At 69.9% G+C, this 57,671-nt stretch carries 45 protein-coding genes and 2 pseudogenes; 23 read left to right on the top strand and 24 right to left on the bottom strand.

The features are described from left to right. Positions 1-202: 202 nt before the first annotated feature. The 7 genes from ACZ66Z_RS33545 to ACZ66Z_RS33515 form a co-directional block, all read right to left on the bottom strand. A complete protein-coding gene (locus ACZ66Z_RS33545; protein WP_469939479.1) occupies positions 203-475 on the bottom strand; it encodes a hypothetical protein in 273 nt (90 codons plus the stop codon). Beyond that, positions 475-696 (bottom strand): hypothetical protein, encoded by a 222-nt coding sequence (locus ACZ66Z_RS33540; RefSeq protein WP_469939477.1) that lies wholly within the window; start codon positions 694-696, stop codon positions 475-477. The genes ACZ66Z_RS33545 and ACZ66Z_RS33540 overlap by 1 nt, the downstream gene beginning before the upstream one ends. Positions 697-919: 223 nt before the next feature. Next, entirely contained in the window at positions 920-1,321 is a 402-nt protein-coding gene (locus tag ACZ66Z_RS33535; protein ID WP_469939475.1) for a DUF6009 family protein, read from the bottom strand. Continuing rightward, entirely contained in the window at positions 1,318-2,817 is a 1,500-nt protein-coding gene (locus tag ACZ66Z_RS33530; protein WP_469939490.1) for a DNA primase family protein, read from the bottom strand. Before ACZ66Z_RS33530 ends, ACZ66Z_RS33535 begins: the two co-directional genes overlap by 4 nt. A 26-nt stretch (positions 2,818-2,843) precedes the next feature. Then, complete coding sequence (locus ACZ66Z_RS33525) at positions 2,844-3,953, bottom strand: bifunctional DNA primase/polymerase (RefSeq protein WP_469939474.1); 1,110 nt, start codon at positions 3,951-3,953, stop codon at positions 2,844-2,846. A 714-nt stretch (positions 3,954-4,667) separates the two neighbouring features. Beyond that, positions 4,668-4,805: a hypothetical protein gene (locus tag ACZ66Z_RS33520; RefSeq protein ID WP_469939472.1), complete on the bottom strand. Its 138-nt coding sequence runs from the start codon at positions 4,803-4,805 to the stop codon at positions 4,668-4,670. 260 nt (positions 4,806-5,065) lie between these two features. After that, the gene (locus tag ACZ66Z_RS33515) at positions 5,066-5,347 is read right to left on the bottom strand and encodes a hypothetical protein (RefSeq protein WP_469939470.1); all 282 of its coding nucleotides are present in this window, start codon (positions 5,345-5,347) and stop codon (positions 5,066-5,068) included. A 2,587-nt stretch (positions 5,348-7,934) separates the two neighbouring features. Between ACZ66Z_RS33515 and ACZ66Z_RS33510 the strand changes: the two genes are divergently transcribed. The 12 genes from ACZ66Z_RS33510 to ACZ66Z_RS33455 all read left to right on the top strand — a co-directional run bounded on the left by ACZ66Z_RS33510 (position 7,935) and on the right by ACZ66Z_RS33455 (position 21,846). Continuing rightward, positions 7,935-8,420, top strand: coding sequence for a hypothetical protein (locus tag ACZ66Z_RS33510; protein WP_469939468.1), 486 nt, complete (start codon positions 7,935-7,937; stop codon positions 8,418-8,420). A 1,276-nt stretch (positions 8,421-9,696) separates the two neighbouring features. Continuing rightward, complete coding sequence (locus tag ACZ66Z_RS33505; RefSeq protein ID WP_469939466.1) at positions 9,697-10,431, top strand: ParA family protein; 735 nt, start codon at positions 9,697-9,699, stop codon at positions 10,429-10,431. Then, entirely contained in the window at positions 10,431-11,555 is a 1,125-nt protein-coding gene (locus tag ACZ66Z_RS33500) for a ParB/RepB/Spo0J family partition protein (RefSeq protein ID WP_469939465.1), read from the top strand. Before ACZ66Z_RS33505 ends, ACZ66Z_RS33500 begins: the two co-directional genes overlap by 1 nt. A 279-nt stretch (positions 11,556-11,834) precedes the next feature. After that, the gene (gene cas3 / locus ACZ66Z_RS33495) at positions 11,835-14,702 is read left to right on the top strand and encodes a CRISPR-associated helicase Cas3' (RefSeq protein ID WP_469939463.1); all 2,868 of its coding nucleotides are present in this window, start codon (positions 11,835-11,837) and stop codon (positions 14,700-14,702) included. Further along, positions 14,695-16,380 carry a type I-E CRISPR-associated protein Cse1/CasA gene (gene casA, locus ACZ66Z_RS33490; protein WP_469939462.1) on the top strand — a complete coding sequence of 562 codons (1,686 nt, stop codon included), beginning with the start codon at positions 14,695-14,697 and terminating at the stop codon, positions 16,378-16,380. The genes cas3 and casA overlap by 8 nt, the downstream gene beginning before the upstream one ends. Before the next feature lie 34 nt (positions 16,381-16,414). Continuing rightward, positions 16,415-17,044 carry a type I-E CRISPR-associated protein Cse2/CasB gene (gene casB, locus ACZ66Z_RS33485; protein ID WP_469939460.1) on the top strand — a complete coding sequence of 210 codons (630 nt, stop codon included), beginning with the start codon at positions 16,415-16,417 and terminating at the stop codon, positions 17,042-17,044. Positions 17,045-17,108: 64 nt separating this feature from the next. Then, positions 17,109-18,302, top strand: coding sequence for a type I-E CRISPR-associated protein Cas7/Cse4/CasC (gene cas7e / locus ACZ66Z_RS33480; protein ID WP_469939459.1), 1,194 nt, complete (start codon positions 17,109-17,111; stop codon positions 18,300-18,302). After that, positions 18,299-19,048, top strand: coding sequence for a type I-E CRISPR-associated protein Cas5/CasD (cas5e, locus tag ACZ66Z_RS33475; protein ID WP_469939458.1), 750 nt, complete (start codon positions 18,299-18,301; stop codon positions 19,046-19,048). The genes cas7e and cas5e overlap by 4 nt, the downstream gene beginning before the upstream one ends. Then, positions 19,048-19,827, top strand: coding sequence for a type I-E CRISPR-associated protein Cas6/Cse3/CasE (cas6e, locus tag ACZ66Z_RS33470; protein ID WP_469939457.1), 780 nt, complete (start codon positions 19,048-19,050; stop codon positions 19,825-19,827). The genes cas5e and cas6e overlap by 1 nt, the downstream gene beginning before the upstream one ends. Further along, complete coding sequence (gene cas1e / locus ACZ66Z_RS33465; RefSeq protein ID WP_469939456.1) at positions 19,824-20,813, top strand: type I-E CRISPR-associated endonuclease Cas1e; 990 nt, start codon at positions 19,824-19,826, stop codon at positions 20,811-20,813. The genes cas6e and cas1e overlap by 4 nt, the downstream gene beginning before the upstream one ends. Further along, a complete protein-coding gene (gene cas2e / locus ACZ66Z_RS33460) occupies positions 20,810-21,172 on the top strand; it encodes a type I-E CRISPR-associated endoribonuclease Cas2e (RefSeq protein ID WP_469939455.1) in 363 nt (120 codons plus the stop codon). The genes cas1e and cas2e overlap by 4 nt, the downstream gene beginning before the upstream one ends. A gap of 23 nt (positions 21,173-21,195) precedes the next feature. After that, positions 21,196-21,846, top strand: coding sequence for a DUF3223 domain-containing protein (locus ACZ66Z_RS33455; RefSeq protein ID WP_469939454.1), 651 nt, complete (start codon positions 21,196-21,198; stop codon positions 21,844-21,846). An 88-nt stretch (positions 21,847-21,934) separates the two neighbouring features. On the opposite strand, the gene ACZ66Z_RS33450 is transcribed toward ACZ66Z_RS33455, so the two are convergent. From ACZ66Z_RS33450 to ACZ66Z_RS33435, 4 genes are all read right to left on the bottom strand, one after another. Then, positions 21,935-22,489 (bottom strand): Uma2 family endonuclease, encoded by a 555-nt coding sequence (locus tag ACZ66Z_RS33450; RefSeq protein WP_469939453.1) that lies wholly within the window; start codon positions 22,487-22,489, stop codon positions 21,935-21,937. A gap of 232 nt (positions 22,490-22,721) precedes the next feature. After that, a complete protein-coding gene (locus ACZ66Z_RS33445; protein ID WP_469939488.1) occupies positions 22,722-24,071 on the bottom strand; it encodes an AAA family ATPase in 1,350 nt (449 codons plus the stop codon). Positions 24,072-25,579: 1,508 nt separating this feature from the next. Next, positions 25,580-26,704, bottom strand: coding sequence for a hypothetical protein (locus tag ACZ66Z_RS33440; RefSeq protein ID WP_469939452.1), 1,125 nt, complete (start codon positions 26,702-26,704; stop codon positions 25,580-25,582). Positions 26,705-26,757: 53 nt separating this feature from the next. After that, positions 26,758-27,627, bottom strand: a complete 870-nt coding sequence (locus ACZ66Z_RS33435) for a hypothetical protein (protein ID WP_469939451.1) — start codon at positions 27,625-27,627, stop codon at positions 26,758-26,760. Between the two features lie 139 nt (positions 27,628-27,766). Between ACZ66Z_RS33435 and ACZ66Z_RS33430 the strand changes: the two genes are divergently transcribed. The 5 genes from ACZ66Z_RS33430 (at position 27,767) to ACZ66Z_RS33410 (ending at position 40,930) form a co-directional block, all read left to right on the top strand. Next, positions 27,767-32,326 (top strand): sacsin N-terminal ATP-binding-like domain-containing protein, encoded by a 4,560-nt coding sequence (locus ACZ66Z_RS33430; protein ID WP_469939449.1) that lies wholly within the window; start codon positions 27,767-27,769, stop codon positions 32,324-32,326. A gap of 183 nt (positions 32,327-32,509) precedes the next feature. Further along, positions 32,510-34,165 (top strand): TIGR02677 family protein, encoded by a 1,656-nt coding sequence (locus ACZ66Z_RS33425; protein ID WP_469939447.1) that lies wholly within the window; start codon positions 32,510-32,512, stop codon positions 34,163-34,165. Further along, entirely contained in the window at positions 34,162-35,475 is a 1,314-nt protein-coding gene (locus ACZ66Z_RS33420; RefSeq protein ID WP_469939446.1) for a TIGR02678 family protein, read from the top strand. Before ACZ66Z_RS33425 ends, ACZ66Z_RS33420 begins: the two co-directional genes overlap by 4 nt. Further along, positions 35,472-39,671 (top strand): TIGR02680 family protein, encoded by a 4,200-nt coding sequence (locus ACZ66Z_RS33415; protein ID WP_469939444.1) that lies wholly within the window; start codon positions 35,472-35,474, stop codon positions 39,669-39,671. The genes ACZ66Z_RS33420 and ACZ66Z_RS33415 overlap by 4 nt, the downstream gene beginning before the upstream one ends. Further along, positions 39,668-40,930, top strand: coding sequence for a TIGR02679 family protein (locus tag ACZ66Z_RS33410; protein WP_469939443.1), 1,263 nt, complete (start codon positions 39,668-39,670; stop codon positions 40,928-40,930). Before ACZ66Z_RS33415 ends, ACZ66Z_RS33410 begins: the two co-directional genes overlap by 4 nt. Positions 40,931-41,012: 82 nt before the next feature. Here the strand turns inward: ACZ66Z_RS33410 and ACZ66Z_RS33405 are convergent, their stop codons facing one another. Continuing rightward, the gene (locus ACZ66Z_RS33405) at positions 41,013-41,570 is read right to left on the bottom strand and encodes a histidine phosphatase family protein (protein WP_469939442.1); all 558 of its coding nucleotides are present in this window, start codon (positions 41,568-41,570) and stop codon (positions 41,013-41,015) included. Here ACZ66Z_RS33405 and ACZ66Z_RS33400 point away from each other — a divergent pair. Both ACZ66Z_RS33400 and ACZ66Z_RS33395 read left to right on the top strand, forming a co-directional pair. Continuing rightward, positions 41,523-41,660, top strand: a pseudogene (locus ACZ66Z_RS33400) (restriction endonuclease); the annotation flags it as partial. The gene ACZ66Z_RS33405 and the pseudogene ACZ66Z_RS33400 sit on opposite strands and share 48 nt — an antisense overlap. 511 nt (positions 41,661-42,171) lie before the next feature. Beyond that, positions 42,172-43,926, top strand: coding sequence for a P-loop NTPase family protein (locus ACZ66Z_RS33395; protein ID WP_469939441.1), 1,755 nt, complete (start codon positions 42,172-42,174; stop codon positions 43,924-43,926). 564 nt (positions 43,927-44,490) lie between these two features. Here ACZ66Z_RS33395 and ACZ66Z_RS33390 read toward each other — a convergent pair. The 9 genes from ACZ66Z_RS33390 to ACZ66Z_RS33350 all read right to left on the bottom strand — a co-directional run bounded on the left by ACZ66Z_RS33390 (position 44,491) and on the right by ACZ66Z_RS33350 (position 51,603). Further along, entirely contained in the window at positions 44,491-44,745 is a 255-nt protein-coding gene (locus tag ACZ66Z_RS33390) for a hypothetical protein (RefSeq protein WP_469939439.1), read from the bottom strand. A gap of 41 nt (positions 44,746-44,786) precedes the next feature. Next, positions 44,787-45,197, bottom strand: a complete 411-nt coding sequence (locus tag ACZ66Z_RS33385; protein WP_469939487.1) for a hypothetical protein — start codon at positions 45,195-45,197, stop codon at positions 44,787-44,789. 394 nt (positions 45,198-45,591) lie between these two features. Then, a complete protein-coding gene (tgmC, locus tag ACZ66Z_RS33380; protein ID WP_469939438.1) occupies positions 45,592-46,704 on the bottom strand; it encodes an ATP-grasp peptide maturase system methyltransferase in 1,113 nt (370 codons plus the stop codon). Further along, on the bottom strand, positions 46,701-47,648 hold the full coding sequence (gene tgmB, locus ACZ66Z_RS33375) for an ATP-grasp ribosomal peptide maturase (protein WP_469939437.1): 948 nt from the start codon (positions 47,646-47,648) through the stop codon (positions 46,701-46,703). The genes tgmC and tgmB overlap by 4 nt, the downstream gene beginning before the upstream one ends. Further along, positions 47,645-47,938 (bottom strand): putative ATP-grasp-modified RiPP, encoded by a 294-nt coding sequence (tgmA, locus tag ACZ66Z_RS33370; RefSeq protein WP_469939436.1) that lies wholly within the window; start codon positions 47,936-47,938, stop codon positions 47,645-47,647. Before tgmA ends, tgmB begins: the two co-directional genes overlap by 4 nt. Before the next feature lie 50 nt (positions 47,939-47,988). Then, positions 47,989-48,519: an NUDIX domain-containing protein gene (locus ACZ66Z_RS33365; protein ID WP_469939435.1), complete on the bottom strand. Its 531-nt coding sequence runs from the start codon at positions 48,517-48,519 to the stop codon at positions 47,989-47,991. Beyond that, positions 48,516-49,856 (bottom strand): UDP-glucose dehydrogenase family protein, encoded by a 1,341-nt coding sequence (locus tag ACZ66Z_RS33360; protein WP_469939434.1) that lies wholly within the window; start codon positions 49,854-49,856, stop codon positions 48,516-48,518. The genes ACZ66Z_RS33365 and ACZ66Z_RS33360 overlap by 4 nt, the downstream gene beginning before the upstream one ends. A gap of 92 nt (positions 49,857-49,948) precedes the next feature. Further along, entirely contained in the window at positions 49,949-50,362 is a 414-nt protein-coding gene (locus ACZ66Z_RS33355; protein WP_469939433.1) for a hypothetical protein, read from the bottom strand. A gap of 74 nt (positions 50,363-50,436) precedes the next feature. Continuing rightward, on the bottom strand, positions 50,437-51,603 hold the full coding sequence (locus ACZ66Z_RS33350; protein WP_469939432.1) for an SIR2 family protein: 1,167 nt from the start codon (positions 51,601-51,603) through the stop codon (positions 50,437-50,439). Here ACZ66Z_RS33350 and ACZ66Z_RS33345 point away from each other — a divergent pair. Both ACZ66Z_RS33345 and ACZ66Z_RS33340 read left to right on the top strand, forming a co-directional pair. Beyond that, positions 51,584-52,054 carry a hypothetical protein gene (locus ACZ66Z_RS33345; protein WP_469939431.1) on the top strand — a complete coding sequence of 157 codons (471 nt, stop codon included), beginning with the start codon at positions 51,584-51,586 and terminating at the stop codon, positions 52,052-52,054. The genes ACZ66Z_RS33350 and ACZ66Z_RS33345 overlap by 20 nt on opposite strands. A 215-nt stretch (positions 52,055-52,269) precedes the next feature. Further along, positions 52,270-52,755 (top strand): hypothetical protein, encoded by a 486-nt coding sequence (locus ACZ66Z_RS33340; RefSeq protein ID WP_469939430.1) that lies wholly within the window; start codon positions 52,270-52,272, stop codon positions 52,753-52,755. On the opposite strand, the pseudogene ACZ66Z_RS33335 reads toward ACZ66Z_RS33340, so the two are convergent. The 3 genes and pseudogenes from ACZ66Z_RS33335 to ACZ66Z_RS33325 form a co-directional block, all read right to left on the bottom strand. Beyond that, positions 52,748-53,887 (bottom strand): annotated as a pseudogene (locus tag ACZ66Z_RS33335) (IS110 family RNA-guided transposase); the annotation flags it as partial. The gene ACZ66Z_RS33340 and the pseudogene ACZ66Z_RS33335 sit on opposite strands and share 8 nt — an antisense overlap. 9 nt (positions 53,888-53,896) lie before the next feature. Continuing rightward, on the bottom strand, positions 53,897-54,622 hold the full coding sequence (locus ACZ66Z_RS33330) for a methyltransferase domain-containing protein (protein ID WP_469939428.1): 726 nt from the start codon (positions 54,620-54,622) through the stop codon (positions 53,897-53,899). A 31-nt stretch (positions 54,623-54,653) separates the two neighbouring features. Continuing rightward, the gene (locus ACZ66Z_RS33325; protein ID WP_469939427.1) at positions 54,654-55,262 is read right to left on the bottom strand and encodes an SPASM domain-containing protein; all 609 of its coding nucleotides are present in this window, start codon (positions 55,260-55,262) and stop codon (positions 54,654-54,656) included. A 556-nt stretch (positions 55,263-55,818) separates the two neighbouring features. Between ACZ66Z_RS33325 and ACZ66Z_RS33320 the strand changes: the two genes are divergently transcribed. Beyond that, on the top strand, positions 55,819-56,892 hold the full coding sequence (locus tag ACZ66Z_RS33320; protein ID WP_469939425.1) for a GDSL-type esterase/lipase family protein: 1,074 nt from the start codon (positions 55,819-55,821) through the stop codon (positions 56,890-56,892). Between the two features lie 190 nt (positions 56,893-57,082). Then, a complete protein-coding gene (locus tag ACZ66Z_RS33315; protein ID WP_469939423.1) occupies positions 57,083-57,535 on the top strand; it encodes a hypothetical protein in 453 nt (150 codons plus the stop codon). Positions 57,536-57,671: the final 136 nt, after the last annotated feature.

Below are 57,671 nucleotides of genomic sequence, written 5' to 3'. Positions count from 1 at the left end.
GGCCTGGTCTCGGGCGCAGCCGACAGGTTCTTCCTGCTGGAAGCGAGCCACCAGGTGAATGGTCGCAGAATGACCGCGCAGCTTGGGCTCTCAGTCGCTTCAGTCGCTGGCTGCGCGAGTTTGAATCGAGAGCTGCTGAATCGGCGCTGCCGCTGACACCACCGCTGCACAAGGACCTGGCCTGAGCCGAGGTCCCCGTGCCTCACACCTCGATGTAGGCGATGACCACGACCGTGCGCAGCGCTGTCACAAAGTAGAGGACTCGGGCCCGCTCGATCTCGTCGGCGTACTGGCGCAGTGAGGCGCCGGTCGTGTCGCCGGGGATCGGTTCGCCGATGTCGGGGTCGACCGAGATGACGACCAGGGTGCGGTCCAGGGCGTGGAGTTCGGCCTCGTCAGTGATCTCTTCGACCTGCTTGGCGGCCGAGTCCGAGAAGGCGATCCGGGCACGGCGGGGGCTGTGCCGGTTCGGCATCAGGCGACGACAGGGCGCTGTGCGGCAAGGCGTGCAAGCTGGCGTTCGCGCAGGTCTTCCCAAGGCGTGCAGTCTTCCACGGAGGGCAGGCCGTTGGTGGCGATGTCCTCCAGGACGGCGGCGAACTGGTCGGCGCTGGCCCGAGTGCGGGCCGCGTACGCGCGCACCGCGTCTGCGGATGCCTGGTCCAGTTGCAGGCAGGGGGCCGGCTGGTCACTCATCGGAGGCTCCCTGGGACGCGGAGGTGAAGGGCTTCCACCGTATCGCTCTGGTTCTGGGGCCGGTACCGATCTGGCTGACCCCGGTCTCGGAGCGGGGTCAGGATGGGTGGGTCGGCTTTTCTGGTCTGGCGGGGTCCCGCGCAGGTGGTGCCGGGACCCCAGGAACGTTCGGTTGTGTCCGAAGTTCAGTCGCTCCAGTCGCTTCGGTCGCTCGGTTCGGGCGCTACAACGGGAGGCCTATGCCCAGTTCCTGCATCGCTATGGACGGAGGGCCGCCTTCGCTGCGTTCGGTCTTGCGGCCCTTCACCGTGGGCTGGAGGGTCTCGGGGTCGACGGCTTCGGCAGGGGCGGAGCCTGCGTAGAGGCCGTCGGGCTCGTTGTCCCGGTCGTGCGGGAGGAGCCAGAAAACGCGGCGGCGGAAGGTGCCGGAGGCGCGGGAGGACTTGGCGTCCGTACTAAGGACCGCGTAGCCGACCATGCGGCCGTCGCGGTGGTACGCCGGCTTGCCCGAGCGGGTGGGCAGGCGGTCGAGGCTCTGGCGGACGTAGTCGAGGCGGGACACGTCCTCGAGCCAGACCAGCTCGGTCTCGTGCTTGAGATCGTTCTCGCTGATCAGGGAACTCATGACGTCTCCTCGTGGGCGAGCAGTCCGATACCAGGGTAGTACTTCCTCGAATTCGACAAGATCATCTCTTTCGGGGAGGACAGCCCGAGGAGCTCGCGTGCCCGGGCAGCGAAAGTACGGCTGCTCATGGCGAGGCATCCCTCGCTGGAGCACCATGCGCGGTAGGCGTCGTAGAGGGTCTTCTGCTCGGTACGGCAGTCGGGGCCCTGGACGCATACCTCGTCGAAGAAGCGGCCGGTGTGGTCCTCGGTCTCGGCGTAGGCGGTGGTGGCGATGCGGACCTTGTCGGGGCCCGTAAGGTCTTTCTCTCCCCCGAGGTAACGGCGGGCGCCGTCGATCAGCCAGTTCAGGATGCCCGGGCCCTCCTCGGCGACGAGGATATCGGCGAGGTTGTCGATCCTGCGGTCGTCGGAGACGGTTCGCTCGAAGGGGATCAGGCGCATGCGACGCCAGAAGGCGAAGCCGCCGGTGCCGACCTCGGGGCGGTGGTTGCCCAGGAGCCAGAGTTTGTGGGTGGGGTTGAAGGAGAAGAAGTCCTGCCGCATGCGGCGGGCCTTGATGCGGTCGCCGCCGGTCAGGAGCTTGACCCGGGCTTCGTCGAACTTGTCGCCGGGCTTGACCTCGGAACAGACGACGACGCGTCGGCCGTGGAGCTCGGCGAGGTCGGTGGGATGGCCTTCATACGGTCGGGCCATGAGGAAGCCGGGCGGGGCCGCGTCCGCGTAGTCACCCAGGAGCTTCATCAGCACGTCGAGGAGGACGGACTTGCCGTTCTTGCCCGCGCCGAAGAGGAACGGCATCACCTGGCCGCCGACGTCGCCGGTGATCGAGTAGCCGAGCAGCAGTTGCAGGAACCCGTTCATCTGGGCGCCTTCGGAGTCGTTGCCGAAGGTGTCGTCGAGGAAGCGCAGGAACCGCGGGATGGGCATCGCAGCGGGGCCGACGGTGGTCGAGCGCGAGTGGAAGTCCTTGTTCGGGTCGGGTTTGCGCAGGAGCCCGGTGTGCAGGTCGACGATGCCCGCGGGGGTGCACAGGGCGTACGGGTCGGCGTCCAGGTACTCGGCCTTGAGGACCATGCCGGGGGCGGACTTCGCCTGGATGAGCATCGCGTTGATGCCGGAGGTGCTCAGGGCACGGCGGCGGTGTTTGCGCAGAGCCTCCACTGCGTGTTCGCCGGACGGGTCCGTGGTGGCCAGGTGCTCACCGATCTCCCCCGCTGCCCAGAGCACGGAGTCGTCCTCGTCGACCTGCCAGCGGGTGGTGTCCCAGCGGTACCAGCCCAGGCCCGGGACATGGCGGAAGTCGGACTGGTACAGCTTGACGAACAGCTTGGCGTTGCCGCGGTCGGTCAGGGAGTCCGGGACCAGGCCGTGGGCGGTGGCCCCGCCGGGCACCCAGCTCTGCGGGCCGTCATCGACCTGCTGGGGTGGAAGGGCAGGGGTGGACTTGGCGATGATCTGCGCGGCCAGGCCGTGCGGATCGAAGTCGAAGAGCATGTTCGGCTCGCCGCCTGTGGGAGTGGTCACGGGCGACTCCCGGGATCGAGCGGGCGCTTGGCGCCTGCGGTCATGCCACTGCGGACGATCGCCTCGGCTCTGCGCTCCTGCCCGGGGCGGGCATGGCGGGCAGTCTCCATGAGCGCGTCCTCCGCATCGCGGGCGGTGAGATGCCCGCCTGCGACGAGGCCGCCGAGGGTGTAGGCGGCTCTGTTGAGCTTCTCTGAAAATCCGGCGCCCTCGGTGACTCCGGCGCAGTCGGCGACCTCGGAGAGGACACCGGTGAGCATGGCGAGTACCGGGTTTCCTCCGTGGCGGGCGGCTGAGACGGCCTGGCGGGCCCTGCCAGGGACCGGACGCGGAGCCTGTACGTGGGCGGCCGGCAGGTGGTGGGTGCGCTGGAGTTCCTGAGCGAGCCAGGCCGGGAGCGGAGCCGGGGTGCGTACGGTGCCCAGTGGCGTGTAGACGCCGGCGTCCGTGGTGGTACCGGGCGCGATGATGTAGCCGCCGTCCGCACGGACGTCGACCTGCCAGGCGAGCGCGCGGTTCTTGCCGGATCCGGATGAGCACTGCCAGCGGCGGGAGTCCGTGGTGCGGTACCAGACGTGCAGGCCGCCGGAGGGGGTGCGCACCCGCAACGTGGTGGTGTCGTTGGCAGGGCTCTCCTGGCCCCGGAGGGCTGCGAGGACAGCCAGCGTGTGGAAGCCCGTGGTCATCGCTGATACGTCGATTCCCTCGGCGATCTCGATGCCGGGCAGGAGCCGGTCCCTGGACGGCGGCAGACCCGGGTGGGCGTCGATGTCGATGACGACGAGGTTCGCAGGTCCGCAGGCGACGGCGACGCCCATCTGACGCCGGGGGCCCCACCACTGCTGGATGCGGGTGTTATCGAGGGTCGCGGCGTGGAAGCCATGACACCAGCGCCCTTCGGCTCTGCAGGCGCAGGTCCGGTGGTCGTGTCCGGGTTCCCGGCAGGCAGGGCAGTTTGCAGCGGGCGTCTTCTTGCCCGGGGCGAGCGGGTGGACGGGCCAGCCGTGGCTTGCGCACCAGCGAGCCAGCGTGAGCGGGTCCGGGCCTCGCTGCCAGGGGCCGGCGACTGAAGAGTCGCTGGAGGAAACCCGCAGGTCAGCAGGCATTTCGTTCCCCCAATAGCGACTGAAGCGACTCAACAATGGAGACAGCCTAGCGAAAACATGCGTTCGGTCGTGCCACTTGGATCACGGCGCGTCGCGGGTGAAAAGCGATCCAGCGACTGGGCGATCGGTGGAGCTACTGAGTCGCTCTTAGTCGCTGTGTTGAGTCGCTGGGAAAAACTGCAGGTCAGATGGGCTGTGACTACCAAAACAGCGACTGAAGCGACTGTAGATGCCTATATATCAGGCGCACACGCGCGATCTGTACGGCTGATATGTAGAGCTTGAGTCGCTTCAGTCGCTGTTCTTGGGAGTAGACAGGCTCTGACCTGCGGTTTTTTATCAGCGACTGAAGCAGCGACGGTAGCTGCCGTTCAGTCGCTGGGTTCTTTGGGGCAGCGACTGAGAGGCTGGAGCGACTGAAGGATCGCAGCGACCAGAGCGACCGAAGCGACCGAAGTCGGGGACTTTATGAAGCGACCTTCGCTGTCCGGGTTGCCGTCGTCATCCCCTTGGTTGGGGTTCCGGCCGAGTCCGATCGCGGTCGAGGTGGTGGTCGGATGGCTGGGCGTATACGTAGGCGCTGGGGTTGAGGGCGGCGGGAGACGGGTGCGGGGAGAGCTCCTCCCCGACGCATCGCCGGCTGGCTGTCTTTCTGCTCTTGCGAGGCTCCGATCCTGTCGTCGGCCAAGTGATTCGGCCCGGCACGAACGGCTCCTAGATGAGTTCCAGTCGGCTGAAGCCTGCCTGGAGGGTGTGGAGGGTGTGGGACGTCCCGCCGAGGTATTCGACCTTCTGGCAGAGCTGGTCGACGACTGCTGGGCTCGGCTGTCCGTATGTGTCGATGGAGTGCATACGGATCAGCGCCCCCGAAAGCGTGGAACTTCGGTCCGCCGAGTTCCAGATGCCGTTCCATCGACGCCGAGTCGGGATGCACAGCGATGACGCTCATCAGGGATGCGGACTCATCGAGGTGGAAGTGGTAGACGATGATCTGAAGCTCGCGCTCCGCCACGAATGCGGCCCGGTCGCGCATCCTGCTCCTGGCTGCCTCGATCCTGCCCTCCAGGCTCGAGGAACGGTCGACGTGGAAAGGGCTCCGCCATGGCCCCAGGTCAGGCGTGCCAGGAGGAGATCACGGCAGCGGTCAGCTGGAGCAGGATCGTGAACCACACCGGCACCGCGACGATCACCTGGGCCTTGTCCCCCGGGGTGCAGAAAAGGGTCGGAAGTCCGATCAGGACCACGATGGACAGGACGGCAAGTAACCATGAGTGCTCGGCCAGGGCCCGGGGAGTTGCCGTCCTGGAGATGAGTTCCCTGGCGAACCGCAGGGTGGACGCAGCGCGGTCATCTGGCTGGCCTGAGGCCATGGCTTTAGCGGCGATGTCAGTCATGCGGGGACGATGCCATGTGATGGACCCGCCACCGGCGCCGGACCTGAAGGGGCCGATCCATGACTGCATTCCTGGGTCACCCTACGAGCAATGGCCGGCCCAGGCACCGCAGATGCCGGTTGAGTCCGAGGACTCGAATCTAGAGGCGGCGGCAAAACCGCTGACCTGACTCATCGAGACGGGACCGTTCGGACTGGGTGAGTGTCGACTCGCGCTCGTACCTGCCTGCTGTAGTAGTGATGCTCTGGCGTCGATCGGCTGGGTCCGCGGAGGTACCGCTGCCTCTGTTGTGTGTGCTCCTGTGGAGCTGGGAAAACCTTTTCGGTGCCCAGATCGTGGCGGTGTTCGGCAGCGAGCTGCATGGATCGGTCGCGAGGCCTTCTGTTGAAGCGGAATACACGAACCTGCTCACTCTGGAACACGTGCTCTCGACCGCGAACAACATCGTCGATGACCCGCCCCCATCCTTCCCTGAGTACGCCACCGACCTCATGGGTGGACTTCCTGGTCGTTCTGGTGGGACTAGGCATGACCGGCGGGCTGCTTGCCCAGTCGGTGCGGGTGTGCCGCTGCCTGATCCGTAGGGGGCGCGGAGCGAGCCGCCGCTCCCGGACCGGACACCGAAACGTGGGGGCCGGTGGAGAGGTGATCGGGAAGCGATCGACGCGATTGCCCGGAGTTCCGGACCGGCTCTCAGCGGGTCCACCTGTCCACGAAGGGCAGCAACTGGCGAGGCTTGGACGAATGTGCGGGGGGCGGAGTCCCTGATATGTCGGACCAGCGGAGCCGGTCGAACCGTTCACTTCCTGCGTGGGAACGGGCGGTGTGTTTCGGCTGGCGCCGCGTCGTAGCGAGCACGTGGCTTGTGTCGGTGGAGGCATGGTTCCTGGGCGTCGATGAGCTCGGCTTCGCCCGTGAAGTAGGCCGGTGGGCCGTCGGAGAGATCAGCAACCACTCCACCGGGTACTGCCCGGGCGTCAGCTCCTGGTAGGCAGTTGCTCGTGTTCTGGACGAGGCAGAGCTGGGCCGGTCGTCCGGCTTCACCCATGAGGTGGTGTTCCGGGGGGAGGGGGGGGAGGGGGGGCCTGGCTGCCAGGATTACAACTCGTGCGCTAGGACGACTTCGTCTGTACCCTCTCGGCAGCGATTTGCCCGAGGAGTGGAACGTGGATCCTGTGGCGTGATGCCGGCGGTCACAGCCGTGTGTTGATGGTTGCGACGAGACGTGTTGAGTGGCGACGGCACGGTACCTGGTTCGACGGTTGATCCCGCGCTCGACCACGAGGCCTTCGCGGCCGTCGGCCGGGTCGATACTCGGCAGCCGACCACCGCGGGAGCCGAGAACCCTTCGCTTCCGCGCCTCGTCGGCCGTGCCACGGATGGCGCAGCGAATGGACTCGCGCACGAGCGGCCGGCGAAGGAGCGTTCGTAGATGAGCCCGCAGTCGAGCAGAGTCCATGCGGTGCTGGTGCGCGGTCTGTGAGGACGTACTCGGAGAATGCGGCCAGGTACGGGAACACATCGGTGGCGAGGCGCCTGTGCTCTCTCCACTCCCCCACTGTGTGGTTTCCGGTGCTGATGAAGAAGCCACACATCCGGTCGCGTCCCCCGCGAAGGGGACCCATCGCGGGTTTCACCACGGCTCGCCAGGATTCGCTTCCCCAGGGGCAGGCATCAGTCGCTGGTAAGCCTGCGGGATTAGGGCGGTGGACAGGGAGCGCTTGCTGCCGGGAAGAAGCCCCGTCGCCGTGTGCCAGGACTTGATCCGGGCGGCTGTCCGCGAGCTATACGCCATTGTCGAATGTCAGCCGGCTACGGAGCTCAACCGGGAACGGAAAACCGATCGTCTGTTCTGCTGTCATGATCTTCTGAACTGCCGCTGGAGGGCGTAGCGCCGCGGCGTTCACGGGGCATTGCCGTTCATCAAGTGCGTCAAGCGGCTCCAAGCACGGTGGATCTCGGTACCGTCAGCACTGGTCATAGGTGCTCTCCGGGTCTGCAGTGACCGATGTCCTGGCGATACTACGAAGCACGTCTGACGAGACCTCTGGAACTGCACGAAATTCTGGCCCGACGTCCGTGCACGGAGTCAGCAGGACGGGACACGGATCGAGCGGTACCGGTGTGGGCTCCATCGGCCCTGTCACTCGTTCTTCAAAACCGGGTTTTGAAGCCATGAGACGCGAGGGCATCGAAGGAGGTCACTCCCCTATCGCCTGTCTAGGTTCGGCAGAGCTGTGACAGTCTCAGTTCTGCTGGGCGTTTGGTTCCGTGCCAAGCAGGACTGGCCCCCGCCCTTGCCCGCTCCCCCAGCCCAGATTCTGCCCCTGACTCGCCGAGGCCTACGGCGTTCGGATGACTGCAATCGAGGTCGTGGCACGCCTGCAGGACAGTGACGGGCAGACGGTCGAGCGGTTGGTGTGCCACCGCGGCTTCCCCTGGTTGTCGGCCTGGCCCCGCAACTTCCAGCGGTCCACATCTTGATCTCGCTTCGCGTGTCGTCAGCACCGGGCCCCGTTGGGACACAGGCGTCACGGAGCATCCTGGCAGCGGTCTCATCGCCACGCTCGCGAGCGATCAGGGAGCGATGCTCGGCCTCTTCGCGCGGATCGATCCTGAGGCGACGCCCGCGGTGATGCGCGTGCTGCGCCGTGCACTGATCTTGGATGCCGACGGCTACGAGACGCCGATCTTCAGTACGGATGGGCGTCATCTTGCGATCCGCGGCAACGCATACGAGAACTCGTTGGAGGCCTTCGAGTTCCCCGCGCTCCGCCGCGTTCTGGCGACGACCCTCGGCGAACCCAACCCCGGGTACCCGTACCCGCAAGAGTGGCGTGACCAGATGCGCGCCTGGTCACGCCACAACATCGCATTCGGAGCCCGACCCGGTGTGCTGTGGGTGGGAACCCCTACCGGAGCCCTCATGGAGGTCGACATCGAGGCACCACACGTGGTCGGCCATGACGTGCTTGCCGGTGCCCCGGCACCCCGGTGTCTGCGCTGGGCTGCACGTCGACGGGCGAGCTCGTCATCGCCGGTGGCGGAGGCGAGCTCGCGCTCTTGTCCGTGAGGGCCGCCGCCCTCACGGACGGCGGCGCTGGCGGGGACGCACCACAGGCTGCAGTCGCAGCGTTCTTGGAAGCAACCTCGGAGGTTCCGGCCGACGGCGCCCTTTGGAGCCATCTGGTGACGACCGATGGAGACCGCACCAACGAGTGGCTGGTCGTCCGCCGAGGTCGAGACTGCAACCACGGCTGGCGAGTCAAATCCTGCACATTGCTCTGCCGCACCGCTGGGAGAACATGTGGGACCTGTCACCCGAGGACGAGCAGCGGGCCATCAAGGTCCTGTTCGAACTCCTCGATGCCTTCCTCGCCGACCGTGAAGCGACCGCGAGTACCCAGGGCCCGCAGTAACCCGCACGACCACGCCCTCAGATCCACCAGCAGTCAAACCCCGATGGGACAAAGACCGTCCCGTCTAACTCCGGTGAGACTGGTCAAGCCTCGTTGAGACAGGTCAGGCGGTCGTCGGCCGGCCAGGGTGAGTTGCCTGCCGCGGGCCCTCGCTTCAAAACCGGGTTTTGAAGCATTCGTGGGGTGGTGGTTCATGGGAGGGCGGGCTTGATGCCGACGTCTCCCCCTGTTTCTGATCCTCAGCTGGATGATGCCGACCGTCCATGTGCTGCAGGAGTGCGTGTTCTCAAGGGTGGCCAGGGTTATGAGCCAGGGGCGTGGCGGTCACACTCTTGGCACTCTCCTCAGGCTGCTGCGGCAGCGGTTCCGTCACGCAGGACAGAGGCTGCTGCCAGCCGGGCGATGGTCCTTCGGCGGGTTGTCCGTCCGCGCGGTTGAGGCCGTGGCGGGAGGCGGACGCGTTGGTGTTCCTGGAAGCCGGCCGCTGGGGGCCGTAACGGCTGTGCGCCGGTCCGTTCCGCTTGGATCAAGGGCGCTCTCTGGGCAGTGCCACGAAATGGGCATTCAGCATGGTCGGCGCATGCAAATACCAGCCCCAGGGGTCGTGCATGTTGTACGCGGCTGACGGAGGGGGTGAACCGGAAGGACACGCTTCAGCATCCTCGGTGCTTCCCTCAGCACGACGGGGTCGCTGAGCCAGAAGCCCAGGTGAGTTGGTTCGCTGATGGTCTGTGGGGCCGGGAAAGACAGGAAGCCCGGGGGAGTCGGGAGAGGTGATCGGGGCCCGGACGGGGCGGCGGGTTCAAAACCCGGTTTTGAACCCGCCGTGCCGGAGTGCCTGCGAAGGAGGGGAGACGTGGCATCCTGTCCACGTCCGCTAGTACCAGCCGACCTGGCTGGGAAGCATACGGAGCATCAGGAGTACCACCCATGGCACGGATTACCGCGCTCATCAACCGCAAGGGCGGAGTCGGGAAGTCGACTCTCACCGTCAACACCGCGGCCATCACCGCCCACGTCCTGGGCGCAGCCCCCGAAGGCGACCCCCATTTCGTCGCCGCCGTCTCCGCCGACCCTCAGGGATCCACCACCTGGTGGTCGGAGCGGGTGGGGCACGACCTCCCCTTCTCCTTCGAGCAGATCAACTCCAAGGACGATCTGGAGCTGTTCTCCCACCTGAAGAAGTCCCGCAAGATCAAGCACGCCTTCATCGACACCCCGGGTTGGATGGACCTTCCCGAGGACGAGAAGGAGGAGGCCGGCGACCCGTTCGGCAAGAGCACGGCCGCTGATGCCATGCGCGCCGTGCTGACCAACGCCGACGACATCATCGTCCCCGTCGAGCCGGAGCCGCTCGGCTTCATGCCGACCCGCGACACCATCGAGGAAGTGGTGAAGCCGCTCGGCATTCCCTACCTCGTTGTGATCAACAACTGGGACCCGCGCGACGGCGAAGCCGACCTCGACCAGACCAAGGACTTCGTGCGGGCTCAGGGCTGGAACCTGGCCAACACCGTGATCCGCCACTACAAGGTGCACACCCGGGCCGCCCTCGAGGGCACCGTCGTCACCCAGTACAAGAAGAACCGCGTCGCCATGGAGGCCCGCGAGGACTTCTATCAGCTGGCCCTCGAGCTCGGCGCCGGCAAGAAGGGTGCTCGCTGATGGCGGCGAAGAAGCCCTGGACCGACCTGCTCGACGGTCCCGGGAAGCCCGGAAGCAAGCGGGCTTCCGCTGATGAGGCCGTAAAGACGGACGCGCAGCCGACGACCGTGTACATGCACACGCTCGCCGGTAACCCGGACAACCCCCGGACGGGGGTCGACTACACCGATGAGGACTCCGACTTCCGCGAGCTCAAGGAGTCGATGAAGTCGGTCGGCCAGCTGCAGCCGGCCGTCGCCCTGTCCCGTGATGCCTTCCTCCGCCTCAAGCCCGAGCACGGCGCTCGTATCGGTGACGCCGAGTGGGTCATCATCCTGGGCAACCGGCGTTTCCACGCGGCGAAGCAGCTCGGCTGGACGAAGTTCGAGATCCGGGTACGCGACCGCCTCGGCAACGAGGACGACGACAAGGTCGATGAAGCCGTTGTCATCGAGAACATCCACCGCAAGAACATCCCTCCCTACAAGGAGGCGGAGTTCCTGCAGCGGATGGTCGAGAGGCATGGCTCCCAGGAGAAGGTCGCGGAGCGCATCGGCAAGTCGCAGATGTACGTCTCCAACCGGCTGGCACTGCTCAACCTCCCGCCTGACCTGCGTGACGTCGTCGACACCAAGCAGATCAAGGTGAAGACGGCGGAGAAGATCGCCAAGATCCAGGACCCGGAGCAGCAGAGGGCTGTCGCGGCTGAGGAGATCCGGAAGGCACAGGAGCCGAAGGCCCCGCGTAAGCGGGCTGCTGTTCCGGAGCCGCCGATCCCGGCGGTTCAAAACCCGGTTTTGAAGTCTTCGGCGGAAGCGTCCGAACCCAGCGGGGAAGGGGTGGCCACCGAGGTCGCCGACCTCGCTGAGTCGGCCGTCGTCGTCCCGGAACCGCGGAACACGGCTGTCGTTCCGGCCGATCCCGCTGTCGCATTGCCGTGGGATGACGGCGTCGCCCTCATGGACATGGCCTTCGCCAGGCTCGATCCGATTCAGCGAAGCGCGTTCATCCTGCGTTACTTCCGGCGCAGCAGTGGTGTCGAAGCCGTGGTCGCGGACATGCGAGGTGATCTCTCGCCGCAGGCTCGTGCTTCGCTCGGGGCCATCCTGCAGCAGGTTGCCGCCGGGCTCGTACGAGAGGCGTAGCCCCGAAGATACGAAGCCCCTGTTCTTCCTCGCGGAAGGGCAGGGGCTTCGTGGTGTCCCAGCACCTTGTCGGGCGTGGCGGGGACGTCACTGTGGCGGGAGGAAACTGTTCACACTACGGGGTTGATTGCTTGCGGTGTGTCAGTTCTGTGCAAGCCGATGCTGAACTCAGGATCTTGTCTCGTTCGAGCCGTCACACCCTTCGGTGCCGTGTATGCATCTCCCATGGCACGTGAGGGGGAGGGCCGTTCAGGCCTTCGCAGCAGACTTGAGGGACCGGTGCTCGCGCTGTGGGGCAAGTACGACAGGGACTGCGACGGTTGGCTGCCCTTGTGGCAGCACATGGATGACAGCGCGGCTGTGGCGGGGGTGCTGTGGGACGAGTGGATTCCCGCGCAGATTCGCCTGCTGATCGGCGAGGTGCTGCCCGGGGGCGAGGCCGATGGGCGTCGGCTGATCATGTGGCTGGCCGCGGTGCACGACATCGGCAAGGCCACGCCCGCGTTCGCCTGTCAGGTCGAGGCGTTGGCCGACCGAATGCGGGACGTGGGTCTGGAGATGCGGTCGTACGGGCAGATGGGCCCGGACCGCAGACTGGCGCCGCACGCGCTGGCCAGTCAGGCGCTGCTGGGGGAGTGGCTGGAGGAGCGCTGCGGCTGGGCGCCCGAGCAGTGCGATCAGTTCTCCGTGGTCGTGGGTGGACACCACGGAGTGCCGCCCGAGTATGGACAGATCAGCGCGCTGGACAATCGCGGGCACCTGCTGCGGTCGACGGGTGCGAGTCGGCACCTGTGGCGTCGGGTGCAGTCGGAGCTGCTGGACGCGTGTGCCGACGAGTTCGGTGTGCGGGACCGGCTGGGCGAGTGGGCCGCGGTGAAGCTGCCGCAGCCCGTGCAGGTGCTGCTGACGGCGCTGGTGATCGTCGCCGACTGGATCGCCAGCAATCCGGAGCTCTTCCCGTACTACCCGCAGGACGTCCCGCGGAGCAGCGCCGAGCGGGCGGCAGCCGCGTGGCGGGGGCTCAACCTGCCGGGACCGTGGCGTCCCATGGAACCGCCCGCGGACGTGGACGAGTTGTTCGCCTCCAGGTTCGCGCTCCCGAAGGGAGCGACGGTGCGTCCTGTCCAGGCGGCGGCGGTCGAGCTGGCCAGGTCCATGACAGCGCCGGGTCTGATGGTGATCGAGGCACCGATGGGGGAGGGGAAGACCGAGGCCGCGTTGGCCGTGGCGGAGATCTTCGCCGCCCGGTCCGGGGCCGGGGGAGTGTTCTTCGCTCTGCCGACCATGGCCACAGGCAACGCGATGTTTCCCCGATTGCTGAAGTGGCTGGAGAGACTGCCGTCTTTGGAATGCCAGCGGCATTCAGTGCTGCTCGCTCACTCCAAGGCCGCGCTGAACGACACATACACCGATCTCATGGAAGTCGGGCAGGTCGCGGCTGTCGAGCTGGACGCCGGGACAGAGACGCAGAACCCGTCCCCGAGCGTGCGCGCGGCTGTGACGGAACTGGTGGCCCACATCTGGCTGCGGGGACGAAAGAAGGCGATGTTGTCGTCCTTCGTGGCCGGGACCGTGGACCAGCTTCTTTTCGCCGGGCTCAAGAGCAAGCACCTGGCGCTGAGGCACCTGGCGGTCGCCGGCAAGGTCGTCGTCATCGACGAGGCGCACGCCTACGACACGTACACGAGTGTCTATCTCGACCGGGTGCTGTCGTGGCTCGGCGCCTACCGGGTACCGGTCGTCATCCTGTCGGCGACGCTTCCCGCAGCCCGACGCAGGGAACTCGTCGAGGCCTATGCGGGTGCGGGGGACGTCACGGCACGAGAAGCGTTCGACGCTGTCGCGTCGGCGGGGGAGTACCCGCTGCTCACGACGGTGGCCCCGGGCGGAACTCCCGTCGTGCGGCGTCCTGAGACATCCGGCCGCGGTGTCTCGGTGCGTGTGGAACGCCTCGACGACGACTTCGGGATCCTCGCGGACAGGCTGGCAGAGGAGTTGCGGGAGGGCGGGTGCGTGCTGGTGGTGCGCAACACCGTGACGCGCGTACTGGAGACGGTACGCGTGCTGAGGGAGAGGTTCGGAGACGACGACGTCACCGTGGCGCACGCCCGCTTCCTCGACCTCGACCGAGCGGAGAACGACAAGGAGCTCCTTCGGCGGTTCGGGCCGCCCGGAGAGGAGTCCGATCGCCCCCGGCGCAGACACATCGTCGTCGCGAGCCAGGTCGCCGAGCAGTCCCTCGACGTAGACTTCGACCTCCTGGTCACCGACCTGTGCCCCGTGGACCTCCTGCTCCAGCGCATGGGGCGTCTGCATCGGCATCAGCGCGGAGAGTGCCAGGGGGACCGGCCGGCGATGTTGCGCGAGCCACGGTGTCTGGTGACGGGCGCCGACTGGGGAGGGACCGTGCCGGTGCCGGTACGAGGGTCCGCCACGGTGTACGGAAGGTACCTGCTGCTGCGCTCGGCCGCCGTCCTGCTCCCGCACTTCGACGGGACGGACCCCGTGCCCGTGCGCCTGCCGGAAGACATCAGCCCGCTCGTACAGGGCGCGTACGCCGAAGACCGGGCGGCACCCGAGGGCTGGGCCGAGGCACTGGACGAGGCCTGGGGCGAGCACGAGGAGCACTGCGCCGACCAGGCCAGGAGAGCGGCGACGTTCCGGCTGGACGACGTCCGCAAGGCCGGGGAACCGCTCATCGGATGGGTGGCCGCCGGCGCGGGAGACGCGGATGACACTCCCGAGGGACGGGCTCAGGTCCGCGACACACGTGACGGTCTGGAGGTCGTCGTCGTGCAGAGGCGTGGCGACGGGACGATGACGACCGTGCCGTGGCTCGGTCAGGACCGCCGCGGGCGGCAGCTGGGCGGGCTGGAACTGCCCTGGGACCAGGTACCGGCGCGGCTGGCCGCCCGCACGGCGGCCGCGAGTGGACTGCGCCTGCCCGTGCAGTTCTCGTACCACGAAGTGATGAGCCGAGCCATCCGTGAGCTCGAGGAACTGTACGTACCGGCCTGGCAGTCGAAGGACAGTCCCTGGCTCGCCGGCCAGCTGATCCTCCCTCTCGACGAGGATTGTCAGACCCAGCTGGCAGGCTTCTCGCTCCGGTACTCCAAAACTGAGGGACTTGAGGTAACCCGTGTCTGAGACGAGTGGGGCAAGCGAGGTGGGCGGGAGTGCCCTGTCGTTCGACCTGACGGAGCGTCCGTGGATCCCCGTGCTCCAACGGGACGGGAACGAACGCGAACTGTCGTTGCGTGAGGTCTTCGAGCAGGCTCGCGACATCCGCCGGATCGCGGGTGATCTGCCCACGCAGGAGTTCGCACTGACACGGCTCCTCCTCGCGATCGCCCATGACGCGCTTGGCGGGCCGAAGGACATCGAGCACTGGTCGGCGCTGTGGAGCGACGAGGACTGCTTCGCAGGTGTGGGGAAGTATCTCGACGTCCACCGGGGCTCGTTCGACCTGCTCGACCCCGAGGTGCCCTTCTTCCAGACCGCCGGGCTGAGGACGGCGAAGGACGAAGTCTCCTCGCTCAACCGGATCGTGGCGGACGTGCCCAACGGTGAGCCGTTCTTCTCGGCGCGGTTGCCCGCGGTCGACCGGCTGAGTTTCGCGGAAGCGGCGCGATGGGTGGTGCACGCCCATGCGTACGACACCTCCGGCATCAAGAGCGGCGTCGTCGGTGACGACCGAGCCAAGGGAGGGAAGGTCTACCCCCTGGGCGTCGGCTGGGCCGGGAACCTCGGTGGAGTTTTTGTCGAAGGGCGCCACGATCTGCGGGAGACGCTGCTGCTGAACCTCGTGGCGGCGGACACGAGCGGGATCGTGTCCGGGACCGATGACCGTCCTGCATGGCGGCGGGAGCCGAGCGGACCCGGGGGAGCGGAGCGCGTTCCGACCGGGTTCCGCGACCTGTACACCTGGCAGAGTCGGCGCCTGCGGCTGCATGCTGATGCCGATGGGGTGCACGGCGTCGTCCTCGGCTACGGCGATCCGCTTTCCGCACGCAACATGCACAAGCACGAGCCGATGTCCGCGTGGCGCCGCAGTCAGGCGCAGGAGAAGAAGCATGGCAAGTCCCCGATCTATCTGCCGCGGGAGCACGATCCCGCGCGTTCCGCGTGGCGCGGGGTCATGGCGCTGGTGGCCGACCGTCACCAGATGAAGAAGGGCACCGACGGCGTCCCTCTCTACCTGCGGCCCGGAATTCTGGAATGGGTGGCCCGCCTCGTGACGAGCCGGAAACTGTCTCGGGGGTTCCTCGTCCAGGCCCGGATCGTCGGAACTGCCTATGGCACGCAGCAGTCCGTCGTCGACGAAGTCGTCGACGACCACCTGACGATGGACGTCGTCCTCCTGCACGAGCAGGACCGCGAGTACGCGCAACAGGCGATCGACGCGGCCGGCGACGCCGACGAGGCGGTCAAGACGCTCGGCGATCTGGCCACCGACCTGGAACGTGCTGCCGGCACGGAGAACGAAGGTCCCCGCACCGTCGCGCGAGACCGTGGTTTCGCTGCGCTCGAAGGCCCCTACCGTACGTGGCTCGCCGCCCTGGGCTCGAAGGACGACCCCGTCGAGCAGCGGGACGCATGGCAGCGGCAGGCGTACGGGATCGTCCTCCGGCTCGGCAGACAGATGGTCGCCGACGCGGGAGACCTGGCCTGGGAGGGGCGCACCGTTCCGACCAAGCAGGGAAGCGTGTGGCTCAACTCCACGCTGGCCGAACGCTGGTTCAGGGCACGGCTTCGCACGTGCCTCGGTCAGTCCTTCCCGTCCGACCACCCGTCCGACCCGGGCGTGGCGGAGGAATCCCTTTAGAGGTGCATGCCTGATGACGACCCATACAGCATCGATGCCCGTTCACAAGCTGGTCTCCGACTTCGCCCACCAACGCATCGGCAGTTGGCAGCGCGGTTACCTCACCGACCAGGCCAAGGCCGTCGCCGCCCGCGCTCGGCTCAGCCGCGAGGCCGGGAAGAGCGCGGCCGAGGTGTTCGACCTGTGGGATCTGGTCGATCTCGACGCTCTGCAGGGCGGCCGACGTGAGGGACGCCCCCTGAGCGAAGAGGAGCTGGAGCGGGCCGAGGAGGCATTGCTCATGGCCTTCACCCTGTGGGCCCTGCACCAGCAGTCGCGCAGTGCGGGCGTACACCAGCTGGACAGGACCGGCTCTCCCCGGGGCCTCGGCGCCGCAGTGCGCCGACTGATGCCGGCCGGTGAGATCGACGATGCGCTGCGCAAGCGACTCGTACGTGCCGGGAAGGCATCCGACCTGTCCACGCTGGCCCAGCGACTGCGGGACATCGTCCTGCTTCTGCGCCGTGAAGACGTGCCCCTCGACTACTCCCTGCTCGCCGGACAGCTCTACCAGTGGCAGCGGCCCGGTGGAGTGGACACGGTCCGGACCGCCTGGGGCCGTTCCTTCCACGTCTGGCGCGAGAAGGACGGAAAGGAACCCCAGGAGCACGAGGCCACTCCGTGAGCGGTGCCACCGCCCGTCTCGCTGTCACCGACACCAACCCCGACACCACTGACAAGGACGCTTCGTGAACCACCTCTTCCTGGACGTGCACGCGCTGCAGACCGTCCCGCCGAGCAATCTGAACCGGGATGACACCGGCGCTCCGAAGACCGCCGTGTACGGGGGAGTGCCGCGTGCCCGCGTTTCCAGCCAGGCCTGGAAGCGCGCCACGCGGGAGTACTTCGAGGACAAGCAGCTGCTTGAACCGGGCGAGCTCGGCGTCCGCACCAAGAAGATCGTCGAGGTGCTGGCCGACAGGATCGGGACCCTCGATGCGTCTCTCAAGGGCGAGCGGGCGGAGGAGCTCGCCGCCGAGGTCGTCCAGGCCGCCGGTCTGCAGATCGCCGTGCCCAAGCGCAAGGCGGAGACCGCGGCGAAGAATGGCGGACCGGAGCCGCTGCCCGAGGCCAAGTACCTGCTCTTCCTCAGCTCGCGTCAGCTCGACGGCCTGGCCGGTCTCGCCGCCGAGGCCGCTGCCGACAGCAAGGCGTTCTTCAAGGACAAGGTGAACAAGGCCCGGGCGAAGCAGCTGGCCGACACTCGCCACTCCGTCGACATCGCGCTCTTCGGCCGGATGGTCGCCGACGTCACCGACATCAACGTCGACGCCGCCGTACAGGTCGCTCACGCGATCAGCGTCCACAAGGTCGAGAACGAGTCCGACTACTTCACCGCCGTCGACGACAGGAACGAGGACGACGAGCCCGGCGCCGGCATGATCGGCACGGTCGACTTCAACTCCGCGACGCTCTACCGGTACGCGGCACTCGGCGTGCACCAGCTGGCCGACAACCTCGGGCAGGGGCTGCGGGAGGACGAACCCCTCACGACTCCGGTCCGTCGCGCTGTCGAAGCCTTCGTCGACGGGTTCATCCACTCCCTGCCCCAGGGCAAGATCAACACCTTCGGCAACCACACCCTCCCCGACGCCGTGGTCGTCAAGCTCCGCAGCACCCGCCCCGTCAGCTTCGTCTCCGCCTTCGAGGACCCGGTGCTCCATGCTCAGGGGGGCCACCTCCGCGGAGCCGTCGAGCGCCTGGCCGAATACATCCCGTCCGTCGAGAAGGCCTATGGCGACGAGGCCACCCTCACCTGGGTCCTGCGAGTCGGCCCGAACACCCAGAAGCTCAGCGGAGTCGGCATCGAGGCGGAATCGCTGCGCGAGCTCGTCTCCGCCGTGGGCCAGGCCGTTGCGGAGCACCTGGAGACGCCCGCATGACCGTCCTGACCCTCAGGCTCGCCGGCCCCCTGCAGTCGTGGGGGGCCGCGGCCCGGTTCGCCCGCCGCACCACCGAGTCCGCCCCGACCAAGAGCGGCGTCGTCGGCCTGCTCGCCGCGGCGAAGGGCATCCAGCGGGGCGACGACGAGCGGCTGGCGCCGCTCGCGGCACTGCGGTTCGGGGTGCGCATCGACCAGCCGGGCACGCGACTGTGGGATTTCCAGACCGCACATCACGGGGACACCGACAAGGCGATGCCGCTGTCCGAGCGGTGCTACCTGGCCGACGCCGTGTTCGTCGCCGCCGTCGAGGGGGACCACGGCCTGGTCACCGACCTTCACGGCGCGCTGAAAGCACCGGTGTACCCGCCGTTCCTGGGCCGCCGCTCCTGCCCTCCCGCACAGCCCGTGGAGATGAAGCTCCACGCGGGAGTCGGCCTGCGGGAGGCTTTGAGTGCCGAGCAGTGGCAGGCCTCCCGGTGGTACGCGCTACGGAAGAAACCCGGTCCCACCGTGAGCCTGGCCGTTCTCCACGAGGCGTCGGCGGACGATCGCGACGCCGATGTCCTCCGTGACCAGCCGGTGAGTTTCGCAGCTGAGCACCGGCGCCATGCTCTTCGCACGGTCGTGCGGAGCGAGGTCGAGGTGCCCAACCCGCATGCGCGCCCGAACCCACGCCCGCGCTCGACCCCGCGGGTGCCCCACCAGCACGATCCGATGGCCGTATTGGCGGAAGTGAGCGACTGATGTACCTGACCCGCTTCCGGCTCAACACTGCCCGCACCGGTGCCCGCCGTCTGCTGTCCTCGCGGCAGGTGATGCACGCCGCCGTGATGGCGGCGTTCCCCGAGCTGCTGCCCACCGACCAGCCGACGCCCGACGCCCCTCGGGTGCTCTGGCGCCTGGACCAGAACGCGCCAGGAGAGGTCTTCCTCTTCCTCGTGAGCCCCGATGCCCCCGACCTCACGCACCTGGTGGAACAGGCCGGGTGGCCGACGGCCATGGTCGACGGGCCTGGCTGGCAGACCCGCTCCTACGCACCGCTCCTCGACCGGCTGGCGGAAGGAACCCCGTGGGGGTTCCGCCTGACGGCCAACCCGGTGCACCACATCCGTCGCACGGATGACGAGCCGCGCAAGCGGACGGCTCATCTGACCGCGTACCACCAGATGGGCTGGCTGCTGGACGAGGGCCGTCAGGACCGCGGTGGGTTTCGCATCCTCGAGAAGCCCAAGGAGAAGCGTCTGCTGCCCGGGGGGACCACGCATCAGGGGCGCGAGCACCACGGTGACCGCTACGAACTGACCGTCCGCGACCACCGCTCCCACGTGTTCGACAAGTCCCGTGCGGCGGGGACGAGGCGAGGCAAGCCCGTCACGCTGGTCACGGCCACCTTCGAGGGGCGGCTCGAAGTCACCGACCCTGCGCTCATGCGTCGTACCCTCACCCAGGGACTCGGCAAGGCGAAGGCCTACGGGTGCGGACTGATGACGCTGGCGCCCCTCCCGCAGGGAGCAACGCGTTGACGACCGTCTCGCGGAGCGGGGCGCTCACGCCGCGTGAACTGACCCGAATGAGCGAACGCATGTCCTTCGTCTACCTGGAGCGCTGCACGGTGCACCGGGACGCCAACGCCATCACCGCAACGGACGCGGACGGCGTCACCCACATCCCCTCGGCGACGATCGGCACCCTGCTGCTCGGACCCGGCACCCGCGTCACCCACCAGGCGATGAGCGTTCTGGGGGAGACGGGTGCGGGTGTCGTCTGGGTGGGGGAGCAGGGCGTACGGTTCTACGCCAGCGGCCGAGCTTTGAGCCGCTCCTCGGCACTCGCCGAAGCCCAGGCCACGCAGTGGGCCAACGCTCGTTCGCGTCTGGGCGTCGCGCGGGCCATGTACCGGCTGAGGTTTCCTGACGAGGACCCGTCCGGACTGACCCGGCGTGAGCTCCTCGGACGTGAGGGGGACCGCGTGAAGAAGTGCTACCGCGCCGAGTCCGCTCGTACCGGAGTACCGTGGCGCGGCCGCAAGTACGTCCCGGGGGACTTCGCCGCGGGCGATGCGGTCAACCAGGCGATCACCGCGGCCGCCCAGTGCATGTACGGCGTCGCGCACGCCGTGGTCACGGCGCTCGGTTGCAGTCCGGGGCTCGGATTCGTTCACTCCGGCCACGAACTCTCCTTCGTCCTGGACATCGCCGACCTGTACAAGACCGAGATCGGCATCCCGCTGGCCTTCGAGGTTGCGGCCGAGGACACCGAGGACGTCGGCTCTCGTACCCGCAGGGCACTGCGCGACCGCATCCATGAGACATCGCTGCTTGACCGCTGTGTCAGTGACATCAAGCGGCTGCTGCTCGGGACCGATGACACCGGGACGGTGGACCCGGACGGCACGTGGGACATCGTCATGCTGCAGAGCGACAGGGGTGGGAGGGTGGCTGCAGGCCGGAACTACGGAGACGGCGACGTAGAGGGCAGCGGCTACGAGGAAATGGCGCTGACCTGGTGACCGTGATCGTCCTGACTAACTGCCCTGCGGGTTTGCGCGGCTTCCTGACCCGCTGGCTCCTCGAGATCTCCGCCGGCGTCTTCATCGGAAACCCGTCTGCCAGGATCCGGGACGTCCTGTGGAACGAGGTCCAGCAGTACGCCGGACAGGGCAGGGCCCTGCTCGCCCACACGACCAACAACGAGCAGGGCTACACCTTCCGCACCTTTGACCACGGCTGGCATCCGGTCGACCACGAGGGCCTGACGCTCATCCACCGCCCCGCGACGGGCAGCGCCGGCCCTCGCCCGGCGAGCGCCACAAAGGAAAAGTCCGGGTGGAGCAACGCATCGAAACGACGCAGGTTCGGACGCAGGTAAGCACCCACAGAGAGGGTTTGAGAATGCCGGAGTTCTGGATCGGTCACCGCCGCTACCGGATGAAGGGGGACGCGCGGAAGGCCGTACAGGAGGTGCTGTACCGGTACACCGTGGGGAGCATCGTCGACGGGGAGGAAGACCATCTGCTCCTCCTCGACCTCCTCGACCTGCACCACGAGGCGGCGGACAAGATCGGCCCGGGCGTCGACGCCTTCGCGATCGCGCCGCCGCAGCGTGGGCCGTACCCCGGCTTCGAGGTGATCCGGACGGACGGAAGTCGCATTGACTTCTCGTACCTGACCTGCATGAAGCCGCCCACACACCGTCAGCAGGTGCTGAACGTGATGCGGGACGAGGTCAAGGCGACGATCAATGCGTACTTCGAGTCCCGGCACACGACCGGAACGTTGGTGTCGGACCAGTCCCATACACCGCTGGAGACCACGAACACCGCCGTGAGCTACTTTCGGGGCCCGTCGTTCGTCGAGATCGCCGAGACGTTCGCCCGGGCGGCCGGCGGATGGGAAACGATCGAGCTGACCCCCTCGACCGAGCCCGGCCTCGGTCGCTTCTCGGACCGGGACCTCGCCCAGCGCTGGTTCACGCACCACCAGGAGCGGGCCGAGCTGGGGCTGCTGTCGACGCGGGAGAACCAGCGACGACCGCGTACATGACTTCTGGATCTGGACAGCACGAATCCCCGCGCACGCGGGGAGCAAGGGGGTGGGGACCGCTGGTCGATCAGCGGTTCTCACCCTGGGATCAGTTGAGATCGCTGGTGTCGAGGCTGAGGCCGAAGGGTTCTGGGATCGTGAGGACGGTTCCGAAGGGGTGGGGGCCGTCGACTCGCGTGTAACCGAGCTTCCCCGGTTCTGAGAACAGAGTGATGCTCTGCTCCTGGCGGTCGACGACGAGGTAGAGCGGGGCGTTGTACTCCGCGTAGCGCTTGCGCTTGACGATGCGGTCGGTGTCCCGGTTGGACTCCGAGGTCACTTCGACGATCAGGAGGGTGTCCTCGGGCAGGAGGGCGGTGGCACCCTTCGCCTGGGTCGCTGGGACGACGGCAATGTCGGGGACGTACCAGTTGGAGGAGCCGGGAAGGTCGAGGTTGCCGGATCCGGTGACGCAGCCCAGTTCTCGTGCACGTGGGCGGATCTGGTCACGGATCGTCTCCGCTGCCGCTTCGTGATCCCAGGTCGGCGACACCGGCTCGATGATTCCTTCGATGATCTGGGCGCGGTCGCCCTTGATGTGCTGGACGGCGTATTTGAGGGCCTGCTCGGGATCGACGTCGCTGTAGTCGGCGGCGGTACTCATCGTGTGTCCTGCGTCCGGAGCCGTCGTGGCCTTCCTGGTCGTGGTGCCGCGTACGTACTCATGGCTTGATCACCCTCATGCCGAGGATCCTCGCTTCCTTCCTGGTGATTGCTTTGTCAGTATTCCCCGAGTTGCGTTTCCCCAAGTTACGTTTCGACGGCTGCGCATGGCGAGAACACAGGACGTTCCGGCGTGGAGGGAGCGTCGCTTCTACCGGTGGAGCACCCCGAGCTTATGGACTCGGACGCGCCGCGTTCTCGAGGTGTTCCATGACCACCTGGTGGGCCCGCCAACCGTCCGGGAACTTCGGAGGGACGTCGAAGTAGACCGGGCTGCTGCGGGGGTGGCGGTCCAGGAGGTCGGTGATGCCGGCGCGGGCCACCACGATGCAGGCGAAGCGGTGGCGGGAGAGCAGGACGCACAGGCGGCCGGTCTCGAGGTGGAAGGCGGAGGCGTCCTGGCGGCCGGAGAGCGGGTGCCAGACCAGAGTGACGTCGAACTCGCGACCCTGGAGGCGGTTGGCGGTGTCCACGGTGATGCCTGTGAGGCCCCGCTTCTCCAGTCGCGACCGTACCGCGTCCGCCTGGACGGTGCGGGCCGCGCCGATGGCGATGCGGGGCTCGGTGAGCGGCTCTCCGTTGACCAGGGCTCCGCGTTCCAGGAGCCGGGCCGCGGTCTCCGCGAGGGCCTCGGCGACTTCGGGGTCGTCGTCGAGGGTGTGTTGCGCGGGGAGTTCCAGTAGTCCCCAGCCGGACTCGGCCGCGCGGGCGAGGACGGCGTCCTGCGGTGTCGCGCGGTGGGGTGCCGTGCCGAAGGTCAGCACGCGGTCCGCCGCCTCGGTGCCGGAGACGAAGGGGGAGAAGGGGTAGAAGGCCTTCTCCACCAAGGGGGCCGCCATCGCCGGCAGGCGCCAGGAGACCGGGAGCTGGTGCCGCAGCAGGTGGGGGTTGTGCGCGAGGGTCACGTCGACGGCGTTGCGGAGCGGGTCCCAGGTCAGGCCGTGCCAGCGGTCGGTGCTCACCGTGGCGAAGGGGTCCAGCTGCCCGGGATCGCCGACGAAGAGGACTTGTGAGTCCTTCTCGGAGAACAGCGGTGCCGTCGCCAGCAGCGCGTCCGACCGCATCTGGTAGGCCTCGTCCACGATGGCCCAGCGCCATGGCGCGCACTTCTCGCGGGGGACGTGCGACCACTTCTTGGCAGTGGAGACGACGACCGGCAGCTCGCGGAGGGCGGGTGCCTCGTTGCTGCCCCGCACGTTGACGTGCCGGCGCACCCGTTCGGGCAGGACGAAGTCCTTCTTGTGCAGGCGGCCGACGGGGAGGTCCGGGTATTCCCGGGCGATGTTGTCGACCAGGTCGTCGACCTGCTCGTTGGTCTGCGCGACGATCATCACCTGGCGGCCGGCCGATGTCAGGTGGCCGGTGGCGCGCTTGACCAGCGTGGACTTTCCCGCGCCCGGTGGGGAGTCCACCACGATGCCTCGTCCGGTGGACGTGTCCAGGCCGGCCAGTACGCCGGCGACGGCACGGTCGGCGAGCGCGCCGGGTGACATGCCGCTGTCGGGTTCCGTGGGAACTGTCATTCCCAGACCTCTTCCGCGTCCTCGTCGGTGGGCTCGTACGGCTGCGGCGGACCGCCCGTGGGTCCACGGGGTGTCCTCTTCGGCGGGGAGCGCGGACGGCATGCTCTTGGGATCGATCGACGTGAAGGTGACCGTCTCTCCCACAGCGGCCAGTGACCCCGGAGGTGCCGGGGGTCTGCGCTTGTTGTCGAAGCCGCCGTTCAGCTGGATCAGGAGGGTGGTGGCACCGCTTCCGTCGGGGAGCAGATGGAGGATCTCGGCGTTCTGGCCGGGTCTTGCCGGGCTCTTGACCTTCGTTCCGGCACTCATGGACACCGCGACGTCGCATCGCACGGTGAGGGTCGGTCGCCACAGCGCGGATCCGGGCCGCTTCCCCGGCACGGTGCGTTCCTCGTCCCGGGCCGTGACGACGCCCGTGAACGCCTCGCCCGTCAGCTCGTACTCCGCCATCACCAGCGGATCGTCGTAGGCGCGCTCGGCGTCGTACCGCTCCTGTGCCTCCTCCATGCGGGCGAGACGACGGGCCGCCCCCACCGCGTGGTCGCGGCGTGCCTGGGGGCGGCCGTCGTCGTCCAGATAGCCGGCGTATTCGCCGAACAGCCGCCGGTCGTACGCCCATCGGTCGGCGACGTGCTTCCCGGGGGGAAGCTCGCGCAGAAGGCGGATCCCCTGCCACATGAGCTGCCACGCCGGCAGCATCTGGGCGTGCAGTTCGCGGTCGATGGTGCGGGCGGCGGCGTCCCGCGCCCGCTCTCCGGACGCGTCGTCGTACTTCGCGATCAGTTCGTCGAGCGTGCGGTCGAAGACGGGGTCGGTCGCCGGGCCCGCGGGCGGCCACGTGGCGGGGTCCTCGCGCTCCGAGGCGGTCTCGGCCCCCGTGCGCCCGGTGGACGGGGCGATCCAGCCGAGGAGGGAGGCCAGGTTGGCGTTCTCGGTGGGGCTCTGTCCGGTGGCCCAGTGGGCGGACAGGGTCCGCGTCATGGCCTGGAGCAGGCTGGAGCCCGGGAACTCGGCCCGGTCGGCGAACCAGGTCAGCCACTTCCCGAGCGTGGGGACGGAGGGGGCGACGGCGTGTGGTCCGTCCGTCGCGCGCAGCCTGGTCAGGCGGCCGAGCAGGCGAACGTAGGCGATTCCCCCGGCGTTCGGGACGAGGAGCTGGGGTGCGCGCAGGGGCCGCTCCCGTTCCTCCTTGTCCTTGCCGCGCCCGACCGTGTAGGGCTCTTTCGGTGCCGCACGGCATGCGTCGACATGGGGGAGGAGCAGTTCCGCGAGGCCCTCCACGAAGCCGAAGCGCTCGGTCCGGTCGTGGGGACGCCGGACCGTGAGCAGCACGGGACGGTCGGGGTCCGTTCCGGCGAGTGCGGCCAGCGGGGCACACGCCTCGCCGGCGAGGGTGAGCGGGACCAGGACGAACGGGGCGTCGTCCAGGTGGTCGTGGCGCACCGTCGTCAGCCGCTCGGCATCACCGGACGCGGAGGCCCGGAGGGTGGCCACCGTGGCGATGGCGCTCATGCCGTCGCACCTCCGTACAGTCGGCGGAGCCGTTCGGCGGACCGCAGGCGGGTGATGACCGCTTCCTCGGCGGGGCCGGGGGCGCTGGTGCCGTCGAGGTGGCCGAGGGCGGTCCGGGTGGAGTCGATGCCGGGCAGGCTGTTGCGTACGAATCCGCCGAGCCGGGCGGGGGAGGCGCAGGCGGTGGCCTCGTCCCGGCAGTAGCGCGACATCTCGCAGAAGGAGAGGCAGTCGGGGGTGTAGCTGGCGTCCAGTTCGCGCATCGTCGCGTCGATCTCGGACTCCGGCCGTTCGGTGTCGAGCGTTGCGGACGGGGACAGGGCGCGGGCCAGGTCGTCGGCCCGGCGCAGCCGGGCCAACTGGAACTCCAGGGACTGGAGTTCCTGGCGGAGGTCGATCAGACGGCCGTAGGGACGGTTGGAGAAGTCCTTCGGGCAGATGAGGAGGAACTCGTGGGCGACCGACTCGGGATCGAGACCGAGCTCGGTGAAGGTGCGCCGCAGGGCGAGGACGGAGACCGCGGCCTGTTTCGTGGTCTGCGCGACCGCCGTCGGGTTCGCCTGCCCGTCGATGGCCGGGAAGGAGCGGATCTCCACCACGTAGAACTTTCCGCCTGTGCGGTGACTGAGGGCCTGCGGTATGACGCGGGCGGTCTGACCGGCGACCTCCAGGGTCAGGACGGGCCCGTCCAGGATCAGCCGCTGGTCGCCGCCGGCCGCCAGGCGGCTGAGCAGGTGCCGGGTCTCGCTCGCCCGCACGGCGAGCGAAGCGTCACCGCTCACCTCGTTCAGGTCGGCCACGGCGGCTTCCTCGACGGGGGCGTCGAGCTGCTCCCGCAGCAGGCGGACGAGTTCTGCGTAGCCGCCCCACTTGACCAGCGCCTCGAAGCTCTGCTCGCGTCTGATCGCGAAGGGGGACCGGCCGAAGCGCGGTTCGTGGCCGAGGCGTTGGGCGAGTAACGCCTTGTCCACGCCCGCCGCGTCGAGCACGGCGCGGCGGGAGCAGGCCGGGTTGGCCGTCAGGGCGGTGATCTTGCGTGCCGTGTACTCCTGCGGGGGGCGCGGGCCGCGCAGGACGGCGAGCCTTCCCGGGGAGGGGGTGGGAGGGTGCTGCGGAGGCATCTTCTCTTCTCACGCGGAATTCTGTGGCGGCACCGGAGGGATCCGGCGGTCGGTCAGCCGGTGAAGCCGACCGAGCCGCGCAGGGCGTTGTGCAGGGGAGGGGCCCCGAAGAGCTGTTGTGCGTCGGTGAGTCGGTCGCGTGCCCGGTCGGCGGCCGTGCGGCGCTCGGAATCGTCCGCCTCCCGGTGCACCGCGGCCTCTGTGCGTGCTGCGGAGACGACGCGTTCGGGATCGAGGTCTTCGTCGTCGTACGCGCCGGGGATGTTGAGCGCGAAACGGCGCAGGAGTTGGCGGGCGGCATCGGACGGGGGGTACCCGGCGGAGTCGAGCCGCAGGATCTGTTCGGCGGTGCCGATGGCGTGCACGAGGAAGTCGGCGCGGGGGCTGAGCGGGGCGATGAGGCGTTTTTCCAGGGGCCATACGGAGACGGCGAGGAGGCCGCGGGCCGGGGTGAGCCGGTCGTGGGTGAGGGCGGCGCAGATGTAGTACGGGCGGGTGTGCCCCTGCGCGGTGAAGGACCTCTCCTCGTCGCGGCGGAGCGAGGCGAGCTTCGTCGCGATCAGCGGTTCGGCGAAGAACGCCTCGTACACCGAGGAGATCAGCTTCGGCGACGCCGGAGCGCCGAGCAGGGTGAGTGCCTGGTACACCTGCTCGCGGACCGGGACGGCTCCGTGGGCGGGCTGCTTTCCGTGTGTCCGCGGCCGGAAGGGCGCAGCCGGTTCGGCAGGGGGAGCGGTCGTCGCCGTGGGCGCGGCTTCCGCCGCTTCCTCGGCGTCCAGGGCCCGCTCCCAGGCGGCCTCCGCTTCGCGCAGTTCGGTGCGGATGCGGGCGGCGGCGGCGTTGTCGCGGGCACGCCGGGCCTCGCGCAGGAGGGCGCGCAAGGCCGCCAGGCGTTCCTCGAGCTCCTCCAGCGATGCGGTCATGGGCGCACTTTAGCGCCGGATCCTTTAATTTCCAAGAACTTCCAAAGAGTTCCAAAGTTGTGCGCTACTGTCGGCGCAACGGCCCGGGGCTTCCCCGAGGCCGGTGGAACCGGCCCCGACGAGGACGAGGAGCACGCAGATGGCGACGCGCAGCACGGAGGCGGTGGAGCGGGCCGTCCGGTCCGTCGACCGGCTCTTCGCCCCGGACGGCACCCGGGAAGCGGTCGACGTGCCGGAACCCGAGGGCGCCGAGGCGACGGACGCGGCGATCGAGCATCTGGGCGTGCGGTTCGAGGCGTTGCCCGGGGCGATCCGCCACGCCCTCGACCGGACCAGGGACCACGCGGGCAATCTGTCCAGCGATCCTCTGCAGGGCCTTTCCGAGATCGTCCAGAACGCGGAGGACCTCCATGCCTCCGAAGTGCGTTTGTTCCTCAGGGACCAGGACCTCCTGGTCGCCCACAACGGCTCTCCGGTGCGGCTGCCGGACGTCATGGCCCTGACCCTGCCGTGGCTGTCCGGCAAGGCCGACCAGGCCGAGTCGACGGGACGGTTCGGCATCGGACTGATGACGCTGCAGTCCCTCTCGCCCCACCTGGAGGTGCACAACGGTCCTTACCGGATCCGCATCGGGGACCCGTACGTCTCCGTGGCCGAACCGCTCGTCGTACCCGAGTGGTTCGCGGACGACGCCTGGACCGTGCTCCGCATCCCTCTCGCCGAGGGCGCGCTCGACGCGGAGTCGGTGGACGAGTGGCTCACCGCCTGGTCGTCCGGCGCGCTGCTCTTCCTCGGCAGCATGGCCGAGGTGACGCACCTGGACGCTCAGGGCCGTGTCCGGCACCGGCTCGCTCTGACCAGGGAACCCGGGACCGCTTTCGAGGCCGAGATCGGCGGCCGGTCGGCGCGGGTGGAGACCAGCGTGGCCACGGCCGCCGACGGTGCCCGTTGGGTGGTGTGCCGCAGCACCGTGCCGAGTCCGGCCAGCGCCGTCCGCGCCCACAAGGCCGCCGGTCACACCACCCCGCTCGCCGTCGCCCTTCCGCTGGGACACGGCGGCGCGGGGAGGATCCACGTCGGCCTGCCGGTCGAGGAGACCGGACCGGCCCTCTGGACGAGCGCCCAGTTCGATCCGCTCGCCAGCCGGCAGGCACTCGACGAGACGCCGTGGAACCGTGCGCTCGTTCCGCTGGTGGCGGACTTGTGGACGGAGGCCGTTCTGTGGCAGTTCCGGCAGGACCCGGTGCCCGCGTGGGGCGCCGTCCCGCTGCCCCGTGACATCCGCGACGGACGCGGCCCCGCCGTCGCACTGGAACGCCAGTTGCTCGACCGCGCCCGGTCGTCGGTGTCCGTACGACTGCTCCTGGACGTTCCGGGGAAGGGACCGCTCGCTCTGGAATCCCTCGCCGTGGAGGACGAGGACCTCGAAGGCGTCGTGACCGAGGAGGAGATCGCCCGTCTGGGCGACACGCCCTCCGCGCTGGCAGGAACGCTGAGGGACGCGGACGGCCGGTGGCGGGAGGTCCTGTCGGACTGGGAGGACCACGGGAGCGCCGCTCCCGCCCGGGTCGGCGTCTACGACGCGCTGGGCCTCCTGAGCGACGGGACCCGGTCACCCGAGGCGACGGTGGCGCTGGCTGCGCGGGTCATCGCCGCGGACTGGGATGTCGTGCTGTCCTACCACGAGTGGCTCGCCGACAGCTCCGGTGCGCGCCACCGCATTCGGGGCGCCCAGGTGCCGGTGCTGTTCGCCGCGACCCCGCGCGGGCTGGGAGTCGTTCTCGGACTCACCCGTGAGGTCCATCCGGCCTTTCTGGCCGACACCGAGGCCGCGAGGTCGGTACGGGAATGGCTCGGCGGACAAGGAGTCCTGCTGGACGATGACGACCCGGTGGCGGTGATCCGGCGTCTCGTCGGCTTCGGCGACACCATGCGCCGTGATGCCGCAGGACTCTCCCTCACAGACGATCAGCTCCTGGCGCTGCGCGACGGCTTCGCCCACGTACCGGAGAACCGCCGAGAGGCGTGGGGCAGAAGCGTGGGGTGCGCCGTGCGGCTCCAGGGACACCGCTACACGGGCGACGGGAAGCGTGAGGAGATCGAGATCGCCCCTGCCCGGGCGTACCTGCCGTCCCGACTGGACAGCGCCGAGCGCGACGAGAGCTTCGCCTTCGCGGCCAACGCGGCGACCGGGCTGGTGTGGCTACGGCCGCGGTACGCCGACGTGCTGCAGGGAGGCGGCATCGGCGCGCTCAGATTTCTCCGGCTCCTCGGCGCCGAGAGCGTCCCCCGGCTGCGCCGGCACCCCAGGCAGCGGACACGCTTCGAAGGGCGCCCCAAGGGGCTGCGCGCACGTCTCGACTCGGGGCCGAAGGCGCGCGGGAGGGCCCTGGACGCCCTCGACGCGACGTACACCCTCGACGACTACGACTGCCCCGACCTGCACGCCGTGGCGTCCGACATCGCCGCGGACGAGGATCCCGGGCGGCGCCGGCGCAGGGCCGTCGCCCTCCTCCACGTCCTGGGACGGTCCTGGAGCCGCTTCTCCGAACGCGCCGAAGTGCGCGCGGCCTACGATCGCAACAAGTGGCATGAACGGGGCAGGACAGCCGCCTTCTGGCTCTGGCAGCTACGCGACGTGGCCTGGCTCGACGACCGCAACGGCAGCCCCTCCGTGCCGCCCGGGCTCCGTACGCGAACCGCCGGCACCGTGGCCGTGTACGGCGACGGGGACGCGCACTTCCTGCACCCGGAGATCCAGAAGCTCGTCGGCAGGCGCGGCGAGGTGCTCCAGGCACTGGAGATCGTGGGGGAGGCGCGCACCAGGGAACTCGTCGAGTGCCTGCGGCGACTCCGCCGTGCGGAGAAGGACGGGGCCGACAGGGACGTCCCCGCGGCACTGATCGTCTACGAGGCCCTCGCGGAGCGCGTCAACGGCAGGGAGACACCGGGCGGGGCGGGAGGGATGACGGTCACCGAAGTCGTCCGTGCGTTCGGAGAGGGCGAGGGGCTGGTCCTCACGGAATCCGGCTGGCGGCGTCCGGCCCAGTGTCTGATCGGCGCGCCGCTGTTCGGGGCCTCCCGGGCCTTCGCCCCCACCTTCCCCGGCAGCGACGCGTTCTGGGCGCGGCTCGGGGCGCGTCGTCCGACGGCCGAGGACGCGACCGCGGTGATCAAGGAACTGGCGCAGCAGGACAGGAAGGAACGCCGGGAGGTTCCGGAGGGATCCATGCAGTCGGTCGTCCTGGAGACCCTGAAGATGCTCCGTGACCTGTCCGCCACCCGGCCGGAGGAGCTGAAGGCCGGACGGCTGGGTCAGATGCCGCTGGTCACCACCAGGGGTTGGCTGAGCAAGCGGCCGGTGTACGCCGTCGAGGACCCGCTGGTGGCCGAGGGCCTGGGCCGTGACCACGCGGTGTGGCGGCCGGGAGCGGACGTGGAACAGTTCCGCCGGCTGGCCGGGGCCATGCGCCTCACCTGGATCGGGGCCGAGCAGCTCACCGTGCACGGCGCGACCACCACCCGGCACGACCCCGGTGCGACGGAACTGGTGCGCGCGGCCGTCGCCCACCTGCGCGAGGACCTGCAGCGCAACGCGCCCGAGGTCGCCAGGAGCCTGGACGGCTCGTGGGACGAACTCGCGGCACTCACGGTGTGCGTGGCACCGGATCTCGTCTGCCGGGTGGAACTGCCCGGCACGGACGACGCGGTGCGGGTGCCCGTCGAGGCCGGTGTCGACCGGACGACCGGCACCCTGTACGTCCGCGCCGCCTCGGCGGTGAACCGGCCCTCCGTGGTCGGTTCGTCGATCGCCGCCCGGTTCCCGGGGAGCCGCCGGGAAGCGGCCCTCGCCTGGGGCGCCGCCTGCGACCGGGCGGAGCAGGGGCGTACGGCCGTGGAACTCAGTCTCTCGGAGGACCGGGCACGCCGCGATCAGGAGGCCGCCGCGGCCGAGCGCGAACGCCGGCTCAGAGAACTGCGGGAGGAGGCGGACCGGCGCCGGGACACGGACGGAACCGGGAAGCGCGCCACGGCCGGATCCCGGCAGACGGCCGACGGCCGGGCATCCGCCCCGCGTCCGGCCGCGCCCGGCCGACAGTCCTCTGTCCCGGCCGGGCGTCCCGCCCCTTCCGCCCGACGGCTGGTGGACCCCGGCACGCTCCGCCTCGCGGGGGAGCGGGGCGACCTCACGCCGACCGGGTCCGGGAACGAGCGCGAGGCCGATGCCGGTGCGAGGAGGGGGCCGTCCGGCCTTCCACAGCCCCGGTCCGGCTCGTCCGTCCCCCAACAGCGCACCGCGGCGAGCCCCTACACGATGGTGGAGCAGGAGAAGACCGCCCTGGACCTGGTGCGGCAGGCTCTCGCGAGCGACGAAGCCGCGCTGCGCGACCTGCGCGCCCAGCACGGCCTGGGCGCCGACGCGGTGGACGGGCTGGCCCGGTTCTTCGAACTCAAGACGTCCCGGGGCGCCGAGCCGGACACGGTCCAGCTCACCCCCGCCGAATTCCAGCGGGCGGCCACGACCGACGACTTCTTCCTCGTGGTCGTCTCCGGACTCGAGTACGGCGGTGCTCCGACCACGGTACGGATCATCCCGCAGCCCTTGAAGCACCTGCCCTACCGGCCGAGCGGCAACGTGGTGGTCTCCGGCATCAAGGGCGCACAGAGCCTCGTCTACTCCTTCGAGGGCGGGGAGTAGGCGTTGGACGTGACAGGGATGCGAAGCCCGCTGCTCCGGTTGCCGGGCCACGCGTCGGGTCCGGCCGGTGCTTTCACCCGGTGCGGGCCCCGGGGTCCCGGAACCCGGCGCCGGGATCCACATTCGCCCCCTACGGTGGGGGCCCAGGTGCCGCGGAGACGGCGGCGGAGGGGACGTTCGGACATGCGCAGGGTTCCACCAGAGATGTTCCGGTTCACCACGGGGGAGCGGTCCGACCTGTACGGGGCCGTGCTCGAGGCCTTCGGGGTGGCCGGCGAGTACCTCGAGACCACCCTCGGGCCGGACGGCGTACGGGGCCGACTGCGCGCGGTGGGGTGGCTCGCGGCGGTCGAGGACCAGGAACTGTACGACGTACTCAAGCAGCTGGTGGAGTGGAAGCTCCTCGACGTGGTCCACAACCACGCCGAGAACTACCGCACGGCCGAGGAGTACGAGCGGCGCAACCTGCAGTACTCGCTCACCCGGCGGGGCGAGGCCGCGCTCGCCGGGGTGCGGCACGCCCTGGAGGTCCTCGCGTCGACCGGGGCCCTGCAGACCGCGGTGCTCGAGGCGATCGCCGACCGGCTCGACGAACTGAGCGTGCTGTCGGGCCGGCCCGCTTCGGCCGACCGCCGGATCTTCACCACCCTGCGGGAGCTCGAGGGACACCTGGAGGCCCTCGTGGAGAACACCAAGGCATTCAACGGCGAACTGCAGAGGCTCGTCCGCGCCGAGGGTGCGGACCTGGACGTGTTCCGCGACGTCAAGGCCGCCACCGTCGCCTATCTGCAGGAGTTCCTCGTCAACCTCGACCGGCGGGGGGAAGCGGTCGCCGCCGCCGTGGCCCGCGTGGAGGAGCAGGGCGTGGCCGTGCTGCGCGAGCGGGCCCTGCGAGGGGCCGAGCTGCCGCCGGTGAGCGGCGGAGATCCCGCAGCGGGATGGCTGGAGAGCAGGCGGGCGCGCTGGGCGGGCCTGCGGGCATGGTTCCTGCCGGACGACGCAGCACGCCCCCGCATCGAGCAGCTGCACGACATCGCCCGGCGGGCCATCGTCTCCCTCCTGCAGGTCCTGGAGCGGATCAACGAGTCCCGGCGCCGCTCCTCCAGCGCCGTGCAGGACTTCCGGGAGCTGGCGCGCTGGTTCGCGGCCGCGCCGGGGGAGGAGGACCTGCACCGACTGTGGTCGGCGGCCTTCGGGCTCGGCCCGGCGCGTCACGCCCACCTCGCCCACCCCGACCCGGAGCTGATCCCCTCGTCCCCTTCCTGGTCCGAGGCGCCGCCGGTGGAGGTCTCGGCCCTGCTGCGGACCAGCGGACGGACGGAGCGCTTCACCCGCACCGCCAAGGTGCGCGACGTCACGGCCGTCCGGGCGGAGCGCGCGGAGCGGGCCCGCGTCGAACGGGCGGAACTCGCCCGCGCCTGGCAGGCGCTGGAGACCGACGGCCCCGTGCGGCTGTCCTCCTTCGGAGCCCTGGATCCCGCGGCCTTCGACCGGCTGCTCGACCTGCTGGGCCGGGCCCTGTCCGCCCGGCCGGACGCGAACGGAGTGCGGCGCGCCGTGACGGGAGACGGCAGGGTGGAGGTCGGACTCTTTCCGCCGCCCGACGACCGCACCGCCGTACTGTCCACCGCGAAGGGCGAACTGACCGGCCCGGACCACGTCGTGCACATCACGGCGGCGGGGGGAACGAGTGTTTCCCCGACTGCCGCCGGCGTGCCGCGGAAGGTGACGGCAGGCCTGAGCGTTTCCCCGGGCGCCGCCAGCGCGCCCCGGCGGACGACGGCCGGACCGAGCGTCGCCCCGGCTCCCGCCCCCGCACCCCGGGAGGCGGCGGGATGAGCACGCTCGCCAACCAGCTGGCCTCCGCGGAACGCGAAGAGGTCGCGCACGGCATCCGCCTCCTCCTGGCCCGCCCCCTGCTCACCGAGGCCGCCGACCCGGCCGGCTTCGAACTCGTACGACGACGCCGCGAGCCACTGGCCCGGTGGTTCGACTACACCTGCGGCTGGAACCTCGTCGTCGAGCCCCGCCGGGGGTACGCCCGCCTCGTCAAGATCCGGTCCGCCCCGGACGGCTCCCGCCCCGCCCGCAGGGCGCGTTCCGGCCGGGCCCCGTTTGACCGCCGGCGGTACGTCCTGCTGTGCGTGACCGCCGCCGAGCTCCTGTCGATGCCCATGACGACCATCGGCATGCTCGCCGAACGCGTCGTCCAGGCGACGGCGGCCGACCGCGCGCTGGCCGGGTTCGACCCGGTCCACCGGCCGGAGCGGGCGGCGTTCGTCGACGTCCTGAAGCTGCTGGAGTCGTACGACGTGCTGCGCGCGGTGGACGGCACGACCGAGGCGTACGTCGACTCCGCGGAGGCGAAGGTCCTCTACCGCGTGGACACCACCCTGCTCATGCGACTGCCCGCCGCACCCGTCGGCGCCTCACGGCTCTCCACGCCCCCGGACGAGGTGCCCGCACGCTTCGAGGAACTCCTCTCCGGCCTGCTGCGGGAACGCCGCTACGGAGGCGCGGCCACCGACGGAACGGCGGACGAGACGCCCGGCGAGACCGCCACCACGGACGCCCAGCGCAACCTGCGGCTGCGCCACTCGGTGCTGCGCCGCCTCTTCGACGACCCGGTGCTGTACCGGGCCGACCTCGCCGAGGACGAACTCGCGTACGTCACCTCCCTGACCGGACGCCAGATCCTGCGCCGTGCGGTCGAACAGGCCGGCTTCCACCTGGAGGAACGGGCCGAGGGCTTCCTCCTCGTGGACCCGGACGCGATCGCCACCGACACGCGTTTCCCCGACGACACCTCCACCGCCCGCGTCGCCGCGCTGCTGCTCCTCGAACCGCTCTGCGCCGCGCCCGCGGGCATGCTGCCCGAACAGCTCGCCGAGGCGGGGGCGGAGCTGCTGCGCCGCTTCCCCCGCTGGGCCAAGGCCTACCAGTCCGAGGACGGCGCGGCCCGTCTGGCCGACGACGCCGTCCGCGTCCTGCTCGACGTCGGTCTGGTCGGCAGGGCCCGGGGCCGTGTCGCCGTACGACCGGCCGCGTACCGCTACCGCGTGACGAAGACCATGAGCCCGGCCCCCGAGAACGACGCGGAAGACACCACCGCTTCCAGCGGCACCGCCGCGGAAGGAGACATGCAGTGAGCGTGACAGAGTTCCCCCTCCAGCGACGGCCCGAGGAGCCTGCCGAGGCACCGCGCAAGCGCGTGGCGGGCGCCGCCCGCGGCCGCTGGCAGCCGCACCGGGCGGGCATCCTCAACGTCTGGCGCTACTACGACGAGACCTTCACCTTCCACCAGGGCCGCCTGCTGCTGCGCGGCCAGAACGGCTCCGGCAAGTCCAAGGCCCTGGAGCTGCTGCTCCCCTTCCTCTTCGACGCCAGCCTGCGTCCCAACCGCCTCTCCACGTTCGGCGGTTCGGAGCGCACCATGCACTGGAACATGCTGGGCGAAGGAGCGTCCGGGAAGACCCGCGTGGGATACGTGTGGATGGAGTTCCGCCGGGTCGGTGACGACGGTGCCGAGCAGTGGTTCGGCTGCGGAGCACGCCTGCAGGCGAGCGTGCACACCAGCTCGGCGCACGCCGACTACTTCACCACCGGCTCCCGCATCGCCCACCCCGACGGCGTGCGGCTCGTCAACGAGGCGGGGCAGCCCCTGACCCGGGCCGCCCTCGCCGAAGCCCTCCGCGACCAGGGCGAGGTGCACCCCTCGCCCACCGACTACCGCACCGCCGTGCGCCGCGAACTCTTCGCCGGCATGGGGGAGCAGCGCTACGAATCGCTGCTCTCCGCCCTGCTCCAACTGCGCCAGCCCAAGCTGTCCGAACGGCTCGACCCGTCCCTGCTGTCCACCCTGCTGTCCCGCGCCCTGCCGCCGCTCGGCGAGGGGGAGATCACCGAACTCGCCGAGGGATTCGAGCGCCTGGACCGGCAGCGCGAGCACCTCGACCACCTCGACGGAGAAGTGGCGGCGGCCGACGCGGTCGCCTCCCGGCAGCGCGCCTACGCACGCCGGGTCCTGCGCGCCGGCGCGGCCACGCTGATCGGGGCGACCACCGAGATGGACGACCTCACCCGCGCCGCCCGACACAGCGCCGAGGAACTCGAGAACGCGCTCGCGGAGCGCGAAGCGGCCCGGATCCGGCGCGACGACCACGAGACGCGGGCGCACGCCCTGGAGGAGACCGTCGAAGGACTGCGCGAGAGCGACGCGTACCAGCAGGGTGCGGAGCTCGACCGGCTTCGCCGTCGTACGGAGGACCAGGTCGCGACCGCTGGGGAGCGGCGCACCACCGCCCGGTCCGCCGAGAGCAGGGCGGAGAAGGACCGGAGGGACGCCGACGAAGCGGCGGCCCGGGCCCGCATCCTCGACGAGCACGCACGGGAAGCCGCCGAGGAGGCACGCAGGTCGGCCCGCGCGGCCGGCATGGAATCCATCCACCACGAGGTGAGGGCGCTCCTCGAAACGGAGTCCGCGGCGCACCCTGCCGACGGCACGGCGCACTTTGCCGACGGGGCGGGGAACTTTGCCGACGGAGCGGAGCACGAGACGGGTCTCCGCCGGGTCGGCGACTCCGACCCCGCCCCCCGCACGGTGGGCCAGGACGGTCCCGGCCAGGCCCGTCGGCTGCTCCGGGGCGCGATCACCGCACGAGGCCGACAGGTCGCCCACACCATCGAGGCGATCGACGAGCACGACCGCGCGGTGCGCGACCGGGGCGCGGCCGAAGAACTCCTCGACGAAGCACGCATCCGGCTGGGAGAGGCGATCGCCCGGCGGGACGAGACGGCCGCGACCTGGGACGACGCCCTCGCCGACCAAGCGGAACGGCTGCTCGCCTGGGCCGAGCACTGCACCGAACTGCGCATCGGCGACCCCAGGGAGCTGGCGGCCCGAGCGGCGGTCGAAGCCGACGTACGGGCGTTGGCCGACGCCGCCGCACGGCCGGTGGAACAGGAGATCACGACGGCGCGGGCCGGTGTGCGAGCCGCACACCAGGGGCTGGGGGAGGAGCGGGACCGGCTCGAGGCGGAGGTACGAAGGCTCAGCGGCGAGACCGATCTCCCGCCGTCCCCTCCGCCCACCCGCACCGCCGTCCGTACGGCGGTGGCGGGAGCGCCGCTGTGGCGGCTGGTGTCCTTCCGCGAAGGCGTCCCGCTCCCCGTCCAGGCAGCGGTGGAAGCCGCACTGGAGGCCTCGGGCCTCCTCGACGCATGGGTCAGCCCCTCCGACGGGATCACGCTGCCCGGCCACGACACCCGCGCCGAGGCCGCCCTGGCCGTGACCGTCGCGGGGCCCAGCCTCCTGGAGGTGCTGAGGCCCGAGGAGGACATCCCCGTACCGGCCGACGCCGTCACCCGCATCCTCGCGGGCATCGCGTACGGCACGACGCTGCCCGGCGGCCACCCCGCGGCCGTCTCCGCCGAAGGGGCGTGGCGACTCGCGCCGGCCACCGGCACCTGGAGCAAGCCGGAACCCGCCCACATCGGCGCCCTCGCACGCCGGCGTGCCCGGCAGCGCAGGATCGGCGAACTGACCGGGCGCATCGGCGAGACGAACGCCGCCCTCGCCGCCCTCGACGACCAGCTGCACGAGCTCGACGCCCGTGCCGCCCGGCTGGAGGCCGACCGGGCCGCCCGGCCCGACCACCGGGAACTCGACGCCCGCCGGCGGGACTGGGACCGGGCCGAGGAGAAGGTGGCCGCCCGGGACGACGCCGTGCGCGACGCGACCGAGCACCTGGCCCGGCGCGAGACCGAGGTGGCGGGCGCGATGCGCACGCTCAGCCGTCGCGCCGCCGAACACGGACTGCCCACGGACCGCGACCGGCTGCGCGTGCTCTCCGGCGACATCGAGAAGTTCCGGGACCTCGCGGACAACTGGGTGGACGCCCGCCTCACCGCGACCACCGCCGCCGACCGGGCCCGGCAGACGGCAGCTCAGGCGGACCGGTCGCGCCGCACCGCCGAGGAACGGGCCGGGGAGGCGACCGCAGCCGAAACGGAGGCAGCCGGGCTGACGGCGCGCCTGGAGGCAGTCGAGGCGACCGTCGGCGAGGACTACCGGCAGATCGTCGCACGCGTCGCGGAGGCCCGCGCCGAACGGGAGCGCTGCCGGAGCGAAGTGCGCCGGGTGACCGGACTCCTCGTGGACCTGGAAGGCCGCATCGGAGAACTGCGGGCCACGAGCGGGCAGGATGCCGAACGGCGGGAGCAGGCCGTAGCGAACCGGGACGGGGCGGCACAGCGGTTCCGGCACCTGTGCCTGGTCGGACTGGCCGAGGACGCCGGAATCGCGCCGGAACTCGACGCCGGGGACGGCACCAAGGCCACCCTGGAAGCGGCCCGCGCCACCGCGGCGAAATGGCCCGGCATCCCGCACGCCCCGCGCAACCTGGGCGACGCCGCGACCCGCCTCTCCGAAGCCGTCCACGAGGCGCGCCAGCGCCTCGGCACCCGCGCCGACCTGGAGCTGGAGCCCGACGACGACATCCAGCTCTTCACCGCCACCCTAGACGGCGTGCGCGTCGGGGCGACCGGCCTGCTCACCACCCTCGCCCAGGAACGCGACCGCAGCAGCGACGACATCACCGCGGCCGAACGGCGCCTCTTCGACCAGATCCTCACCGGTGACATCCGACGCCACCTCGCCGCCCGCATCCGACAGGCCGGCGAGCTCGTCGACCGCATGAACGGGCACCTGGAGCAGGTCCGCACCGCATCCAGGGTCGCGGTGCAGCTCGTCTGGGACGTCCGCCCCGACCTCCCTGACAGCACCCGCACCGCCCGGCAGCTGCTCCTCAAGGACCCGGGCCGGGTCACCGAGTCGGACCGGGAGGCCCTGCACGCCTTCTTCCGTGCCCGCATCGAGGAGGTCAAGGGCAGCGACACCGCGGCGAGCTGGGAGGAACACCTCGGCGAGGTGCTCGACTACACCGCCTGGCACCGCTTCACCGTCCGCCTCGACCGGGCCGACGGAACCGACTGGCAGCCGCTGACCAAGAAGCTGCACGGCGCGCTCTCCGGCGGCGAGAAGGCCATCGCCCTGCACCTGCCCCTGTTCGCCGCCGTCGCCGCCCACTACGAGGACTTGCCCCGGGCGCCCCGCCCGATCCTGCTCGACGAAGTCTTCGTCGGCGTCGACACCGTCAACCGAGGGCAGGTCTTCGCCCTGCTCACCGCACTCGACCTGGACCTCATGATCACCTCCGACCACGAGTGGGGCACCTACCGGGAGCTGCCCGGCATCGCCATCCACCAACTCCTCACCGACGGGGACGACGACGCCGTCACCAGCGCGCGCTTCGTCTGGAACGGCACCGGCATGGAGGCGGGATGACCGCCACGGAACCGGCCCCGGGAGGGGCCACCCTGCGCCGCCCCGAACTCCACCACCTCTGGCACACGGTCCACGGCCGCCTCTCCTCGGGCCGCCCCGTCACCCGGGTGCGCCTCGGACCGCTCGACGACCCCCAGCGCGAAGCCCTCGCGGACCTCCTCGGCCTGGAACGCCTACCGGGCACCAACCCCTCCGTCCCCCTGGCCCGCCTGGAAGAGGCCGTCACCGAACTCTCGGGCCGCACCGTACGAGAGGTGGTCACCGCACTCGTCGGTCCCCTCGGCGACCGGGCGGGCGAGCGGCGCCGCCAGGACGGTGAACGGGCCGGGCTGTGGGCCTGGCTGGCCGGCCACGACACCGTACGGGCCCAGCCGGCGCTCGCCGACTGGGCCGCGTCCTGCCGAGCCGCCGGCCTGCTCGGAGGCTCGGCGGAACACACCCGTACGCTGCTCACGGAAGCGCTCGGGGTGCTCGCCGAACTGCCCGGCCACGCCGAACCCCTGCCCGTGTTCGCAGCCCGGGTCCTCAACGGCCACGCGCACGCCCTCGACGACGGCACGCCCCTGTCCACACTCGTCCTGCGGGCCCTGGCCACCCTGTACGACACCGCCCCACCGCAGTCCGCCGCGGAGCGGCGCGCCCTGTGGAGCCGCGCCGGCGTGGCCGACGACGAACTGTCCGCCACGGTCCTCGTCGGCGGACTGCGCCCCGCCGGCGACGGCCTGCTCGCCCGCCTGACCGGCACGTGCGCCGAAGCCGGCCAGGCGGCGAGCCTGACCCTCGCCCAGGTCCGGAACCCGGGCGAGTTCACCCTGCCCGCGACTCCCGCGCCCGTCGTCCACGTCGTGGAGAACCCCAGCATCCTGGCCCTCGCCCTGCGGCGCTTCGGCCCCGAGTGCCCGCCGCTGGTCTGTACGTCAGGCTGGCCCAACACCGCGGCGATCCAGTTCCTGCGCCTGCTCGCGGACCACGGCGCCGTCCTCCGTTACCACGGCGACTTCGACGGCGAAGGCATCCGCATCGCCGCATACGTCCTGGACAAGACACCGGCCCGTCCCTGGCGCATGACGGCGGCCGACTACCACGCGGCGGTGTCCCGCCACCCGCACGGCCCTCGGCCCGGGCGCATCACCGAAGCGCCGTGGGATCCCGAACTGGCCGGGGCCATGGCGGAGCACGGCACGGCGGTGGTCGAGGAGCTGGTGGCCGACGGGCTGCTGGAGGACCTCGCCGAGAGCGCCTCACGAAGGGGGTGCTGACCTGCGGGGGAACGCCGAGACCACAGTGGCCCTGTTGTTGAGGTGGGAGGCGCCCTCAGGCGTTCCATCTGGTGGCGCTGAACTACGGGGTGGTGAACGGGCGAAGCTCGGCGAACCGCCACGGTGTTCTCACGGCGGTGGTGAAGGCGGCGGGGCCTTCTGGGAAGTGGGTGAGGACGCCGAGGAAGAGAGTGTGGGAGACGGCCAGGAGGGGGCCGTGGCGCCCGGCGGTGTGGTGGAGGAAGGCGGCGCAGTGGCGGGCGCGGGTGTGGAGGTCGGTGAGGCTTTCGCCGTCTTCACAGCGTAGGGAGGAGTTGGCGAGGCGGCGGGCTCGCCAGGCGCGGTAGGCCGGCGGGTAGGTCTCGGCCGTGCGGCCGAGGACGATGCTCGGGGCTCGCCATTCGGCGAGGAGGCCGGAAGTGGCCACGATCGCCAGGCCCGTGAGATGCGAGATGAGGGTGGCGGTCTGGCGGGCGCGGGGGATCGGGCTGGTGACGATCGCGGTGATGCCCTCGGGGAGGGGGAGGGAACGGCGTGCCTGGTCGCGGCCCTCCTGCGTGAGGGTGGCCTCGTGCGGGGAGTGGTAGCCGGGGCGGTGGCCTTCGCCCCACCACAGCGGCTTCACGTGGTCGATCGCCACACGCTGGCCGCGTGGGCCTCCGGCTTGCGCCCGCTGCGGGAACTGCTCCGAGCCGTTCCTCCGCCCCGCAGCCCTACTTCGCGCGCCTGAGATCGGCCACCGGTGGCCGCGGAATACGTTGAGCCACCCGCCCGGATCCTTTGCACGACCGACTTGGGGGACGCTTGCCGGGGATGTGGAATGGCGCGGAGCAGGTGCGTGATCGGAGGCGCTCTGCCGGGACAGGGACCGGTCCCCGTGCACGTGCGGGGACACGAGGACCGGCTTGGGGCGGATGACCCGTCCTGTGGGCGCCCACCACGACCGTAGGAACGGGACGGCCCATTCCGCTCGTGGTGATCCGCTGACCGGGTGGATGAAGCGTCGAGACCGCCTTCCGCGCGCGGTCCCGTGGCCACACCCGTGTGGAGGCGAACCCGGAGCCCTGTCTCCTCCGCGGCCCCGCTGAACGCGGTAGTTGAGGAACCCCCTCACCACGCCGTCGACCACGAGATGTTGCCCGTTCGTGATACCGGATCGGTAGTGGTGGTGAGTGTGGCGGTGAGCTCCGTGCCAAAGAGTGAGAGATCCCTGTGTTGTCGATCCTTTCGAGGAGCTGCCCATGCCTTCTGTGCCCTTGCGCGGCCTCGACGAGGGCCTCGACAACCTGGCCGTGGTCGCCAGCCGGTTCTTCGCCGGGCAAGACCTGGACGGCCTTCAGCCCACGGACGCGACGTTCTGGCGGCCGGGCCGCCGGATCGTGGTCAAGGACCTCGGCAGGCCCGTGGGCCGCTCGTCGTACCGGGCCGGCTGGCAGCGGCTCACCGTCCGTCTCATTTTTCTCGCTGCGGCTATGGGCGGGGGGTACGGGTATCTGCACCATCCGGACGCCGTCACCCAGGCCCTCACATACGCCGGCCCCGCAACCCTGCTCGCCACGGCGGTCGGCGGGGCCATGCACCGGATCAGGGGACGGGCACAGCGTGAGCTGCTGAAGGAATGGGTGCAGCCGCTGCATCAGGCGCTCGCCGGGCCGCTTCAGATCTCCGAGCACACCGACCCGCGTACTTATCTCCATGTACCGGTCGACTTCACCGACGACAACGCCGAGATCCGTGTCGATCTGCCGCCGCATCTGCGCTTCAACCGCGACGAGGTCGCCGAGCTGGTCATGCAGAAACTCGCCCTGCAGAACGCATCGGTCTCCTGGCGGCTGGCCGGCCGCGACCCGCACCTCATCGTCAAGAAGAAGGACCGGCCGCCGGCCTCGCTCGGCCTGAACGACCCGGGCGTACGCGAGCTGCTCGCCTCCGTGCCGGAATCCGCGCCGCTCATCGGCCTCGGCGCGGGCAAGCAGAAGGTGTCGGTCGACCTCGACCACGACTCCCCGCACGTCCTGATCTCCGCGGGCACCGGCGGCGGCAAGTCGACCATCCTGCGCACCATCGCCTGCCAGTTCCTCCACAATGGCGCCCAGGCCCACATCCTGGACTTCAAGCGGATCTCCCACACCTGGGCCCGCGGCATCCCCGGAGTGAACTACTGCCGGGACATCGCCGACATCCACGACGCCCTGATCCAGCTCGGCGCCGAGGGGCACCGCAGGATCCGGCTCGCCGAACAGCTCGGCGACGACGTCCTGGCCGCCGAACCCGAGCGCGTCGGCCCCCGCCAAGTGATCCTCCTCGAAGAGATCAACGCGACCATGGCCCAGCTGCGTCGCCACTGGGAGAAGCTGCGCACCACAGGAGATCCCAAGACGTCCCCTGCGATCGACGCCCTCGCCGAGATCCTCTTCATGGGCCGACAGGTACGCCTGCACGTCCTGCTCGTCGCCCAGTCCGCCACCGCCCGCGCGCTGGGCGGTCCGGAGATGCGCGAGAACTTCTCCACCCGCATCCTCGTCCGCTACACCCTCAACGCCTGGAAGATGCTCGTCCCCGAAGTCCACCCCGCCCCCAAGCCCACCCGCCACCCAGGCCGCGTCCAGGTCGTCCTCGGCGGCACCGCCCGCGAGACCCAGGTCCTCAACCTCTCCGATACCGAGGCACGCGCCTGGGCCATGGCCGGCGTTCCCGGCGACCGGCCGCCGAGCACCCTCCGGGCGCAGGACGCACCCGGCGACCGTCCACCGCACCGAGAGGCGGGGGAAGATGCGGCGAACGCCGAGCACTCGGGCGAGGAGCCCTTGGTCGGGCTGCGGTCCGCACAACAGGAGCTCGCCGGTACGACCCTGGCAGGCCTGCGCTGGGCCTGTCGCAACGACCCCGACTTCCCGGACCCCGCTGGTAAGAACGGTGCCGAGTACCTCTACAGCCTCGACGCCCTCCGCCACTGGGCGCGGAACCGCCCACGGAGCGGAGTTGCCGAGACGTAGGAGACCATCGCCATCCAGGGCACCCGACGAAGTGAAAGCAGAATGGGGCGTGGTCGACGGGCCGTATTGCCGTTTGGCAGGCACCGAGCAGCTGTCGGCCATGCCCCGTACCTGATCCCGGGAAAGACAGAGCGCTGTCTTTCCGTTTTTCCGGCAGATGACTGCATGACGCAAGATCGTAGGGCTTTGTGGTGCTGCCCTGTGATGTTCTCTGGGTGGTTTGTCGGTTTCGGTGAAAGTGGTTCAGACGGAACTGTGCGCGCTACAAAATTGCAGTTCACGCAGTCTGCTCCCCGCTCGCGCAGGGATGACCCCTCGGCCATGGCCCGCATGGCCCCGGTCAAGCTCTGCTCCCCGCTCGCGCAGGGATGACCCCAGCGCCGGTCGCTGACCGCAGACGAGCAGCGGCTGCTCCCCGCTCGCGCGGGGATGACCCCCGCCGCCTGGCCGCCGCGCGCCGCGCAGGGCTCTGCTCCCCGCTCGCACGGGGATGGCCCCGAACAGGACCGTGGTCCGCCTGGCGCAGCCCGCGAAGGCGGCGATGGAGTGGGCATCCTGCTGCGATCAGGTCCTCGCGCGGCGTCGGACGGCGGTGCCGCTGGTGCACAGGCCGATGAGGGCGGCGGACAGCCCGGCGAGCCAGTGCAGCGTGTCCAGCGCGGCCAGGCCGCCGAGCAGGCCGAAGGAGAGCAGGAGGAGCCCGAAGGCCTCCCACCCGACTCTCGGGTCGGAGCCCGCCGGCCCGACCATGTCGGTGTTGGCGTGGGCGTCGACGAGGGAGGGGTCGCCGTTCGACGGTGCCGGTTGCTGAGTAGTCACGCCGCGCACTATGAACAGTGGGCGGCGTTAGTGTCGCGCAGTCAGTTCTTGAGGCGGGAGACCCCGGACATGTAGGCGTCGATGCCGCGGCGGTTGATCCTGCCGCCGGGGATGAGGCGGGCGTTCGGGGGAGGGGTGGGGATCTTCCGCTTTGCGCGCTGGGACTGGTCGCCGCCGATCAGGTGCGTGTTGTCGATCTTGGCGGCGCAGTCTTTGCCGCGGACCTCGTCGAACGGGCGGCGGCAACCCCGGAAGTACACCTCAGGGGCGTCGACGCGCTGCCCCTCGACGGCCTTGAAGCTGCCCCGGAAATCGGCGATGCTCGCGATCCGGGGGGAGACCTCCACCTCTGCGGCGACGCCCCACACGTGGGAGAGGTCGTTCACCTTCGTCGGCTCGGGCGGCGCCGGCGGCTCCTCAGGCGCGGCCTTGACGGGCGTCTGCACCGGCATGGGCACGGCGAGAGGCTCACGGGGACGTGCCTGGTTCAGGGACGCCGGCGGTCCGCCGGGGGTGGACTCCCAGGCCGTCCGGGGTGCCGCCGCGCCCGTGGGCAGGGGGGCGGGAATGGGCTCGCTGCGGGGCTTAGGGGCAGGTGCTGCCACCGTCTCCGGCTCGAGCCAGGCGAACAGGCTCTCCTGCAGGTGCGTGCGCTTCGGGGCGAAATCTGGGGCGAGAGGGGAGCTGTCGCGGTCGTCACCGTTCCTCCGGTTCAATGCGGGGTTGACGTAAAGGCCAACCCCTTTCACCTCACGAACGTCAACGGTCGATTTCTGTTACACCCCCACATGCCAGAAGGGCCTGTTCACCGGCCGTGAGGCGGATGAACAGGCCCTTCTGCGGGGTTCACCAGGTGAGGGTCTGGCCCTGGCCGGTGATCGTGACGGTGGTCTTCTCGGCGGCGGGCTTCCCGGCCGCGTGCCAGCGGCCGAGCTGCTCCTCCACGGCGTCCCAGAGGAGGTCCGGCCCGTCTTGGCGGACGACCCACCGGCCGGATTCCTCGTAGACGGCGGCCCACGAGCCGGCGACGGCGTCGACCAGGACGTGCTCGCTGCGGCCGTCCCGGGTGAGCGTGAGCCGTTGGGCGTTCGGGACGGCGAACTGGGTGATGAAGCGGGTGGTCCAGTCGTCCAGGACGTCCGCGCCGATGTCGGTCTGCCGTTCCATGCCCGCGCCCAGGTCGGGGAGCAGGCCGAGCGGCGGTGGCGACTGCGGCCGGGCGAGCATGAAACTGACCTGCCCGCCGAGGAGCGGGCCGGAGGCCGTGCCGTCCTCGTGGACGGTCAGGCGGGCAAGTTCCGAGGCGTGGAGCCAGCCTCCGAGGGTGGCGAGGATCAGGCCGCCCGACCGGGTCTGCTCAATCCAGGCCGGGGGCACGGTCTTGATGCCGCACGTCGCGATGATCCGGTCGTATGGGCCGCCCTCGGCGTATCCCAGGAGCCCATCGCCGGTGACCAGCGTGGGATGGAGGCCCTGCCCCCGTACGGCGGCGCCAGCCCGGCCGGCAACGTCGCTGTCGTACTCGATGGAGGTGACGAGGTCGTCCCCGAGACGGGTGGCGAGGATGGCGGTGGAGTAGCCGGTGCCGGTGCCGATCTCCAGGACGCGCATGCCAGGCTCGACCTGGAGGTCCTCGAGCATGCGCAGGACGAGGGACGGCAGAGTGCTGGAGCTGGTCGGCTCCCGCAGGATCTCACCGCGGACATGCTGCGGGAGGATCGTGCCCGCGATCTGCGTCACGAGGGATTCGTCGCGGTAGCAGGCCTCGAGCCATCCCGGGTCGTCCTGCAGCACCGGCGCCCAGGCCGCGCCGCCGGCGTTGCGGAAGAACCCATCGCGCAGGAAGTCGTGCCGGGCCACGGCGCCCGCCGCCGCCTTCCATTCGTCGGTGCGCAGCACGCCGGCGGCCGTGAGCTCGTTCAGGAGCTGCGTGCGAAGGTGTTGAGCCTGGTCTGTCACGGCTTCCTCTCCAGCAGGTCGGCCAGCGCTGCGCACATGGGCAGGCCGGTCTCGCTCTCCAGCCAGTACCACTGGCCGGACGGGTTGCACTCGAGTAACCACCATCCCCCGTCTTCGCCGACGCAGAAGTCGAAAGCGCCGAAGACGAGTCCGAAGTGGTCCATGTACCGGCGCAGCGCCCGCTGGATCCCGGACGGGGCTTCCACGACGGTGTAGGTGAGCTGGCTGTAGTCGGTGCGCCAGTCCAGGAGGCCGCAGTCGATGCGGACGCTGAACACATGGTCGCCGATGACCGTGACGCGTACGTCAGCCGTCTTGGGCACGCGCCGCTGGAACAGGTGGGCGGTGCCGGACACGCTGTCGTCGATGTCCTCGGCCGCGACTTCGGCGACCTTGACGACGTTGGAGACTCCGTCGACGAGATAGACGGGGTTGTGGAGCGGCTTGTAGATGACCGAGCCGTGCCGCTTCACGAAGGCCCGCGCGGCGTCGGCGTCGGAGGTGATGAGGGTTGGCGGGACGAGGAAGCCGGCGTCGACGGCGGCCGCGAGGCCGGAGGGCTTGAACTCGGCGTCGCCGATCCGGTGCGGGTGGTTCACGTAGAGGCACCCGGGCAGCGACGCCAGGACCCCGCCGAGGCCGTAGCGGGCCTGGGTGAGGGCGAAGCGGGCGTCCTGTTCGCTGAGGTGGGGGAAGGCGAACCCGGTGGGGCGGCGGTAGTAGAGAGAACGCACGCGGGCCAAGTCGGCGGTACGGGAGGGGGTGCGGAGCTGCCCCTGGATTCCGTGCTGGGTGATCTCGGCCTCGACCGACAGTGATGCGGGGAAGTCCCCGGAGTCGAGCCGTACGACCGGGACGCCCCGGTCGTGCAGCTCGCTGATCACCACGTCGGCGGTGGGGTCGTACAGGCTGGTGACGACCAACACCGGACGTGTGTCAGTCACTGGTCGTTGTCACTCCCCGAGTCGGTGTCCTGGGTGGTGCCGTTGCCGTCCGGGCTGGTGCCCGTCGAGGGCTGGGTGCCGGTCGAGGTCCCGTGGCCGGGCATCTCCATCACGGCGCCGTGCTGGTCGAAGTAGACGGCGGTCTGGGTGGCCGGGTCGAGCCGGACGGTGCTGTGCACGGGCGCCATGGTCGGGTAGGGCGCCATGCGGCTCACGCCCCAGGGGGCCGGGGTGACGAGGCCCTGCGGGACGGACGAGCTGGTCGGGAGACGATCAGAGTGGGCGAACATGACTCTCCTCTTGTGGAAATTGCAGTGCACGTGCCAGAGGTGGAACGGTCCTATCTGCGGGTGTTGGTCTCGGGAGCGCGCTCGTCGGTGAGGACGAGCTGGGTGCCGCTGCGGCGTGCCATGAGGGCCGCTGCGATCCGCCGGTGTCGCTGGAGCGTCACGTCGCGCTCCCATTCCGCCAGCGGACGAGTCTCGAAGCGGTCGTGCTCATCGGGGTTCAGCCGGATCTTCGCCAGCTTCGCCGGAGAGAGCCGGCCGCCGTCGAAGACGATGCCGATCTTCGGTCGGGGCCAGTCCGGGCCGACGGGCATGAACTCGACCGTGAGGATCGGCAGGTCCGGGCCGAGCGTGAGGCCTGTCTCCTCCTCGGTCTCGCGCAGCGCGGTCGTCAGCGGGTCCTCTCCGTGGTCGGCGAGTCCTCCGGGCAGTTGCCAGCCCTTCCCGGTGTACACCGACCGCAGGAGCAGCGGACCGCCGGCCGGGTCTGTGAGCAGTGTGCCCGCGTACACGGTGAAGGCCGGGATCTGCGTCAGCATCTCCTGCGGCGTCATCGGCAGCGGCCGCAGTCCTTCCGCGCTCACGCGGTTCGGTCCGCGGGTGCGGTCGACGGCCGTCCGACGGAGTGGACCGTCCATCCGGCCTTCGCCCACTGGTGGCTGTCGAGGATGTTGCGGAAGTCGACGACCGTCAGGCCCGCCGCGGAAGTGGCGAGGACCTCGGGATCGAGCTCCTGGTACTGCGGCCATTCGGTGCCGACCACGACCAGGTCCGCGTCGATGACCGCCTGGTCGACGCTGTCCGCGTACTCCAGCTCGGGGTGCCGCCGGGCGGCGGTGGGGATCGCAACGGGGTCGTGGACGGTGACCTGTGCGCCGTGCTGGTGCAGGCGGCTGGCGACCGCGAGCGCCGGGGAGTCGCGGACGTCGTTCGTCCCGGCCTTGAAGGCGGCGCCGAGCATCGCGATCCGGGCGCCGGACAGTTCCCGGTCGAGGGCGGCGTCGATGAGCTGTACCGCGTAGTCGGGGCGACGGTCGTTGACGGCCTCGGCCGCCAGGAGCAGCGTCTCGGCGTGGTCGACGCCGAGCTGTCCGGCGCTCGCGGTGAAGGCGCGGACGTCCTTGGGCAGGCAGCCGCCGCCGTATCCGATGCCGGGGCGCATGCCGCCGTGGCCGATCCGCGGGTCGATGCCCAGGGCCTCGACGAGCTGCGCGACGTCGGCGCCGGCCGCGGTACACATGTCGGCCACCGCGTTGATGTAGGAGATCTTCAGGCCCAGGAAGGTGTTCGCGGCGCCCTTGGTCAGCTCGGCGGTCTCGGGCGTCATGACGAACAGCGGCACGCCGGAGTCGATGATCGGCCCGTACACCTCGCGCACGGTCCGCTCCGCGCGCTCGCTGGTCACGCCGGCGATGATCCGGTCCGGGCGCAGGGTGTCGTCGATGGCGTGGCCCTCGCGCAGGAACTCGGGGTTCCACACCACATTCACGGCGTCCCCCGCGGGGGCGAGGCGGTGCACCAGCTCGGTCAGGCGCTTGGTGGTGCCGACCGTGACCGTCGACTTGCCCATGATCGTGCACGGCCGGGTCAGGTACGGCGCGAGCTCGCGGACCGCACCGAAGACCTGGCCGGTGTCGTAGGAGCGGCCGTCGGAGTCGATCGGGGTGCCGACGGCCAGGAAGTGGACGTCCGCGAACTCGGCGGCCATCTTGAGGCTGATAGTGAACCTCAGGTCCTTGGAGGCGGTGTGCTTGGCCAGCAGCTCCGACAGGCCGGCCTCGTAGATGGGGGCCTTGCCGGAGTTCAGTGCCGAGATCTTCGCCGCGTCGGTGTCGACGCCGATCACCTGATGGCCGAGGTGGGCCATCGCCGCGGCGTGCGGGATGCCGAGGTGACCACAGCCGATTACCGAAACACGCATTGCAGGTCCTTCTCTGTGCGGTACCGCACCGGTCGGTGCTTTCCCGCACGGTATCGGCGAGCGGGCTCAACTTGCTTTGCTCGCATGCTTGTTCAGGTCAGGGAGGTGACCGCTTCGCCGAGGGCCGTGAGCAGGAAGTCGATGTCGCCGTCCGTCGCGGTGAGCGGCGGCGCGACGACCAGGCCCTCCGTCTTGGGCTCGCCCGCACCGGTGAACGGGTACAGGAAGACACCTCGCTCCTCAGCCGCCCGCATCAGCGGCCACAGGCTGCCGAAGGTGACCTCCGCCGCGCCGCCGAACGAGTACTGCGCGAACTGGTCCTGGATCCTGGCCTGGACGGAACGGCTGTTCTGGCCGACGTTCACGCAGAGCAGGCCGCTCGATCCGTCGAAGATGTGGCCGCCGTCCGCGAGGTGCAGCCAGGGGCCGTCGGCGTCGACGACGCGGAAGTCGGGCATGGGCCGGGTCGATGTCAGCAGCCGGGGGCGGTTCTTCTCGTAGTCCACGGTGTTCCCCTCCCTGGGGTGAGTGAGGTGTAGGGGCCGCGCCCGGGTGGTGCGCGGCCCCTTTGGAGCGGCGGTCAGTTCCTGACCGTCGCCTCCGCCCGGTCGCGGTCGTCGATCAGGGTCTTGAGGCGGGTCAGTGCCTCGATCGCACCGGCCCGTACGACGACGTCGCCCTCGCGGGCCCCCTCGATCGGGTACGCCTTCCACTCGTCGTTCTCCATCAGCCCCTCGGGGTCGACGAAGAAGACCTTCATGCCGCGCTCACGGGCGCGGGCCTGAACGGCGCGGCGGTCGGCGTGCAGGCCGATGACCACGAGCGCGTTCGCCTGCGGCTCGAAGGGGATCGGCGGGACCTTCTGGTCGTAGCGGCGCACGAAGCACTCCGGGAGCCCGGCGCGGGCCGCCAGGAGGTCGAAGTTGTGCTGTACGACCGGGCCGACCAGGTGCCCGGCGTCGTGCAGCTCCTTGAGGATGTGGTGCGCGACGGTCGGCTGCGCCTCGAACGCGATCTTGAACATCGCGGTGAGCTGTTCGGCCTTCGTCTTCGGGTCGGTCAGCATCTCCTCGATGAGGGTGTCGTCCTGCGGCCGCATGGTGAACCGGTGCGACTGGGTGAGCGTGTTGTCCTTCCGCTCGGTGACCCGGTACACCTCGTGCAGGAAGTGCAGCGGCGGGACCCCGGCCTCGATCGAGCTGCCGCAGCCGATCTCGACCATGAACGGCATGTGGTCGAGCAGGTCGGACAGGTCGTCCGCGATCTCCGGCTCGCCGCGCTGCTCCTTGACCCGCATGCCGCCCGCCAGGACGTTCCACGGGAGCTGACGGATGGACTTGGGGACCTCGAACTCGTCGGTGATCAGGCAGATGTCGACCGACCGGAAGCCGGCCGGGGTGTCGCGGTCGGCCCGCTCATCCTGGGGGTGGTCGTCGTACTCGGTGACGGTGGCCCGCAGGTCGCCCTTCGTCCAGATGCCGCCGTCCTTCTTGCGCCAGCGGCCCTGCCCGAGCCAGGCGTCCACCTGCGTCAGGTACGCCTCGATCTCGTCGGCCGGGGCGAGCACCGAGTGGTAGAGGTACAGGGCCTTCAGGACCAGGCGCGGTACCGGGTAGGTGTAGTCCAGGTCGTACTCGTACCGGTAGTGCACGATGCGGCGGCGGCCGTGCTCGTCCTCGGTCCAGCCGGACTGTTCGGCGTTGGCCGGCTCCTGCGTCCTGCGCCAGATGCCTTCCTCGACCGCCACCGAACTCGCGCAGGCAGAAGAGACAGCGGATGTTCTCCTCTCCCACCACCATGGCCCACTGAGCACAGTCGCCGCACTGCACAGTGTGCGGCTTGAAGGGTTCCAGCGTCCCGGAGAGCTGGTTCATGCGGTCGCGGACAAGCCGTTCGATACCGCGCAGCTTCATCCGAAGGACGTTCATCGTCCTGTGTACATCGGGGTCGCCGCGAAAATCCTGATGGACGAAGTTCAGCAGGAACCCGAGCACGGCCGCCGTCTGCGCCTCGACCGCCTGCGCTGCCGCGGTGTGGCCGTAGTGAATCAAGGCGTTCCTGGTGGCCTTGAGCTTGCCGATCGCGTCCTTGTTGTCCTCCGTGGTGCGGACCCGGGCGATCTTCTCCAGCCGGGCCAGAGCCTCGTCCATGGTGCAGCTGTTGGAGTTATTGTCGGCTACTGGGAGGTAACGAAATAGAGTCGCGCTCGGGGCGGAGGGCGCCGCTCGAGCCCGCGAGGTTGAGGAATGCCCAATGCGGGTGCAGTTACGTTCGATTTTTCACCGAGAAAAACTCTCCACTCAACCTGCCCGAGGTTACCGACAGGCCCCAGTGCAGGCGGGGGGTGCCCCTATGTCTTTGGTCAAGGGAAACGGGGGTGCGTCGACTCGGTGAGCCGGGGCAGCATGGCGGGGTGGCTGATCTGCTGTGGGATGACGTGAAGTGCTTCTTCGACCCGGACTTGATGGGGTCGCTGCCGGACGTGCGTGTCCCGGATGCCTCGGTGGAGGACTGGCAGACGGTCCTTGGTCTTGTCGCGGAGAAGGGCTGGAAGTGCCAGTACTCCGAGGGAGAGACGGTGCCTCCAGTGCCCCGGGCGGAGGCCGTGCTGTCCCGCCCGGCGGATGCCGAGTGCCCGGACCTGCGGGTCTGGCCGACTGCCGATGTATCGGCGATCTTCCGCTTCCATGCTGCCGATGAAGTCGACTTCGACGTCGACCTGCGGGAGTTGCAGGGCCAGGAGCGACTGGATGTGTTCTGCGGCTTCCTCCGGGAAATCGGCCGGTGGCTGGGCAAGCCCGTGCTGCTGGACCCGGAAGGCCGCTATGGCCATCCGGTGATCGGCTTCGACGTCGAGGCCGGTCGAGTCGTCCTCCTCGCAGACCCGCAGGTCAGGTGACTGCGGCCGACGGCTGCGGTTCGTAGAAGGTTCCGTCGCGGAGCATCGCGAACAGGACGTCGGCCCGGCGTCTGGCGGGGCAGAGCAGGGCCTGGGTGTGTGCTTGCCTTGGGCGATCTTCTTGTCGTAGTAGGCCCGGGTCGCCGAGTGCGGCGAACGCGGAGAGGGGGAAAGCCCTCTTGAGCTGCTTGTTTCCTCTTCGGGAGGGCTGTTCACCGCGGATCGAGGACCCTGAACTGTGGGTCGCGGGTGCGAGTCCGGCGTAGGCGGCGAGGTGGCCGGCGGTCGGGAAGGTGCTGCCGTCACCGACCTCGATCAGGATCCTGGCTCCGGTCCTGACGTCGATGCCCGGGCATGGACGTCAGGACCTTGGAAAGAGGGTGGGCCTCCAGGAGAGTTCCTCGATCCGCCCGGCCAGGAGCTTGCGCTGATCAAGCGCGGCCGTCAGGGGCCCGGCCAGACTCGGGACGATCAAAGCGGCCGCTTCGGTGCCCGGAACGGTGACGGTCTGCTCGTCCAGGGCGTCGAAGATCTTCTCGACCAGCCGCTCGGCCATCCTGGGTGCCTTCGGCCGCAGCAGCGTGACCAGCCGCCGTCGGCCCGCCTTGCGTATCTGGGCCGGTGAGCCGAACCGTTCCAGCAGGGCCAGGACGGCCGGGTGCTGCAACCGCGGTCCCAGGACCCGTTCCAGCGAGGGATGGATCTGGGTCGGCAGGCCGTGGAGCCGGTTCGCGACCCTCGTTGCCTCCCCGGCCAGGTCGTCGTCGAAGCCGACGATCATCTCCAGCTCGGCGATGGTCTCGTCCTCGCCGTCGATGGCCCGCAGCGTGTGGGGCATCGCGCGGGCCGCGTCGGCGATGATGAACGCGTCTCTCGCGTCGGTCTTGGCCTCACCGGGGTGGAGGTCGGCGATCCGCCGCATCGTCAGGCCGGGCAGGTAGGCGACCGGGCAGCCCATGGCCCTGGCGACCGCCAGCGGCAGGGCGCCGATGGAGGCCGGCTGGTCGACCACGACCAGCACCGTCCCGTGCCTGGCCTTCGGCCTGGCGAACAGTTCGCGGAGCCTGGGTTCGGTGTTGGGCAGGCGTTTGTCGAACGCCTTCTTTCCGGCCGGGGTGACGGCGGTGGCGTGGGCGCGGGCTCATGAGCCGTCGGGGTGGGTCATCCAGACGGTGTGGCTCCGGTCCGGGTGCCACCGGTGGCGGTGCTCGATGCCGGGGGTATGGAGCTGGAGCATGGAGCGGATGCTCCACGTCTCTGGTACGAACACCAGGAAGTGACGGCTGACGCTCGCTTTGCCGTCGCTGTTCTTCGCCTCTTCCCAGACGGAGTCCGGGACCGTCTCCTCGTAGTCGTGGCCCTGGCGGGCGCCCATGAAAGAGGCCGGCTCGTAGGCGGTCCGGCCCACAGCGCCGCCGTCCGGGGCCTTGTCGGCGTAGTCGACGCTCGTCACCGGGTCGGAGCCGAGGCGGTGGCAGGCCAGGGCGGTGCCGTAGCCGGTGCCGGTCGTCACCAGCGTGCGGCACCCGTCGTCGAGTTCCGCGTGCCGGTACATCCCGACGACCAGGCCTGGCTCCGTCGAGGACGACGTCGACATCCCGGAGGTGACGACGGTTCCGGGTTCGGCGTCGTCGGCGTGCAGGGCCCCGACCCGCGTCACCAACGTCTTGTCGCTGTGCGCGGCGGTGAGCCACGTGTCGGGGTCGGCCGCCCCGTCGCGGACCACCCGGCCGCCGGCCGTCTGGTCCCTCTCGTACCACCGGGGCACGAGCACGTGCCGGGGGGTGTCGGCAACGGCGGCCCCCCAGCGGGAACCCGGCCGGTCGACCTCGTCGGCCAGTCGTCTCGCGTGTCTCTGCCAGTCCACGTCCGCTCCTCTCCGTCCTTCTCGGTCGTCCTCAGCCCATCGGGGAGCAGGAGCCGCCCCCGGACGAGCTGTCGTCCGAGGGCCCGCAATCCGGCCCGCACGGGTCCACCGGGCCCCGAGCCGGGATGCTCGCGCGTGCCTGTGTCCACTCGGGGCTGGCCAGGACTGCCGCAAGTGGCGTCTCCCTGACGTTGCCCGTGGCCAGGAAGCGGCCCATCTCGCAGGGCGCCACCTGGCCGTCGGGGAGGATAGCGGCCCTGCCGTGGCCGCAGCGTCCGCACAGCGACGACGTGGACGAAAGTAGCCCGTCGGCGGCGCGGCCGATCGCGCGGACCTTGTCGATGGTGACCGAGTCAACGCCCAGGGCCTGCATCTCGGTACGGGCCCACACCCGCTCGACCTGGGCATCATCCGGCTTGGGCGGACGACCAGTGGCCGGGCGCCGGCGCAAGGCATCGGTGCCGCCTTCCTCCCAGACCCGTTTCGACTGCCGCACGCTCTCCTCGCTGACTCCCAGCATCCGTGCGATCTCGGCACCCGAACGTCTTTGGTCGAACAACTCGGTCGCCCGCACACGCCAGGCCTCGGCCAACTGCGGCCGCGTCAAGGGAGGAACAACAGGCGAAGGCTTGAAAGACACCGCATCAGGATCCCACCAACGACTCCGCCACACCCACGGAACTAACGGAAAGATCAGTAAGAGCGCCCGGGGCGGTGGGGCTGCCCCGGCCGATTCCGCGACCCTGCGCGGGGCGGCGCGGTGCCCCGAAGGAGCCGATTCGCTGCCCGAAGCTCTGCTCCTCCGAACCGTTCGACCGCGAGTCGCCATGTCACGATCGTCCGGGAAGTCGACGACTCGAGGAAACAGCGCGAACGGGGAGCGTAGTTGCCGCCGACCACGAGGGCGTCGGACATGGCCTTGCGCCACCTCTGCCGTACCAGGCGTGCCGCCGACGCGGCACATGCCTGTCAAGCGCTCCCTTGTCATCCGCTGCCGGTCCCCTTACCGGCGGCGCACTCACTTCGCAATTCACCGAAAGTGCACATATCTGATGCGAATCATTCAGCGCCTTGGCCGCACACGCTGCCCCGAGTCGACGACGGCCGTCTTCGGACCGCCTTCCGGTGGTGAGCGAGCAGGAGGGCGGGCAACCGTGTGGTCCCGACGCATGGGCCCCTGGATGGTCGCTGCCGCAGTGGCGGTCGTGCTGAGCACACCTGGAATGGCCACCGCTGCCGGCTCCGAGAGCAGCAACGACACCACCTACTACATCTCACTCGGTGATTCGCTGGCTTCCGGATACCAGCCGGGCGTCGACGGGAACACGGACGTCGCCTATACCGACCAGCTCTTCAAGCAGCTCAAGCAGCGTGAGCCCGGACTCGAGCACATTCGCCTCGGCTGCTCCGGAGAGACGACCGACTCACTGGTCAACGGAGGCCGGTGCAACTATCCGGACGCCAAGTCCCAACTGGACGCCGCCTTGAAGGCCATGGCAAAGCATCACGGCAAGGTCAGCTATGTGACGATCAACATCGGCGCCAATGACATCAACAATTGTGTGTCCGCGACCGGATCTGTCGACGAGGCCTGTGTGAACAGCGCCGTTCAGACCCTCGTCAAGAACCTCGCCCAGATCACGGGCGCTTTGCACAAGGCGGGTACGGAAGGCACGCAGTACGCGGGCGCGACCTATTACAACCCGTTCCTGGCGTCATGGCTTCTTGGCGATGCGGGGCACAAGAGCGCCAAGGACTCCAGCGTCTTGATCAAAGCCAGCAACGCGGCGATCTCCAAGGTGTACACCGCCGCCGGCTTCACGGTGGCGGACGTAGCCGGGGGCTTCTCCTCCGACGACTTCGACGACCTCGGCAACCTGCCCGGCTTCGGCGAGGTGCCCGTGAACGTGGCCAAGATCTGCCAACTGACCTGGCAGTGCTCGGCGCATGACCCTCACGCCAATGCGGAGGGCCACAAGGTGATCGCGAGCGCCTTCGCAGCGGCCCTGCCTGAAGGCGACGCGTCTCAGAAGCCGGGGAACGACGGCAGCCCCGAGCCGAGCGCTACGCCTGACCCCTCCCAGTCGCCTGTCCCGGCCGGTAGCGGCCAAGGCGCCGACACGAGTGAACCGAAGGGGGACAACAACCTGGCCGAGACAGGCTCGTCCAGCAGCACCCCCGTTCTCGCGGGCATCGCTGTGGCGGCTCTGGCCGTCGGCGCCACTGCTCTCTACGTCGTGCGCAAGCGCCGTCCGCGCAGCGAGCTCTGATTCGCAGGTAGCACGACCAGGCTACGTCGGATAGGGGCGGGGCGTCCGCAGTCGTGCGGACGCCCCGACTCACCGGCATACGACTGCTGAGCATCCGGCTTCTTCACCTGTCCGCCTGCGCAACCTCGGCACACGGCTGGGGCGCCCACGGCACCGGGGCTGCCGACGAGCTCCAGAGGCTGTCAGGCAAATGATCGTTCCGCCGTCCTGGACCTCGATGGCGCGGGGCTGCGGTCAGGCTGTTGGAACAGAGCTATCGATTGACCGGGACTGGACCGAGGCCGGTATCCGACCCCGCCTGTACGAGGTTCTCCTGGCCGAGCTGGGCAAGGCAGGTCTGCTCGACATGACGGTCTGCTACTCCCGGATCCGATCCCCCAGTCACCAAGCCATCCGCTCCAAGATCGACGAGCTGGGTCTGGGCGAAGCCGCAATCGCGGCAGCTCAAAGTTTCATCAAAGTCGACGCAGCCAACGTGCTCAGCTTCTGCTTGGGACTCTCCTTCGGTTACCTCACTGAACAGTTCAAAGAGGTCATGATGGAGCACATGGCCAGCGTCTTCCGCCACCCCGGAGAACTGGCCTCGGCAGAGGACCCCATGGCCCAGTGGCCGGCAGCGCTCCCAGACGCAGCAGAGCGGTAGGGGTTGACTAGCAGCTCCCACTGCGAACTGCATGGAGTGGTTACTGAGATTGAACTCGTGGAGTCGTAGGGGCTGACGGCTCGTCGTCTGTGCGGTATCACCGGGACATGCGGTATCCACAAGGCGGCGGGCTGAC

It is taken from the genome of Streptomyces sp. NPDC107498, from assembly GCF_055582805.1.
Note: the sequence above shows the minus strand (reverse complement) of the source record. Positions and strands in the feature narration are given on the sequence as shown.

Bases quoted from the DNA above. Each gene is read 5' to 3' on its own strand.
- tgmA (WP_469939436.1), bottom strand. From the start codon at position 47,938: ATGTTCGCCCACTCTGATCGTCTCCCGACCAGCTCGTCCGTCCCGCAG.
- ACZ66Z_RS33515 (WP_469939470.1), bottom strand. From the start codon at position 5,347: ATGACTGACATCGCCGCTAAAGCCATGGCCTCAGGCCAGCCAGATGAC.
- ACZ66Z_RS33315 (WP_469939423.1), top strand. From the start codon at position 57,083: ATGATCGTTCCGCCGTCCTGGACCTCGATGGCGCGGGGCTGCGGTCAG.
- ACZ66Z_RS33520 (WP_469939472.1), bottom strand. From the start codon at position 4,805: ATGCACTCCATCGACACATACGGACAGCCGAGCCCAGCAGTCGTCGAC.
- ACZ66Z_RS33510 (WP_469939468.1), top strand. From the start codon at position 7,935: ATGCTCGGCCTCTTCGCGCGGATCGATCCTGAGGCGACGCCCGCGGTG.
- ACZ66Z_RS33385 (WP_469939487.1), bottom strand. From the start codon at position 45,197: ATGCCGGTGCAGACGCCCGTCAAGGCCGCGCCTGAGGAGCCGCCGGCG.
- ACZ66Z_RS33450 (WP_469939453.1), bottom strand. From the start codon at position 22,489: ATGAGTACCGCCGCCGACTACAGCGACGTCGATCCCGAGCAGGCCCTC.
- ACZ66Z_RS33545 (WP_469939479.1), bottom strand. From the start codon at position 475: ATGCCGAACCGGCACAGCCCCCGCCGTGCCCGGATCGCCTTCTCGGAC.
- ACZ66Z_RS33445 (WP_469939488.1), bottom strand. From the start codon at position 24,071: ATGACAGTTCCCACGGAACCCGACAGCGGCATGTCACCCGGCGCGCTC.
- ACZ66Z_RS33530 (WP_469939490.1), bottom strand. From the start codon at position 2,817: ATGCTCTTCGACTTCGATCCGCACGGCCTGGCCGCGCAGATCATCGCC.
- ACZ66Z_RS33410 (WP_469939443.1), top strand. From the start codon at position 39,668: ATGACCGCCACGGAACCGGCCCCGGGAGGGGCCACCCTGCGCCGCCCC.
- ACZ66Z_RS33395 (WP_469939441.1), top strand. From the start codon at position 42,172: ATGCCTTCTGTGCCCTTGCGCGGCCTCGACGAGGGCCTCGACAACCTG.
- ACZ66Z_RS33440 (WP_469939452.1), bottom strand. From the start codon at position 26,704: ATGCCTCCGCAGCACCCTCCCACCCCCTCCCCGGGAAGGCTCGCCGTC.
- ACZ66Z_RS33505 (WP_469939466.1), top strand. From the start codon at position 9,697: ATGGCACGGATTACCGCGCTCATCAACCGCAAGGGCGGAGTCGGGAAG.
- ACZ66Z_RS33425 (WP_469939447.1), top strand. From the start codon at position 32,510: ATGCGCAGGGTTCCACCAGAGATGTTCCGGTTCACCACGGGGGAGCGG.
- ACZ66Z_RS33540 (WP_469939477.1), bottom strand. From the start codon at position 696: ATGAGTGACCAGCCGGCCCCCTGCCTGCAACTGGACCAGGCATCCGCA.
- ACZ66Z_RS33525 (WP_469939474.1), bottom strand. From the start codon at position 3,953: ATGCCTGCTGACCTGCGGGTTTCCTCCAGCGACTCTTCAGTCGCCGGC.
- cas6e (WP_469939457.1), top strand. From the start codon at position 19,048: ATGTACCTGACCCGCTTCCGGCTCAACACTGCCCGCACCGGTGCCCGC.
- ACZ66Z_RS33360 (WP_469939434.1), bottom strand. From the start codon at position 49,856: ATGCGTGTTTCGGTAATCGGCTGTGGTCACCTCGGCATCCCGCACGCC.
- cas5e (WP_469939458.1), top strand. From the start codon at position 18,299: ATGACCGTCCTGACCCTCAGGCTCGCCGGCCCCCTGCAGTCGTGGGGG.
- ACZ66Z_RS33435 (WP_469939451.1), bottom strand. From the start codon at position 27,627: ATGACCGCATCGCTGGAGGAGCTCGAGGAACGCCTGGCGGCCTTGCGC.
- ACZ66Z_RS33455 (WP_469939454.1), top strand. From the start codon at position 21,196: ATGCCGGAGTTCTGGATCGGTCACCGCCGCTACCGGATGAAGGGGGAC.
- ACZ66Z_RS33345 (WP_469939431.1), top strand. From the start codon at position 51,584: ATGCCTTCCTCGACCGCCACCGAACTCGCGCAGGCAGAAGAGACAGCG.
- ACZ66Z_RS33535 (WP_469939475.1), bottom strand. From the start codon at position 1,321: ATGAGTTCCCTGATCAGCGAGAACGATCTCAAGCACGAGACCGAGCTG.
- casB (WP_469939460.1), top strand. From the start codon at position 16,415: ATGCCCGTTCACAAGCTGGTCTCCGACTTCGCCCACCAACGCATCGGC.
- ACZ66Z_RS33500 (WP_469939465.1), top strand. From the start codon at position 10,431: ATGGCGGCGAAGAAGCCCTGGACCGACCTGCTCGACGGTCCCGGGAAG.
- ACZ66Z_RS33430 (WP_469939449.1), top strand. From the start codon at position 27,767: ATGGCGACGCGCAGCACGGAGGCGGTGGAGCGGGCCGTCCGGTCCGTC.
- ACZ66Z_RS33420 (WP_469939446.1), top strand. From the start codon at position 34,162: ATGAGCACGCTCGCCAACCAGCTGGCCTCCGCGGAACGCGAAGAGGTC.